46 protein-coding genes, 1 other RNA gene and 2 pseudogenes (2 of these 49 cut by a window edge) are annotated in these 57671 nt (G+C 67.6%); 40 read left to right on the top strand and 9 right to left on the bottom strand.

Translation table 11 applies throughout. The features are described 5' to 3' along the window. The 4 genes from TMO_RS25085 to TMO_RS25070 form a co-directional block, all read right to left on the bottom strand. A protein-coding gene (locus tag TMO_RS25085; protein WP_014747858.1) for a hydantoinase B/oxoprolinase family protein crosses the window boundary here: on the bottom strand, nt 1–1338 show its start. Its footprint begins 2304 nt before the window's first position; 1338 of the gene's 3642 nt are visible here — the first part of the coding sequence; its start codon is at nt 1336–1338; its stop codon lies off the left edge, out of view. Between the two features lie 76 nt (nt 1339–1414). Next, entirely contained in the window at nt 1415–2725 is a 1311-nt protein-coding gene (locus tag TMO_RS25080) for a TRAP transporter large permease (protein WP_014747857.1), read from the bottom strand. A 19-nt stretch (nt 2726–2744) separates the two neighbouring features. Continuing rightward, entirely contained in the window at nt 2745–3302 is a 558-nt protein-coding gene (locus TMO_RS25075) for a TRAP transporter small permease (protein WP_014747856.1), read from the bottom strand. Between the two features lie 141 nt (nt 3303–3443). Next, the gene (locus TMO_RS25070) at nt 3444–4424 is read right to left on the bottom strand and encodes a TRAP transporter substrate-binding protein (protein WP_014747855.1); all 981 of its coding nucleotides are present in this window, start codon (nt 4422–4424) and stop codon (nt 3444–3446) included. Nucleotides 4425–4806: 382 nt separating this feature from the next. Between TMO_RS25070 and TMO_RS32790 the strand changes: the two genes are divergently transcribed. From TMO_RS32790 to lpxC, 23 genes are all read left to right on the top strand, one after another. Further along, nucleotides 4807–5553, top strand: coding sequence for a TerB family tellurite resistance protein (locus TMO_RS32790; RefSeq protein WP_014747854.1), 747 nt, complete (start codon nt 4807–4809; stop codon nt 5551–5553). A 124-nt stretch (nt 5554–5677) separates the two neighbouring features. Further along, on the top strand, nt 5678–6715 hold the full coding sequence (locus tag TMO_RS29985) for a curculin domain-containing protein (protein ID WP_014747853.1): 1038 nt from the start codon (nt 5678–5680) through the stop codon (nt 6713–6715). Between the two features lie 186 nt (nt 6716–6901). Then, complete coding sequence (locus TMO_RS25055; protein ID WP_014747852.1) at nt 6902–8770, top strand: ABC-F family ATP-binding cassette domain-containing protein; 1869 nt, start codon at nt 6902–6904, stop codon at nt 8768–8770. Next, nucleotides 8767–9699: a DMT family transporter gene (locus TMO_RS25050; protein ID WP_014747851.1), complete on the top strand. Its 933-nt coding sequence runs from the start codon at nt 8767–8769 to the stop codon at nt 9697–9699. Before TMO_RS25055 ends, TMO_RS25050 begins: the two co-directional genes overlap by 4 nt. A gap of 22 nt (nt 9700–9721) precedes the next feature. After that, nucleotides 9722–10513, top strand: a complete 792-nt coding sequence (locus tag TMO_RS32785) for an N-acetylmuramoyl-L-alanine amidase (RefSeq protein ID WP_014747850.1) — start codon at nt 9722–9724, stop codon at nt 10511–10513. A gap of 50 nt (nt 10514–10563) precedes the next feature. Continuing rightward, an RNA gene (rnpB, locus tag TMO_RS30120) (RNase P RNA component class A) lies at nt 10564–10997 on the top strand. A gap of 592 nt (nt 10998–11589) precedes the next feature. After that, on the top strand, nt 11590–12111 hold the full coding sequence (locus tag TMO_RS25040; RefSeq protein ID WP_014747849.1) for a division/cell wall cluster transcriptional repressor MraZ: 522 nt from the start codon (nt 11590–11592) through the stop codon (nt 12109–12111). After that, nucleotides 12108–13112, top strand: coding sequence for a 16S rRNA (cytosine(1402)-N(4))-methyltransferase RsmH (gene rsmH, locus TMO_RS25035; protein ID WP_014747848.1), 1005 nt, complete (start codon nt 12108–12110; stop codon nt 13110–13112). The genes TMO_RS25040 and rsmH overlap by 4 nt, the downstream gene beginning before the upstream one ends. Continuing rightward, nucleotides 13109–13576, top strand: a complete 468-nt coding sequence (locus tag TMO_RS29980) for a hypothetical protein (protein ID WP_014747847.1) — start codon at nt 13109–13111, stop codon at nt 13574–13576. The genes rsmH and TMO_RS29980 overlap by 4 nt, the downstream gene beginning before the upstream one ends. Further along, the gene (locus TMO_RS25025) at nt 13573–15468 is read left to right on the top strand and encodes a peptidoglycan D,D-transpeptidase FtsI family protein (RefSeq protein ID WP_014747846.1); all 1896 of its coding nucleotides are present in this window, start codon (nt 13573–13575) and stop codon (nt 15466–15468) included. The genes TMO_RS29980 and TMO_RS25025 overlap by 4 nt, the downstream gene beginning before the upstream one ends. Further along, nucleotides 15455–16927: a UDP-N-acetylmuramoyl-L-alanyl-D-glutamate--2,6-diaminopimelate ligase gene (locus tag TMO_RS25020; protein ID WP_014747845.1), complete on the top strand. Its 1473-nt coding sequence runs from the start codon at nt 15455–15457 to the stop codon at nt 16925–16927. The genes TMO_RS25025 and TMO_RS25020 overlap by 14 nt, the downstream gene beginning before the upstream one ends. Then, on the top strand, nt 16924–18381 hold the full coding sequence (locus TMO_RS25015; RefSeq protein ID WP_014747844.1) for a UDP-N-acetylmuramoyl-tripeptide--D-alanyl-D-alanine ligase: 1458 nt from the start codon (nt 16924–16926) through the stop codon (nt 18379–18381). The genes TMO_RS25020 and TMO_RS25015 overlap by 4 nt, the downstream gene beginning before the upstream one ends. Before the next feature lie 53 nt (nt 18382–18434). Further along, complete coding sequence (gene mraY / locus TMO_RS25010) at nt 18435–19523, top strand: phospho-N-acetylmuramoyl-pentapeptide-transferase (protein WP_014747843.1); 1089 nt, start codon at nt 18435–18437, stop codon at nt 19521–19523. Nucleotides 19524–19540: 17 nt separating this feature from the next. Further along, nucleotides 19541–21007: a UDP-N-acetylmuramoyl-L-alanine--D-glutamate ligase gene (gene murD, locus TMO_RS25005; RefSeq protein ID WP_014747842.1), complete on the top strand. Its 1467-nt coding sequence runs from the start codon at nt 19541–19543 to the stop codon at nt 21005–21007. Further along, a complete protein-coding gene (locus tag TMO_RS25000) occupies nt 21004–22125 on the top strand; it encodes an FtsW/RodA/SpoVE family cell cycle protein (RefSeq protein WP_014747841.1) in 1122 nt (373 codons plus the stop codon). Before murD ends, TMO_RS25000 begins: the two co-directional genes overlap by 4 nt. Beyond that, complete coding sequence (gene murG / locus TMO_RS24995) at nt 22122–23345, top strand: undecaprenyldiphospho-muramoylpentapeptide beta-N-acetylglucosaminyltransferase (protein WP_014747840.1); 1224 nt, start codon at nt 22122–22124, stop codon at nt 23343–23345. The genes TMO_RS25000 and murG overlap by 4 nt, the downstream gene beginning before the upstream one ends. Beyond that, the gene (gene murC, locus TMO_RS24990) at nt 23342–24766 is read left to right on the top strand and encodes a UDP-N-acetylmuramate--L-alanine ligase (protein WP_014747839.1); all 1425 of its coding nucleotides are present in this window, start codon (nt 23342–23344) and stop codon (nt 24764–24766) included. The genes murG and murC overlap by 4 nt, the downstream gene beginning before the upstream one ends. Then, entirely contained in the window at nt 24766–25776 is a 1011-nt protein-coding gene (murB, locus tag TMO_RS24985) for a UDP-N-acetylmuramate dehydrogenase (RefSeq protein WP_014747838.1), read from the top strand. The genes murC and murB overlap by 1 nt, the downstream gene beginning before the upstream one ends. Next, the gene (locus TMO_RS24980) at nt 25773–26687 is read left to right on the top strand and encodes a D-alanine--D-alanine ligase (RefSeq protein WP_014747837.1); all 915 of its coding nucleotides are present in this window, start codon (nt 25773–25775) and stop codon (nt 26685–26687) included. The genes murB and TMO_RS24980 overlap by 4 nt, the downstream gene beginning before the upstream one ends. After that, a complete protein-coding gene (locus TMO_RS29975; RefSeq protein ID WP_014747836.1) occupies nt 26675–27619 on the top strand; it encodes a cell division protein FtsQ/DivIB in 945 nt (314 codons plus the stop codon). The genes TMO_RS24980 and TMO_RS29975 overlap by 13 nt, the downstream gene beginning before the upstream one ends. Before the next feature lie 114 nt (nt 27620–27733). Beyond that, complete coding sequence (gene ftsA / locus TMO_RS24970; RefSeq protein WP_014747835.1) at nt 27734–28969, top strand: cell division protein FtsA; 1236 nt, start codon at nt 27734–27736, stop codon at nt 28967–28969. Between the two features lie 80 nt (nt 28970–29049). After that, nucleotides 29050–30615 (top strand): cell division protein FtsZ, encoded by a 1566-nt coding sequence (ftsZ, locus tag TMO_RS24965; protein ID WP_014747834.1) that lies wholly within the window; start codon nt 29050–29052, stop codon nt 30613–30615. 352 nt (nt 30616–30967) lie between these two features. Then, nucleotides 30968–31933, top strand: a complete 966-nt coding sequence (gene lpxC, locus TMO_RS24960; protein WP_014747833.1) for a UDP-3-O-acyl-N-acetylglucosamine deacetylase — start codon at nt 30968–30970, stop codon at nt 31931–31933. A gap of 95 nt (nt 31934–32028) precedes the next feature. On the opposite strand, the gene TMO_RS24955 is transcribed toward lpxC, so the two are convergent. Beyond that, complete coding sequence (locus TMO_RS24955) at nt 32029–32511, bottom strand: helix-turn-helix domain-containing protein (RefSeq protein ID WP_145978423.1); 483 nt, start codon at nt 32509–32511, stop codon at nt 32029–32031. A gap of 820 nt (nt 32512–33331) precedes the next feature. Between TMO_RS24955 and TMO_RS24950 the strand changes: the two genes are divergently transcribed. The 17 genes and pseudogenes from TMO_RS24950 (at nt 33332) to TMO_RS24870 (ending at nt 52370) form a co-directional block, all read left to right on the top strand. Beyond that, a complete protein-coding gene (locus TMO_RS24950; protein WP_014747831.1) occupies nt 33332–34210 on the top strand; it encodes an outer membrane protein assembly factor BamD in 879 nt (292 codons plus the stop codon). Between the two features lie 76 nt (nt 34211–34286). Continuing rightward, the gene (gene recN / locus TMO_RS24945; RefSeq protein WP_014747830.1) at nt 34287–35963 is read left to right on the top strand and encodes a DNA repair protein RecN; all 1677 of its coding nucleotides are present in this window, start codon (nt 34287–34289) and stop codon (nt 35961–35963) included. A 93-nt stretch (nt 35964–36056) separates the two neighbouring features. Continuing rightward, a complete protein-coding gene (ligA, locus tag TMO_RS24940; RefSeq protein ID WP_014747829.1) occupies nt 36057–38168 on the top strand; it encodes an NAD-dependent DNA ligase LigA in 2112 nt (703 codons plus the stop codon). Nucleotides 38169–38259: 91 nt separating this feature from the next. Further along, nucleotides 38260–38745: a MaoC family dehydratase gene (locus TMO_RS24935; protein WP_014747828.1), complete on the top strand. Its 486-nt coding sequence runs from the start codon at nt 38260–38262 to the stop codon at nt 38743–38745. Then, entirely contained in the window at nt 38742–39212 is a 471-nt protein-coding gene (locus TMO_RS24930; RefSeq protein ID WP_014747827.1) for a PaaI family thioesterase, read from the top strand. Before TMO_RS24935 ends, TMO_RS24930 begins: the two co-directional genes overlap by 4 nt. 309 nt (nt 39213–39521) lie before the next feature. Further along, complete coding sequence (locus tag TMO_RS24925) at nt 39522–40703, top strand: aromatic ring-hydroxylating oxygenase subunit alpha (RefSeq protein ID WP_014747826.1); 1182 nt, start codon at nt 39522–39524, stop codon at nt 40701–40703. 199 nt (nt 40704–40902) lie between these two features. Next, a complete protein-coding gene (locus TMO_RS24920; RefSeq protein WP_014747825.1) occupies nt 40903–42168 on the top strand; it encodes a radical SAM protein in 1266 nt (421 codons plus the stop codon). Continuing rightward, the gene (locus tag TMO_RS24915; protein WP_014747824.1) at nt 42165–42644 is read left to right on the top strand and encodes a hypothetical protein; all 480 of its coding nucleotides are present in this window, start codon (nt 42165–42167) and stop codon (nt 42642–42644) included. The genes TMO_RS24920 and TMO_RS24915 overlap by 4 nt, the downstream gene beginning before the upstream one ends. A 205-nt stretch (nt 42645–42849) precedes the next feature. After that, on the top strand, nt 42850–43602 hold the full coding sequence (locus TMO_RS24910; protein ID WP_014747823.1) for a Phenylacetic acid catabolic protein: 753 nt from the start codon (nt 42850–42852) through the stop codon (nt 43600–43602). 183 nt (nt 43603–43785) lie between these two features. Next, nucleotides 43786–44901 carry a ferritin-like domain-containing protein gene (locus TMO_RS24905; protein WP_014747822.1) on the top strand — a complete coding sequence of 372 codons (1116 nt, stop codon included), beginning with the start codon at nt 43786–43788 and terminating at the stop codon, nt 44899–44901. A 134-nt stretch (nt 44902–45035) separates the two neighbouring features. Then, nucleotides 45036–45698 carry a CerR family C-terminal domain-containing protein gene (locus tag TMO_RS24900; protein WP_041607589.1) on the top strand — a complete coding sequence of 221 codons (663 nt, stop codon included), beginning with the start codon at nt 45036–45038 and terminating at the stop codon, nt 45696–45698. After that, on the top strand, nt 45695–46714 hold the full coding sequence (hlyD, locus tag TMO_RS24895; RefSeq protein ID WP_014747820.1) for a secretion protein HlyD: 1020 nt from the start codon (nt 45695–45697) through the stop codon (nt 46712–46714). Before TMO_RS24900 ends, hlyD begins: the two co-directional genes overlap by 4 nt. 4 nt (nt 46715–46718) lie before the next feature. Next, nucleotides 46719–48473 (top strand): ATP-binding cassette domain-containing protein, encoded by a 1755-nt coding sequence (locus TMO_RS24890; protein ID WP_014747819.1) that lies wholly within the window; start codon nt 46719–46721, stop codon nt 48471–48473. After that, nucleotides 48470–49596, top strand: a pseudogene (locus tag TMO_RS24885) (ABC transporter permease). The gene TMO_RS24890 and the pseudogene TMO_RS24885 overlap by 4 nt, the downstream one beginning before the upstream one ends. A gap of 3 nt (nt 49597–49599) precedes the next feature. Further along, nucleotides 49600–50721: an ABC transporter permease gene (locus TMO_RS24880; RefSeq protein ID WP_014747816.1), complete on the top strand. Its 1122-nt coding sequence runs from the start codon at nt 49600–49602 to the stop codon at nt 50719–50721. Nucleotides 50722–50797: 76 nt separating this feature from the next. Beyond that, a complete protein-coding gene (locus tag TMO_RS24875; RefSeq protein WP_014747815.1) occupies nt 50798–51421 on the top strand; it encodes a TetR/AcrR family transcriptional regulator in 624 nt (207 codons plus the stop codon). A 73-nt stretch (nt 51422–51494) separates the two neighbouring features. Next, complete coding sequence (locus tag TMO_RS24870; RefSeq protein WP_014747814.1) at nt 51495–52370, top strand: DUF6920 family protein; 876 nt, start codon at nt 51495–51497, stop codon at nt 52368–52370. Between the two features lie 126 nt (nt 52371–52496). Here TMO_RS24870 and TMO_RS24865 read toward each other — a convergent pair whose 3' ends face one another. The 4 genes and pseudogenes from TMO_RS24865 to TMO_RS24850 all read right to left on the bottom strand — a co-directional run. Beyond that, nucleotides 52497–53552, bottom strand: coding sequence for an alpha/beta fold hydrolase (locus tag TMO_RS24865; protein WP_014747813.1), 1056 nt, complete (start codon nt 53550–53552; stop codon nt 52497–52499). Nucleotides 53553–53578: 26 nt separating this feature from the next. Continuing rightward, on the bottom strand, nt 53579–55228 hold the full coding sequence (locus TMO_RS24860; protein ID WP_014747812.1) for a flavin-containing monooxygenase: 1650 nt from the start codon (nt 55226–55228) through the stop codon (nt 53579–53581). Nucleotides 55229–55485: 257 nt separating this feature from the next. After that, nucleotides 55486–56382, bottom strand: a complete 897-nt coding sequence (locus tag TMO_RS24855) for a helix-turn-helix domain-containing protein (protein WP_041607588.1) — start codon at nt 56380–56382, stop codon at nt 55486–55488. Nucleotides 56383–56808: 426 nt separating this feature from the next. Further along, nucleotides 56809–57671 (bottom strand): annotated as a pseudogene (locus TMO_RS24850) (3-hydroxyacyl-CoA dehydrogenase) (its annotated part continues 109 nt past the right edge of the window); the annotation flags it as partial.

The following is a 57671-nucleotide window of genomic DNA, read 5'->3' as shown; positions in this document are numbered from 1 at the left end:
GCGCTGGACCGAAATCTGCTTGATCGCATTGGCCATGTTGTCGACCGCGATCTTCAGGAAGCCGTCGGCGATCGCCTCGGGCGGCCGGCGCTCGCCGGTCGCGGCTTCGATCCGGTCGGCCAGCGTCTCGAAAGCCGCGCGCACCGCGTCCGCATCCAGCGGCTGGTCGCCCTCGGGGCCGAAGATCTTCGGGAAGTATTCCGGCCGGACCTTGCCGACCATCACATTGCAGTCGGTCACCGCCAGCGGGCCGCCGCGGCGATAGCAGGCGGGGCCGGGATTGGCGCCGGCGCTGTCGGGGCCGACCCGGAAGCGGGCGCCGTCGAAGCCCAGGATCGAGCCGCCGCCCGCCGCCACCGTGTGGATGCGCATCATCGGCGCGCGCATGCGCACCCCGGCGACCACGGTGTCGAAGGCGCGTTCATACTCGCCCGCGAAATGCATCACGTCGGTCGAGGTGCCGCCCATGTCGAAGCCGATCAGCTTGTCGAAGCCGGCCATGGCGGCGGTGCGCACCGCACCGACCACGCCACCCGCCGGGCCCGACAGGATGCTGTCCTTGCCCTGGAACAGATCGGCATCGGTGAGGCCGCCATTGGAGCGCATGAACATCAGCGGCGCGCCGCCCAGCGCGCCTGCCACCTTGTCGACATAGCGGCGCAGGATCGGGGTCAGATAGGCATCGACCACCGTGGTGTCGCCGCGCCCGACCAGCTTCATCAGCGGGCTCGCCTCGTGGCTGACCGAAATCTGGGTGAAGCCGACCTTCGCCGCCAGCGCCTTCAGCGCCAGTTCGTGATCATGCCAGCGATAGCCGTGCATCAGCACGATCGCGACCGCGCGGATGCCGGTCTCGTAAACCTCGCGCAGGGCGGCTTCGGCCGCGGCCTCGTCCAGCGCCTCCAGCACCCGGCCGTCGGCGGCGACACGTTCGTTCACCTCGACCACGCGCTCGTACAGCAGTTCGGGGCGGGTGATCTCGCGGGCGAAGATGTCGGGGCGGTTCTGATAGCCGATGCGCAGGGCGTCGCGGAAGCCGCGGGTGATGACCAGCGCCGTGCGCTCGCCCTTGCGTTCCAGCAGCGCATTGGTGGCGACGGTGGTGCCCATCTTCACCGCGGCGATCCGCTCGGCCGGGATGGCGGCGCCGGCCTCGACTTCCAGGAAGGCGCGGATCGCTGCGAGCGCTGCGTCGTCATAGCGCTCGGGGTTTTCGGACAGCAGTTTCATCGTGTGCACCGTGCCCCCGGGGGCGCGGGCCACCACGTCGGTGAAGGTGCCGCCGCGATCGATCCAGAACTGCCAGGCGTCGCGGGTGAGGGGAGCGGAAGCGGTCATCGTTGAAACTCGATCCGATGCGCGGGGGTGGGTTGAGGACGGAAGGTCGTGCCGGGGCAGGGGTAAGGGGCGGGCGTCAGCCCGCGCCCCGCACCATGCCGCCGGGCAGAAGGGTGACGATTTCAGGCACCAGCGTGATCAGGATCAGCATCACCACCATCACCGCGAACATGGGTGCGGCGACCCGGGCGACATAGGTGATGCTGCGTCCGGTCATGCCCTGGAGCACGAAGAGGTTGAAGCCGACCGGCGGGGTGATCTGGGCGGTTTCCACCACGATCACGATGAAGACGCCGAACCAGATCAGGTCGATGCCGGCCTGGGTGATCATCGGCATGACCACGGCCATGGTCAGCACCACCGCCGAGATGCCGTCGAGGAAGCAGCCGAGCACGATATAGAACAGCGCCAGCGCCACGATCAGTTGAAGGGGCGAGAGGTTGAAGCTCGCGATCAGATCGGCCAGCGCCCGCGGGATGCCGGTGAAGCCCATGGCGAGCGTCAGGAAGGCGGAGCCGGCCAGGATCAGCGAAATCATGCACGAGGTGCGCACGGCACCCATCAGGCTGGCCGAGAAATTGGCCCAGGTGAGATCCCGGCCGATCGCGGCGACGGCGAAGGAGCCGATCACGCCGAAGGCCGCGGCCTCGGTGGCGGTTGCGATGCCGGTATAGATCGAGCCCAGCACGAAGGCGATCAGCCCCACCACCGGCAGCAGTTCGCCGAGGGCCCGGAACTTCTGGCCCCAGCCCGGCGCCTCGTCATCGGCGGGGATCTGGTCGGGGTGGAGCAGCGACCAGACCACGATATAGCCCATGAACAGGCTGGCGAGCACGATGCCGGGCAGGATACCGGCCATGAACAGCTTGGCGATCGACACTTCGGCCGCGACGCCATAGACGATCAGGATGATCGAGGGCGGGATCAGCAGGCCCAGCGTGCCGCCGCCGGCCAGCGTGCCGATCATCATCTTTTCAGGATAGCCGCGGCGCCTCATCTCGGGCAGCGCCATCCGGCCGACCGTGGCGGTGGTGGCGGCCGACGAGCCGGAAATCGCCGCGAACAGCGCGCAGCCCAGGATGTTGACGTGCAGCAGCCGGCCGGGCAGCGGGCGCATCCAGGGGCTCAGGCCCTTGAACAGGTTCTCGGACAGCTTCGTGCGGAACAGGATCTCGCCCATCCACACGAAAAGCGGCAGGGCGGTCAGGGTCCAGCCGGACGAGGCCGTCCAGACATTGATCGCCATCGCCTCGCCGATCGGCCGCGGGCTGAACAGCGCCATGGCGATATAGGCGACGCCCATGAGCGAGAGCCCCACCCAGATGCCACCGCCGAGCAAGGCGAGCAGGGCCACGAGCAGCACGATCAGCTGATAGGTCTGGTCCATCATCGGTCGAGGTCCCGTCTCAGCGATCCGCGGCCGCGTCCAGCCCGGTCTCGCCTTCGGGAACGAAGGGCCGGCCGGTGACGAGCGTCTCGATCAGTGTGTGCAGCAGGGAAAGGGCGAAGAGCGCGCCGCCCACGACCATGACGATCTGTGGGATCCACATCGCCACCGCGACGTCGCCCTGCGAAATCTCGCCGATTTCCCACGAGATATAGGCGAGGTCGTAAGACCACCAGGCGAACCAGAAGCCGATCACGGTCGCGACCGTCAGCCCCATCACGTCGAGGACGAGGCGGGCGCGATCCGGCAGGGCCTGGAGCAGGATGGTGATGCGGATATGGGCGTGGCGCCGGAAGGCATGGGGCAGCGCCAGAAAAGTGGCGGCGGCCATGGCGTAGCCTGCGAACTGCGCACCGCCGCGCAAGGGGTAGGCGGCGAGGCGGGCACCCACCTGCGCCAGGATGATAAGGACGATCGCGATCATCGCAACGCCGGCGAGCACGCCTGCGGCATCGTAGATCCGGTCGAGCAGTCGCGAGAGGGCCAACCCGGAATGGGCCGGTCGTGAGAGGGCCATTGGGGCCTCCACCGTCGTCGGGCGTCGGGCGTCGGGTCGGGGACGGGCCGGCGGGGGGAGGCGGCCGTCTTCCGCAGCGGGCGGGGCGGAGGCGGGGGCGGGATCACCCCGCACCTCCATCCGGTCACGCAGGCGGCAGGATCACTTCGCGCGGTAGTCGGCGATGATCTTCTTGCCGGCGTCGCCGGCACCCGCTTCCCATTCGCCGGTCATCTTCTCGCCGATGGCGGCCATGTCCGAGGCCAGTGCAGCAGAGGGCTTGGACACGGTCATGCCGTGCTCGGCCAGGGTCTTCAGGTAGCCCTGAGCCAGCTCTTCGCTCATCTTCCAGCCCTTGGCCTCGATCTCGGCGGCGGCCTTGGTGATCGCCTCCTGCACCTTCGGGTCCAGCTTGTCCCAGGCGCGCTTGTTCACGAACACCATGTTCTTGGGCAGCCAGGCCTGCACGTCGTAGAAGTACTTCACCTGCTCCCACACCTGGCTGTCGACGCCGGTGGCGCCCGAGGTGATCATCGCCTCGACCGTGCCGGTGGCCAGCGCCTGCGACAGCTCCGCCGCCTCGATCTGGGTCGGCACCATCTGCAGCAGCTCGGCCAGGCGGGCCATGGTGGCGTTGTAGGTGCGGAACTTCAGGCCCTTCATGTCGGCCGCGCTCTCGATCGCCTTGTTGGCGTAGATGCCCTGCGGCGGCCAGGCGATGGCATAGAGGAAGTGCAGGTTCTCTTTCGCCAGACGCTCGGTCAGCGCCGGCTTGGACACCTGATAGAGCTTCCAGGCCTGATCGTAATCGGTGGCGAGGAAGGGCACGGCGTCGAGCGCAAAGAGCGGGTCCTCATTCGACAGGGCCGAGATCAGCCGCTCGCCGATCGGCGCGGTGCCGCGCTGGACCGCGCGCTTGATTTCGTCGCCCTTGAACAGCGAGCCGCCGCCATGGACGGTGATCACCACCTCGCCATTGGTGTCGGCCTTCACCTTCTCGGCGAATTCGCGGCCAAGCCTGGTGTGGAAGTTGCCGTCGGGATAGGCCATCGGCATGTCCCAGGCTTCCGCCGCCTGTGCCGCGGCACCACCGAAACCGACCATGCCGGCGACCAGCGCCGCACCGATCCACGTCCTGAACATCTCTGCTCGTCTCCCCTCACGCGGCCGGCGGCCGCCGGCGCGTCATGTGTTGCCGTAAAACCCCGATCCGTTCGGCTCTGGGGATGCGCGGGGGCACCCGGCCGGTTCGGATCCGACGGCGCCGCCTCCCCGGCAGCGCCCGTCCCGGAAACGATCGCGTCTCAGCGATAAAATGTCAATAAATCGTCGGCAAAATGTCTCATCTTTTTCGGATGAAACCGTTTGGCGAAACGATCTGCCCCCGGCCTGCCGGATGATCGTCGGGCGGGGCTCAGGGTGTCCTTGCGTGCGCGGGCCGATTGGTGTTTGCTCCACCCCATGGTGCAACGCGGCAGCAGGGCCGCGCTGTGGCCGCAGCAGAGGGCGCGGGGGTCCGGCGCAGATGAGTTTCTGGGGCAAGGTCGTCGGTGGGGCGGCGGGTTTCGCCATGGGCGGCCCGATCGGCGCGCTGGTCGGTGCCGTGATGGGGCACGCGGTGGATCGCTATAACGAGGCCGGCGAAGCCACGGCCCTGCCGCTGGACCGCGCCCATCGCGAACAGGCCTTCGCGATCGCGGTAATCGTGCTGGGCGCCAAGATGGCCAAGGCCGACGGCCGGGTCACCCGCGACGAGATCGCCGCCTTCCGCCGGGTCTTCACGGTGCCGGAGCACGAGGTCGGCCGGGTCGCCCAGATCTTCGACGAGGCGAAAAAGGATGCCGAGGGCTTCGAACCCTATGCCCGCCAGATCGCGGCCCTGTTCCACGACCGCCCGGCGGTGCTGGAAGAACTGCTTGACGCCCTGCTGGAGATCGCCCGTGCCGATGGTTCGGTTGGCGAGGCCGAACGCCGCTTCCTGACCGAGGTCGCCCGGCTGTTCGGCCTGGACCGCGCCGTGCTCGACCGGCTGCTGGCCATACGCGGCATCGAACCCGGCGGCGATGCCGACCCCTATGCCATTCTGGGCATTTCGCGTGACGCCCCGATGGACGAGGTGAAGGCCGCCTATCGCCGCCTCGCCCGCGAACACCACCCCGATCGCCTGGTGGCCGAAGGCCTGCCCGAAGAGATGATCCAGATCGCCACCCGCAAGATCGCGGCGATCAACGAGGCCTATGACCGGATCCTGAGGCTGCGCGGGGCGCGGTAACGCCACGCGAACAATTCAATAGAATGATACTATCTCGCACTCTCACGTGACGTGCCGTAAACTTCCGGAAATCGGTGGCGGAGGCCGCGGGATTCTCTATGTATTTTCCGGAAAAGGACGTGTCATGGCACATGCGATCCACATCACCAACACGCTGGACGAGCCGATATACGTGATCGTGTCGCCCAATAAGGATTACGTCTTCGGCGAAATCCTGAGCGGCGTCGCGATGGGGGTGCTGATCACCGTGGCGACAGCCGGGCTCGGCGCAGGTGCCGGCGCGGCGACGGCCGCCACTGCCGTCAACAATCTGAGCCGGCTGCAAAGGTTGGTCTCGCTGCTGCAGACCATCTGGCGGGTCTCGGCCCCGCTGCGCGAGGTGGCCTCCGCCGGCAGCCAGGCCTATAAATGGGTCAAGGGCACCAATCTGACGATCCAGGAGCGAGAACGTCGCAACAAGGCGGCGGCGGAGATCGCGACGGTGAAGACCTTCTTCGACGAAAACGCCCTCAGGATCGCCCCCAAACAGTCGGTCAGGGTCCTGGACACCGGGCTTTGGAACCCGCTCTCCTATCTGGGGCCGACGGGCTGGGCGAACGTCACCGGCGGATCCACCATCAGCCTGTTCATCACCGATGCCTCGTTCAGCCGCCGGGCCATGTTCCATACCAATACGGACTACTCCTGGATCGTGGGGCGGAATCTGATCACACGCCAGCAATATGGTGCAGATCTGTTCAAGGCCGATCCGGGTGCCGGCTGGTACCGTTTCGGGCGATCCGATCGTCTGGTCGCCGGTCAGGCGCTGCTGCCGGGTGAGAGCCTGTGTTCTCCCGATGGCGATTACGATTTCGTCTTCCAGGAGGATTGCCATGCGGTGGTGTACCGGCGTGACAAACCTATCCGGCAGGACGTCGAATGGGCCTCGGGAAGCTGGTCCAATACCCGCAGGCCGGGCGCACTGGCTGTCCAGGATGACGGCAATCTGGTGATCTATGACGATCAGGCGGTCCCGATCATGGCGCTTCACGACCCTGCCATCGACCTGAACCGACCGGGACGCACGCTGGTCATGCAGGATGACGGCAATCTCTGTCTGTACGAGCCCGAGGGCAGGGCCGTCTGGTCCAGCCGGCATGGTGGTCCCCTCCGGCGGTTCTGAGCCGCCCCTGCATCGCCTCGCAATTCCTTCAGAGACACTTTCGGCCGGCGAACAGGCTTGCAGGCGCGGCATGCGCAGGCGGGCCTTGAACCGGCGGGGCGTCCGTCGCATCCTGCGGCCGCCTCGCCACGCATCTCCAGCGGCCATGCCGCGATCCCCGTCCTTCGTCCGGAAGTCCGTCATCCCATGTCCGCACCGCTCATCTCTCTCACCGGCATCCGCGTCACCCTGGGTGGTGGCGGCGACCTGATCGAGGAGGCGACCATCGCCGTCTCGGCCGGCGACCGGATCGCGCTGGTCGGGCGCAACGGTGCCGGCAAGTCGACCATGCTCCGGATCATGGGCGGGTTGATCGAGCCAGATGGCGGCGAGATCGCCCGGCGGCCGGGCCTGCGCGCCGCCTATATGGCCCAGGATCCGCAGACCCCCGCCGGCACCACCGTGCGGGCCTATATAGAAGAGGGGCTGGTCGAGGCGGGGCAGGGCGACCGGCATTACCGGGTCGACCAGGTGGCGGTGCCGCTGTCGCTGGATCCCGAACGGCAGATGAGCGAGCTGTCGGGCGGCACCCGGCGCCGGGCGGCGCTGGCGCGGGCGCTGGCCATCGAGCCCGAGCTGCTGATGCTGGACGAGCCCACCAACCATATGGACCTGCCGACCATCGAATGGCTGGAAGGCGAGCTGCAGCGCTTCCGCGGCGGGCTGGTGGTGATCAGCCATGACCGCGCCTTTCTGGAGCGGGTGGCCGGATCGGTCGCCTGGCTCTACCGGCGCCGGCTGACCCGCTACGACATGGGCTATCAGGCCTTCGAGACCCAGATCGAGGATCTGCGCGCCGAAGAGGATCAGCGTCTGGCCAAGATGGCGGACAAGCTGGCCCGCGAGACCCTGTGGCTGAACGAAGGGCTGACCGCCCGGCGCAAGCGCAACGAGCGCCGCGCCCGCGCCGTGCACGAACTGCGTGCAACGCTTGCGACCGAACGCCAGGATATCGAGCGCACCCGCGCCCGTGCCGGCATCGCGGTCGCCACCGCCGATACCAGCGGCCGGCTGGTGATCGAGGCCGAGAACCTGGTCAAGCATTTCGATACGCCCTCGGGGCCGATCACGGTGGCCGACGGGTTTTCGACCCGGATCATGCGCGGCGCCCGGGTGGGCATCATCGGCCGCAACGGCGCCGGCAAGACCACGCTGGTCAAGATGCTGATCGGCGAGCTTCAGCCCGATCAGGGCGAGGTGCGGCTCGGCACCAATCTGGAGATCGCCTATTTCGACCAGCACCGCGCCGCACTCGATCCCGAGGCGACGCTCTGGGACACGCTGGCCGATGGCGGCGGCGACCAGGTGGTGGTGCGCGGCCAGCCGCGCCATGTGGTGGCCTATCTGCGCGACTTCCTGTTCGACGAGGGCCAGGCCCGGCAGAAGGTCAAGGCGCTGTCGGGCGGCGAGCGCAACCGCCTGCTGCTGGCCAAGCTGTTCCTGAAGCCCTGCAACCTGCTGGTCATGGACGAGCCGACCAATGATCTCGACCTCGACACGCTGGAGCTGCTTGAAGACGTGCTCGACCAGTATGACGGCACGGTGCTGCTGATCAGCCATGACCGTGCCTTCCTCGACCGGCTGGCGACCTCGGTGATTGCGGTCGATGGCGATGGCGTGATCACCGAATATGCCGGCGGCTGGAGTGATGCCGACACCCAGCGCCGCAAGGCCGCCGAGGCGGCGCGCGAGGCCGGACGGGTGGAGGCGGCGGCCCGCAGGGCCGAGGCGAAACCCCAGGAGAAGCCCCGCGCCCAGGCGCCGCAGAAGCTCACCTTCAAGGAAGCGCGAGAGCTGGACCTGCTGCCGAAGACCATGGAGAAACTGGAAGCCGAGATCGCGAAACTGGCCGAGACGATGGCCGATCCCGGCCTCTATGCCCGCGATCCCGCCGCCGCCCAGGCGGCTGCCGAACGCACCGCCGCCGCGCGGGCCGAGCTGGATGCGGCCGAGGAGCGCTGGCTGGAACTGGAAGAGAAGCGCGAGGCGATCGCCGCCGCGAAGGCCCGGCCGTGAGCCGCGCCGCCTCCGCGCCGGTTCCGGCACCGGCCATCACGCCGATGACGCCCGGCCATGTGCTGCTGGCGCTGCTGGTGGTGGCGATCTGGGGCGGCAATTTCGTCGCGGTCAAAATCGCGACCGCGACCGTGCCGCCGCTGTTTCTGGTGGCGCTGCGCTTCGGCGTGCTGTTCCTGATTCTGGCGCCCTTCCTGCCCTGGCCGCGGCGCAGCCAGCTGCCTTTGCTGGCGGGCATCGGTCTGACGCTCGGCGTCGGGCATTTCGGGCTGATGTTCGTGGCGCTGTCGCTGGGCGTCGATGCCTCGACCATGTCGGTCGCGATCCAGATCGAGGTGCCCTTCGCCGCGGTCTGTGCCTGGGCGGTGTTGGGAGAGAAGCTGACGAAGCGCCACATCGCGGGTCTGGTGCTGGGCATGATCGGGGTGGTGCTGGTGGCGGGCGATCCCAAGGTGCTGACCCAGCTCGACGGGCTGGCGGTGGGGCTGATGGCCGGCGGGCTCTGGGCCTATGCCAATGTCCAGATCAAGCAGCTGGGCCGGCATGGGGCGCTGTCGCCGCAGATGCTGAATGCCTGGCTCGGCCCGTTCTGTGTCGGGCCGCTGCTGATCCTGTCCTTCCTGTTCGAAGACGGGCAGAGGGATGCGCTGGCCAATCTGGACTGGGCGACGGTGGTGGCGCTGGCCTATATCCTGGGCGGCGCCTCGCTGATCGCCTATGGCGCCTGGTATTTCCTGCTCGGCCGCTATTCCGTGGGCCAGGTCACGATCTACATGCTGCTGGTGCCGGTTTGCGGCGTGCTTGCCGGCGTGCTGCTGATGGGCGAGACCATGGGGCTTATGGAGATGGTGGGCGGGGTGTTCATCGTCTCCGGGGTTGCCGTGGTCCAGCTTCGTCGTCTGCCGGGGCCGCTCAGGCGGCTGCGCTGATCCCGATCGGGGGTTCCGTCCCATGTCTGCCCAAATCGCCGACCATTTTCCCGAACTCGCCCGCTTCCCGCTGGCCGACCGGCCCTCGCCCAATCACGATGCGCGGCCCGACGGGGCGCGGCCCGACATGGTGGTGCTGCACTATACCGGCATGCCCACGGCCGAGGTCGCCATCGACTGGCTGGCCGACCCGGCCTCGCGGGTCAGCGCCCATTGGGTGGTGGAAGAGGACGGCCGCATCACCCGCATGGTGCCGGAAGACCGCCGCGCCTGGCATGCCGGCGTGTCGTGGTGGCGCGGGCGCGAGCGGCTGAACGACGTCTCGATCGGCATTGAAATCGTCAATCCCGGCCATGAATGGGGCTATCGCGACTTCCCGGAGCCACAGATGCAGGCGGTGGAGGCGCTGCTGGGCGGCATTCTGGCCCGTCACGACATCGCGCCGGCCCGGGTGGTGGGGCATTCCGACATCGCACCCGCGCGCAAATACGATCCGGGCGAGCGGTTCGACTGGTACCGGCTGGCGGCGAAGGGGCTGGCATTGATGCCGGCCAATCGGCCGGTGCCGGGGGAGATGGGCCTGACGCTCGGCGAAGGCGATACCGGCCAGGCCGTCACCGACATCCAGCGGGCGCTGGCGGCGATCGGCTACCGGATCCAGGTCGACGGCATCTATGATCTGGTCACCCGATCGGTGGTCCATGCCTTCCAGTCGCGCTTCCTGGGGCTGGCCGGCGGCATCTGCGGGCCCGATACCGCCCAGATGATCTTCGCGGTGGAGCAGCTGTTCGCCCGGGATCCGCGCGCAGACTGAGCAGCCTGTTCTTGACCGGCCGGGGGCGCTGCTGCATGGTGGCGCCGGGTTCAGACGGCCGGATGGCCGCCCTGTCGGCGCCTTCGGGCGGATGGCGGGGAGGAAAGTCCGGGCTCCACGGAAACACGGTGCCGGGTAACGCCCGGCGGGGGCGACCCCAGGGAAAGTGCCACAGAGAGCAGACCGCCCGGCCGGCGGACATGAAACCTTCGGGTTGCCTGTGCGTGCCGGGTAAGGGTGAAAGGGTGCGGTAAGAGCGCACCGCGCCCCCGGCAACGGGGGCGGCATGGTAAACCCCACCGGGAGCAAGACCGAATAGGAACCGCGTGCCGGATCGAAACCCTCGGTTGCGGCAGGGCCTGTTTCCGGCCTGGCGGTTCGGGTTGGTCGCGAGAGGCGTCCGGCGACGGGCGTCCCAGAGGAATGGTCATCCAGCGCCCCTTCGGGGTGTGGACAGAACCCGGCTTACAGGCCGTCTGACCCCCTTATCCCATCCTCTCCCATATGTGCGCACGCGGGCGCGCACACTCGGCCATCGGTCCCGGCCTTGGGCAGGGATGGGATGGCTGAATCATTTTTGGGAAAATCTGGGACAGGGTGCTCTCCCGACATATGCTTGGCGATGCTGCCACTGTTGCATCCTGCAAGGATTCATAAGTTCACGTTTTGTTCACGGTCACTCGAACACTGTCCCGTGATTTCAAGGCCCTGGGCCCTGTTCCTGATATATGTGCGCAGCATTTGCCAAGCATCTGTTTCATCGAAGAATTTTCAAGGACTTCCAGCGGAATGTCCGCTTGACCCCCTAAGGGCCATTCGATACCTTCGGCTCAAGGATCCAAAAATTCCCAGGTTTGCCCATCTCCTCCCAATTCGTTCCAGAGCGACGGGCCGTTCCAGAGCGGCGGGCGGAAACGGGCACCAGGGCAGAGGGGTCCGCTTCGGAAAGTCCTGGTCCAGATTTCGGGGCCTGGCCTGAAAGATCGCCCCCGGCGATCGGACCGGCCAGCCATGGAGGGCAACGCCAGCAGGGCTCCGGTCCCTCCGGAGCAGAGTGGTCTCGAGGAGTTCGCCGGGTGGCGCTGTTCCTGTCGACATTCGAAAAGCCGATCGACAAGAAGGCTCGCGTGTCGGTGCCCCCTCAGTTCCGTGCTGCTCTTGGCAACCAGGAGTTCAAGGGTATCGTCGCCTATCCGTCGTTCATCAACCCGGCGGTCGAAGCCTCTGGCTACGATCGTATCCTTCAATTGTCGGAAAGTATCGAGACGTTCGATCCGTTCTCGGAAGAGCGTGACGCCTTCGCGACCGCCATCCTCGCCGAATGCCAGCAGCTGCCCTTCGATACCGAAGGTCGTGTGGTGCTGTCGAAGCGGCTGATGGAGATCGCGGGGCTGGAAGACAAGGTGATCTTCGTGGGCAAGGGCCGTACCTTCGAGCTGTGGCAGCCGGAGCGTTTCGCCGAGCACCAGGCGGCGGCGCGCGAGCTGGCGCTGGCCAATCGTGGCCGGCTGCGGCTCGATCCCACGCGCGCGCCTGCGATCGGCCGGCCGGCCCCGGCCGCCTCCGTCGAACCCTCCGAAGGCGGGGAGGGCGCATGATCATGTCCATGTCCGCGACCACCGCTCCCCATGTTTCCGTGCTGCTGCCCGAGGTGCTGGCCGCCTCCGCCCCCGTCGAGGGCGCGGTGGTGGTCGATGCGACCTTCGGGGCCGGCGGCTATTCCCGCGGCTATCTGGCGGCCGGCGCCGCCCGGGTCTACGGCATTGATCGCGACCCGACCGCGGCCGAGGCGGGCCGGGCGCTGGAAGCCGAGAGCGGCGGCCGCTTCCGCTTTCTGCAGGGCCGGTTCGGCGACATGGAAGCGCTGCTCGATGCCGCAGGCGAGCCGATGGTCGACGTGGTCGCCTTCGACTTCGGCGTGTCGTCCATGCAGCTGGATCAGGCGGAGCGCGGCTTTTCCTTCCGCCATGACGGGCCGCTCGACATGCGCATGGAGCGGGCGGGCATGAGCGCCGCCGATTTCGTGAACACAGCCGAAGAGCGCGAGATCGCCGACGTGATCTGGATCTATGGCGAGGAGCGGGCCTCGCGCCGGGTGGCGCGGGCGATCACCCGCGGCCGGCCGTTCGAGACCACGGCGGCGCTGGCCGAGGCGGTGCGTTCCGCCCTGCCGCCGCGCGGCCGCGACCAGATCGACCCGGCGACCCGCAGCTTCCAGGCGATCCGCATCCATGTGAACGACGAGCTGGGCGAGATCCTGCGCGGGCTGGTGGCGGCCGAGCGCCGGCTGAAGCCCGGCGGCCGTCTGGCGGCGGTCACCTTCCACAGCCTGGAAGACCGGCTGGTGAAGCGGTTCCTGACCGCGCGGGCCGGCCGCGGCGCCAACCCGTCGCGCCATGTCGCGATCGTGGCCGACCGCGACCGCACGGCCCCCAGCTTCGCCATTGCCGGCACGCGGCCGATCATTGCGGGCGAGGCCGAGACCGCCGCCAATCCGCGGGCCCGCTCCGCCAAGCTGCGTGCCGCCCGGCGCACCGATGCCGCCGCCTGGGATGCCCCCGCCGATGCCCAGGGCCTGTTCAGGGAGCCTGCCCGATGATCCGTCCCGGCACCGTCCTGCTTCTGGGCTGCACCGCCGCGATCGCGGCCGGTCTGTTCTGGGTGAAATACCGGGTCGCGAGCCTGGAGGATGCCTATGTCGCGCGCAATGCCGAGTTGCTGCGCGAGCAGGAGGCGATCCACGTGCTCAAGGCCGAATGGGCCTATCTGAACAATCCCGAGCGGCTGGAGCGGCTGGCGGGTGAATATCTGGAGATCAAGCCGCTCGAGGGGCGCCAGCTGGTGAGCCTGGCCTCTCTGCCGCTGCCGCGCGCCGAGACCGAGCCCCGGCCGAAATCCAAGCCCGGTACGCCGCCGGCCTCGTGGCCGCTGGTCGATCATGTGCCGGCGCCGCGCAATACGACCGTCGCTGCCGCACAGCCGGCGCCGCGATCCTCCATCGATGCGGCCGTGGACAGTGTTCTCGATCAGGGCGGCGTGGTGTTGACAGGGGGTGCGCGATGACCCGCGACGACCGCTTCGGTCCCCGCCGCGACGATCGCGGCCGCCCTGAGAACACGGCGCCCGAGGCCCCGCGCAAGCCGCGCGTGCCGCTGCCGCGCGCCCGCCGGGTGCGGCTTGGCGTCGCCCGGGCGGTCAAGCTCGACGGCAATGTGAAGCAGGCGCTGGAAACGGGGCGCAACCGCGTGCTGTTCACCGCGGCCTTCTTCGCGCTCGCCTTCATCGCGCTCTCGATCAAGCTGATCGCGGTGGGCGTGCTGCATGAAGGCGGCGAGCCCCGGGTCGCCCGTGGCGCGCCGCCGCCGCAGCTGGTGCTGGACCGCGCCGACATCACCGACCGCAACGGGGTGCTGCTGGCCTCCAACCTGATCACCGCCTCGCTCTATGCCGATCCCAAGCTGGTGCTGGATCCGGTGGAGTCGGCGGTCAAGCTGCGCACGGTGCTGCCGCATCTGAACCAGACCGATCTGATCGCCCAGCTGTCGGGCGACCGGCGTTTCGTCTGGATCCAGCGCGGTCTGAAGCCTGAACAGCAATACGAGATCAACGCCCTCGGCATCCCCGGGCTCTATTTTCAGCGCGAGCAGCGCCGGATCTATCCCCAGGGGCGGCTGACCTCTCATGTCATCGGCTTCACCAATATCGACAACACCGGCCGCGGCGGGCTGGAGCAGGGGCTGGACCGCACGCTGCGGGAACGCGCCGAAACCGGCCGCGGGCCGCTGGTCACCTCGCTCGACATCCGCGTTCAGCAGGCGCTGCGTGACGTGCTGCGCGATGCGATGCAGGAATTCCAGACGATCGGTGCGACCGGCATCGTGATGGATGCGCGCAATGGCGAGATCCTGGCCATGGTGTCGCTGCCCGATTTCGACCCGAATGCGCCGGTCAATCCCCAAGACCCGGCGATGTTCAACCGGGCGACGCTCGGCGTCTATGAAATGGGCTCGATCTTCAAGGCCTTCACCGCCGCCGAGGCGCTGGATGCGGGCGTGGTCAAGATCGACGGCGGCTATGACGCGACCGACCCGATCAAGATCGGCCGCTTCACCATCCGCGACTTCCATCCCGAGCGGCGCTGGCTGAGCGTGCCCGAGATCATGCTCTATTCGTCCAATATCGGCGCCGCCAAGATGGCGCTGGCGGTGGGCGCCACCCGGCAGCAGGACTATATGCGCCGCTTCGGCTTCCTGACCCCGGCCCGGATCGAGCTGCCGGAAGTGGGCCTGCCTCAGGCACCCCATCCGTGGCGCGAGGTCAACGTGATGACCATCGGCTTCGGCCATGGTGCGGCGGTCAGCCCGCTTCAGGCCGTGGGCGGCATGGCGGTGCTGATGAATGGCGGCTACAAGGTGCCGGCGACGCTGATCAAACATCAGCCGGGCGAGCGTGTGGTGCGCGAGCAGATCATCAACGAGCAGGTCACCGCCCAGGTGCGCAAGATGATGGTCAGCGTGGTCCAGGACGGCACCGCCAAGAAGGCGCAGGTGCCGGGCTATCTGGTTGGCGGCAAGACCGGCACGGCCGAAAAGGCCGGCGCCGGCGGCTATCGGCGCAAGGCGCTGCTGACCTCGTTCCTGGGCGGCTTCCCGATGCAGGATCCGCGCTATGTGGTGCTGGTCACGCTCGACGAGCCCAAGCCCACGCCCAAGACCTATGGCTATTCGACCTCGGGCTGGAACGCCGCCCCGACGGCGGGTGAACTGATCCGCCGGATCGCGCCGATCCTGGGCGTGCGGCCGATGTCGGCCGATGGCAGCCCCAACCCGATGCCGGTGCTGCCGCAGAACCGCGACAACGAGCTGCGCTATGCGCTGGTGGGCGACGAGGACGAAACCTCCGTCACCGCCGATCTTCCCCAGTCGGATACCGAGGTGACGAATGCGGCTTATTGAGCTGATCGACCGCGATGCGACCGCGATCGGCGGTGATACCCGGATCACGGGCATCACCGCCGACAGCCGCGCCGTGCGGCCGGGCATGCTCTTTGCCGCCGTTCCGGGCACGGTGCGTGACGGCCGTGACTTCATTCCCGAAGCCGTGGCGGCGGGGGCCGTCGCGGTGCTCGCGCCCACAGGTACGGTGGTGCCGGCGGGTGTTGCACTGGTCGAAACCCCGGAAGTGCGTGGCGCGCTGGCGCGGATGGCCAGCCGCTTCTATCCGAAGCGGCCGGGCGTGATCGCGGCTGTCACGGGCACCAACGGCAAAAGCTCTGTGGTCTCGTTCACCCGCCAGATCTGGGTGCGGCTGGGATTGGCCGCCGCCAGCCTCGGCACGCTCGGCTATGACGGGCCGGGCGATCTGGCGGCGCCGGGGCTGACCACGGTCGACCCGGTGGCCCTGCATCGCCTGCTGGATCAGGCGGCGCGGGCCGGGGTGGGGCATCTGGCGATGGAAGCCTCCAGCCATGGGCTGGATCAGCACCGGCTGGACGGGATCGCGCCGGTCGCGGTCGCCTTCACCAACCTCACTCATGATCATCTGGACTATCACGGCACGATCGAGGCCTATCGCGACGCCAAGCTGAAGCTGTTCGCCGAGATCGCGGCGCCGGCCGGCTATGCGGTGATCAATGCCGACAGCAGCCATTACGACCATTTTGTCCGCGCGGCGCTGAAGCGGCCGCTGGCGGTGATCGATTACGGCCGCAAGGCCCGGGTGCTGCGCCTGGTCTCGGTGGAGCCGATGACCGGTGGCGGCCTGCATGTGGCGATCGAATATCGCGGCCAGCGCCACGAATTCGGCTTGGGGCTGACCGGCAGCTTCCAGGCGCACAACGTGCTGGCCGCCATGGGGCTCGCCATCGGCTGCGGCGCATCGCCCGAGGCGGTGGTGGCGGCGCTGCCTTATCTGAAGGCGGTGCCCGGCCGGATGGAGCAGGTCGGCACCAGCGCCGCCGGCGCGCCGGTTCTGGTCGACTATGCCCATACCCCCGATGCGCTGGAGACGGTGCTGAAGGCGGTGCGCCCCCATGCCCACGACCGGGTGGTGACGGTGTTCGGCTGCGGCGGCGATCGCGACCGCACCAAGCGGCCGGCGATGGGGAAGATCGCACTGCGCGAGGCCGACCACGCCATCGTCACCGACGACAATCCGCGCAGCGAGGACCCGGCCGCGATCCGCGCCGAGATTCTGGCGGCCGGTCCCGGCCTGGTCGAGATCGGCGACCGGGCGGCGGCGATCGATGCCGCGATTGCCGGCCTTGGGGCCGGCGACGTGCTGGTGATCGCCGGCAAGGGCCACGAGACCGGCCAGAAGATCGGCGACCGGGTGCTGCCCTTCGACGATCGCGAGGTCGCGCGCGCGGCGCTTCATGCTCATGGTGGGACCGTGATCGGGGGAGGGGCGGCATGAACGTCACGCGGCCTCTCTGGACCATCGAAGCGGTGGCGACGGCAACCGGTGGTTCCGTTTCGGGTGTCGATGCCGCCATCTCGGGTGTCGCGATCGACAGCCGGGAGGTGCGGCCCGGCGATCTGTTCGTGGCGCTTCTGGGCGACAGCAATGATGGCCACGACTATCTGGCGGCGGCGCTGGCCAATGGCGCGGCCGCGGCCCTGGTCCACCGGGTGCCCGAAGATCTGCCCGCCGATGCGGCCGCAAGACTGATCCGGGTGGGTGACACCATGGCCGCCCTGCAGGCGCTGGGTGCAGCAGCCCGGGCCCGTTTCGGCGGCCGGGTGGTGGCGGTGACCGGCAGTGTCGGCAAGACCGGCACCCGTGGCGCCATCGCCCGCGCGCTCGGCGCCTATGGGGTGGTCCATCAAAGCCTGCGCAGCTTCAACAATCATTGGGGCGTGCCGCTGTCGCTGGCGCGGATGCCGGCCGATGCCGATTATGCGGTGCTGGAGCTGGGCATGAACCATCCGGGCGAGATCGACGCGCTCTCGCGCCTCGCCCGGCCGCATGTGGCGCTGGTCACCAAGGTGGCGCCGGCGCATCTCGGCAATTTCCGCAACGAGGAAGAGATCGCCGACGCCAAGGCCGAGATCTTCAACGGGCTGGAAGCCGACGGCGTGGCGGTGCTGAACCGCGACAACCGGCATTTCGACCGGCTGGCCGCGGCGGTGCTGCTGGGCCATCCCGCGACCCGCATCGTCGATTTCGCCGCCAGCCGCCACGGCGCCCAGCGCGCCATGATCCGCCTGATCAAGGCGACGCCGGCGGGTGGCGGCACGGCGGTCGCGGCCGAGGTCGCCGGCCGGCCGGTGGATTTCGTGATCGGCGTGCCCGGGGCCCATTGGGTGGAGAACGCGCTGGCGGTGCTGGGCGTGCTGCACGGGCTGGGGCTGGAGCCGGGCCCGGGGGCGGCGGCGCTGGCGGCGCTGGAAGCGCCCGAAGGCCGCGGCACCCAGATCCGCATGCCCACCGCCGGCGGCGGGCTGCTGGTGATCGACGAAACCTACAACGCCAACCCGGAATCGATGCGGGCGGCGATCGCGCTCGGGGCCGATCTGGCCCGGGCCGAAGGCGGCCGGCTGGTGGTGGTTCTGGGCGACATGCTGGAGCTGGGCGATCACGCCGAGCGTCTTCATCGAGAACTCACAGCTCCCCTCGTTGACGCGGGGGTGGCGGTCGTCTACACCGCCGGGCCGGCCATGGTGCATCTCCACGATGGGCTCGATCCCGATCGTCGGGGCGGCCATGCCGACACGGCGGAAGATCTGGCACCTGCCGTCGTCCGGGGCGTCGCTCCGGGGGATGTGGTGCTGGTCAAGGGGTCGCGCGGCATGCGCATGGAACGGGTGATCGCGGCCCTGAAGGCTGCGGGTGCCCGGCCTGCGGACACGGATACGGACAAGGGTTAACGGGCCGCGGCACCGGCAGGGCTGCCGGTGGCCGACACGGTTTTGGAGCACGCATGCTTTTCAATCTGCTCTATCCGCTTTCGAGCGATCTGAGCTTCCTGAACGTCTTCCGGTACCTGACGTTCCGGACGGGCGGCGCTTTGATCACGGCGCTGCTGATCAGCTTCGTGCTCGGCCCCAGTCTGATCCGCTGGCTGCGTCGCAAGCAGCGCGAGGGTCAGCCGATCCGCAGCGACGGCCCCGAGCGGCATCTGATCGAAAAGCGCGGCACCCCCACCATGGGCGGCGTGCTGATCCTGACCGGCGCCGGCCTCTCCACCCTGCTCTGGGCGGACCTGACCAGCGCCTATGTCTGGATCGTGCTGATGGTGACGCTGGGCTTCGGCCTGATCGGCTTCGCCGACGACTACCTGAAGGTCGTCCGGCGCAACCCCAAGGGCCTGCCCGGCAAGGCGAAGCTGCTGCTTCAGACCCTGATCGGCGTCGCCGCCGCGGTCTGGGTGCAGTACATCGCCCTCGACGATCAGGCCTCGGGTCTTGCCATCCCGTTCGTGAAGAACGTGTTGCTGGATCTGGGCCTGCTGTACGTGCCTTTCGCGGTGTTCGTGATGATCGGGTCGAGCAATGCGGTGAACCTCACCGACGGGCTCGACGGCCTGGCCATCGTGCCGGTGATGATTGCGGCGTCGAGCTTCGCCTTCATCGCCTATCTGGTCGGCAATGCGATCTATGCCGAATACCTGCAGGTTCACTACGTCCCCGGCACGGGTGAGCTGACGGTGCTCTGCGGCGCCCTGGTGGGCGCCGGCCTCGGCTTCCTCTGGTTCAACGCGCCGCCGGCCATGGTGTTCATGGGCGATACCGGCTCGCTGTCGCTGGGTGGTGCGCTGGGGGCGATCAGCGTGGTGACCAAGCATGAACTGGTACTGGCCGTGATCGGCGGGCTGTTCGTGCTGGAGACCGTCTCGGTGATGGTCCAGGTCGCCTCGTTCAAGCTGACCGGCAAGCGCGTCTTCCGCATGGCGCCGTTGCACCATCACTTCGAGAAGAAGGGCTGGGCCGAGAGCACCATCGTGATCCGCTTCTGGATCATCGCCTTCGTCCTGGCCCTTGTCGGCCTGTCCACCCTCAAGCTGCGCTGAAGAGGCGAGCCCGTCCCATGAGCCCGAACCCGATCTCAACCCTGATCCCCGATGCCACGCTGCCGACCCCGGTCGTGCCCGGCGTTGCGGGGCGGTGCGTGGTCGTGGCGGGGCTTGCGCGGTCGGGGCTCGCCACCATCCGGGCGCTGAAGGCCGGCGGTGCCCGGGTCATCGCCTGGGACGACAACCAGCCAGCCCGTACGGCCGGTGCCGAGGCCGGGGCCGAGGTGCTGGCGCCGGATGCCATCGACTGGAAGGCGGTCGACCTGCTGGTGGCCGCCCCCGGCCTGCCGCTGCACTTCCCCCGCCCGCACGAGACCGTGCGTCGGGCGCGGGCCGCCCATGTCGCGATCACCGGCGATGTCGACCTGCTGTTTGCCGCCTGCGGGGAGGCGCGCTATGCCGCCATCACCGGCACCAACGGCAAGTCGACCACGACCGCGCTTCTGGGCCATATCATCGGCCGGATCGCCGGCACCACCGCCGAGGGCGCACCGGCGCGTGCGGCGGTCGGCGGCAATCTCGGCATCGCGCCGCTGGCCCTGCCGGCGCTGGGTGCGGCTGACCTTTACGTGCTGGAGCTGTCGTCCTATCAGCTGGACCTGACCAGCCGGTTTGCGGCCGATGTCGGCGTGCTGCTGAACCTCAGCCCCGATCATATCGACCGCCATGGCGATTTCGCCGGCTATGTCGCGGCCAAGCGCCGGCTGTTCGATCAGCAGCCGGCCGGCGCCACCGCGGTGATCGGCTGCGACGACGGCCCGTCGATCGAGGTCTTCGATGCACTCGCCGCCGAAGGCCGGCTGCGGGTGATCCCGATCGCCGCCACCCGCCCGGTGGCCGGCGGTGTCTGGGTCGACGAGGATTTCCGGCTCATCGACGACCTGAACGGCGGCGCCCGGCCGGTGATGAACCTGGCCGGCATCGACACGCTGCGCGGCCGCCATAACGGCCAGAACGCCGCCGCCGCCTATGCCGCCGCCCGGGCGCTCGGCCTTGCCCCCGACGACATCTCCGCCGGCATCCGCAGCTATCCGGGCCTGGCACATCGGCTGGAGACGGTGGGCCATATCGGCCCGGTCGCGATCGTCAACGACAGCAAGGCGACCAATGCCGAGGCCACCCGCCCGGCGCTGGATGCCTTCCGGCGGATCTACTGGATTGCGGGCGGGGTCGCCAAGGCGGGCGGTATCGCATCGCTCCGGCCGTGGTTCGACCGCGTCGCCCATGCCTATCTGATCGGCGAGGCCGCCGAAGGCTTCTCGCGCACGCTGGGAGACGAGGTGCGGTGGACGGCCAGCGGCACGCTGGAGGCGGCGCTGGATCAGGCGCTGGCCGATATCGCCGCAGACGCCCAGGCGGGGGAGGGCACGGCGCTGCTGCTGTCGCCGGCCTGTGCCTCTTTCGACCAGTTCAAGAGTTTCGAGCATCGCGGCGACGTGTTCCGTGCCGCGGTCGCCGCCCGGCTGGAGGGACGGTCATGATCGCCTTCGCCCGCACCGATACCAGCCTCGTCGCCCGCTGGTGGTGGACCGTCGACCGGGTCGCCCTGCTGCTGATCCTGCTGCTGGTGCTCGCCGGCATCGTGTTGACCATGGCGGCCTCGCCCGCCGTCGCCAACCGCATCGGCGCGCCGACCTATCATTTCGTCATCCGTCAGGCGCTGTTCGTGATCCCGGCGGTGCTGGTGATGATCGGCCTGTCGCTGCTCAGCCCCGATCAGGTGAAATCGGTCGGTGGCATCTGCTTCGCCGTCTTTCTGCTGCTGCTGGCCCTGGTGCCGGTGGTCGGCACCGAGATCAAGGGCGCGCGCCAGTGGATCGGCGCCGGCCCGATCGCGATCCAGCCCTCGGAATTCGTGCGGCCCTTCTTCTGCATCACCACCGCCTGGGCGCTGGCCGATGCGCGGGTGCGGCGCAATCTGACCGGCTATCTGGTCACGGTCGCCATGCTGGTGGGGGTGGTCGGTTTCATCGTCGCCCAGCCCGATTTCGGCATGACCATGCTGGTGCTCGGCACCTGGTCGGTACAGGTCTTCGTCGCCGGCCTGCCCTGGATCCTGGTGGCGCTGGTGGTCGGCGGCGGCCTGGCCGGCCTGGTCGGCGGCTATCTGATGCTCGACCATGTGGCCAGCCGCATCGACCGCTTCCTCGACCCGTCGAGCGGCGACAACTACCAGATCATGACCTCGCTTTCGGCGATCCAGAATGGCGGGCTGATCGGCCGCGGCCCGGGCGAGGGCCTGGTCAAGGCGGTGCTGCCCGACGCCCATACCGACTTCATCTTCGCGGTCACCGCCGAGGAATTCGGTGCGCTGGCCTGCCTGCTGATGATCGCGGCCTTCGGCGGCATCATCCTGCGCGGCTATATGCGGATGATGCAGGAACGCGACCTGTTCGTCGTGCTGGCGGTCTCGGGCCTGCTCGGCAGCTTCGGTCTGCAGGCCTTCATCAATATGGGCGTCGCGGTCCATCTGATGCCGACCACCGGCATGACCCTGCCGCTGATCTCTTATGGTGGCTCGTCGCTGGTCGCAACCGCAGCCGGGCTCGGCATGATGCTGGCGCTGACCCGCCGCCGCTATCTGGAGGGCACGCGATGACCGCTCTCCGCACCGTTCAGACCCGCGGCCGCATCGTCGTCACCACCGGCGGCACCGGCGGCCATGTCTTCCCGGCCCGGGCACTCGCGGCCGAGCTGATCCGGCGCGGCTGGACGGTCGATTTCGCGACCGACGCCCGGGGCGTCGCCCATGTCCGCATGCCCGAGGGCGTGGATGTGCATGCGCTGCCCGCGGGCGGCGTGTCCGGCATGGGGATGGGGCGGCGGATCAGGGGCGCTATCGAGCTGCTGCGCGGTGTGGCCAGGGCCCGCGGCCTGATGCGCCGTCTGGCGCCGGCCGCCGTGATCGGCTTCGGATCTTACGCCGCCCTGCCGGCGACGCTGGCGGCGCTGCTCGCCGGGTTGCCGGTGGGTTTGCATGAACAGAATGCGGTGCTGGGCCGTGCCAACCGTCTGCTCGGCCGCAAGGCGCGGCTGCTGGCGCTGTCGGTGGCGGACACCAAGGCGGTGCCCGATGCGGCGCGCCCGCGGGTGCGGGTGACCGGCAATCCGGTGCGGGCCGAGGTGGCGGCGGTGGCCGACATGCCCTATGCCGCCCCGGCGGCGGACGCGGAATTCGTGTTGTTTTCGACCGGCGGCAGCCAGGGCGCACGCTTTCTGGGCACCACCCTGCCCAGGGCAGCCGCCCTGCTGCCGGCGGCGCTGAAGGCCCGCACCCGGCTGGTGATCCAGATCCGGCCCGAGGACATGGCCGGGGCCGAGGCGGCGTTGGCCGGTCAGGGCTTCGCCGCGGTCGAACTGGCGCCCTTCTTCGCCGACATGCCGGCGCGGCTGGCCGCGGCCCATCTGGTGGTGGCGCGGTCCGGTGCCTCCACCGTCGCCGAACTGGCGGCCGCCGGCCGGCCGTCGCTGCTGGTGCCGCTGCCGGGGGCGATCGACGACCACCAGACCGCCAATGCCCGCGCCCTGGTCGATGCCGGCGCCGCGATCGCCATGGCCCAGCCTGCGGCAACGCCCGAGGCGCTTGCCCGGGTGATCGCCGATCTGGCGGAAGACCCCGCCCGGCTGGCGCGCATGGCAGAGGCGGCGCTGGGCGTCGGCCGGGCCGATGCCGCATCCAGGCTTGCCGATCTGGTCGAGGCCCTGGCCGAAGGCCGGGCGCTGCCGGCCGATACCGAGGGTGGCCTTCGGGCCGCCGCGACCAACCAGACCCCGACGGGCGGCGCGCTGCCGTTCGGCGGGCGCGAGGAGACCGCATGAGGCGCATTCCGCTCACCATCGGCACGCTGCATTTCGTCGGCATCGGCGGCATCGGCATGTCGGGCATCGCCGAGATCCTTCAGGGCCTCGGCTACGACGTGCAGGGCAGCGACATCGCAGAGAACGCGAATGTCCGGCGGCTGCGCGCGAAGGGCGTGCGCGTCGCCATCGGCCATGCGGCGGAGAACATCGCCAATGCCGCGGTGGTCGTCGTCTCCTCGGCGATCCGCCAGGACAATCCGGAACTGGTCGAGGCGCGCCGGCGCTTCCTGCCGGTGGTGCGCCGCGCTGAGATGCTGGCAGAGCTGATGCGGCTCAAATCCGCGGTGGCGGTGGGCGGCACCCATGGCAAGACCACCACCACCTCTCTGGTGGCGGCGGTGCTGGATGCGGGCGACATCGACCCCACCGTGATCAATGGCGGCATCATCAACGCCTATGGCACCAATGCCCGCCCGGGCGAGGGCGAGTGGATGGTGGTGGAGGCGGATGAAAGCGACGGCAGCTTCCTGAAGCTGCCGGCGACGATCGCCATCGTCACCAATATCGACCCCGAGCATCTGGACCACTACCGCAGCTTCGCCGCGGTGCGCGAAGCCTTCCGGACCTTTGTCGAGAACATCCCGTTCTACGGTCTGGCGGTGCTGTGCAGCGACCATGCCGAGGTTCAGGCCCTGATCGGCCAGATCCAGGACCGCCGGATCGTGACCTACGGCTTCAACCCGCAGGCCGATATCCGGGCGGTGGACGTGCGCCACGACGTCGACGGCGCCCGCTTCACCGCGGTCATCCGCGACCGGCGGGCGGGGTCGGAACGGCGGGTCGCCGATCTGCATCTGGCCATGCACGGCCCGCACAATGTCCAGAACGCGCTGTCGGCGATCGCCGTCGCCGACGAGCTGGGCATTCCCGACGAGGCGGTGCGCAAGGCGCTGGCCGGCTTTGCGGGTGTGAAGCGCCGCTTCACCGTCACCGGCGAGGCGAACGGCGTGCGGGTGATCGACGATTACGGCCACCACCCGGTGGAGATCGCGGCGGTGCTGCGCGCCGCCCGCGGCGTCGCCCGGGACCACAAGGTGGTGGCGGTGGTCCAGCCGCACCGCTACAGCCGGCTGATGAGCCTGTTCGAGGAATTCTGCACCTGCTTCAACGACGCCGACACCGTGGTGGTGGCCGATGTCTATGCGGCGGGCGAGACCCCGATCGAGGGCATCGACCGTGACGCCCTGATCGAGGGGCTGCGTGCCCGCGGCCATCGCCATGTGGTGGCGCTGGACGGGCCGGAGACGCTGGCCGCCGTGGTGAAGCCGCTGGTGTCGAGTGGCGACATGGTCGTGTGCCTGGGCGCCGGCAACATCACCGCCTGGGCCGAAAAACTGCCGCGCGAACTGGCTGCTGCCGAAGGGGAGGCCGGCGCGTGATGACCGATGCCGCCCTGACGCAGACCATCCGGCACGCCGCCGCCGACGGGGAGGGCGGTGCCGCCGCCCTGCCGCTGGCCGGCCGCCTGCCGGCGGTGCGCGGGCGGATCAGCCATGGCGCGATGCTGGACCGGGTGACCTGGTTCCGGGTCGGCGGCCCGGCCGAGGCGCTGTTCAAGCCGGCCGGCGTGCAGGATCTGGCCGATTTCCTGGCCGCCCTGCCGGCCGATGTGCCGGTGACGGTGATCGGTGTCGGCTCCAACCTGCTGGTGCGCGATGGCGGTGTGGCCGGTGTCGTGGTCAGGCTTGGCCGGGGCTTCGTCGACATGGAGGTCGACGGCACCGAGGTGATCGCCGGTGCCGGGGCGCTGGATGTGAACGTGGCCGAGATCGCCCAGCGGGCGGGGCTCGCCGGGCTTGAATTCCTGTCGGGCATTCCGGGCACCATCGGCGGCGCGCTGCGGATGAATGCCGGGGCCTATGGTGCCGAGATCGCCGATGTCCTGGTCTCGGCCACCGCGGTCGACCGGGCCGGGCGCATCCACGAGGTGCCGGCCGCGGCGCTGGGCCTTGGCTATCGCCACTCGGCGGCACCTGCGGACTGGATCTTCACCGGTGCGCGTCTGCGCGGCCGGCCGGGCGATCCGGCGGCGATCCGCGCGCGGATGGACGAGATCCGGGCGCAGCGCGAGGAAAGCCAGCCGGTCCGGTCCCGTACCGGCGGCAGCACCTTCCGCAACCCGGAAGGGGCCAAGGCCTGGGAGCTGATCGACCGGGCCGGCTGCCGCGGATTGCAGATCGGCGCCGCCCAGGTCTCGGAACGGCACTGCAACTTCCTGATCAACACCGGCGGCGCCACCGCCGCCGAGATCGAGGCCTTGGGCGAGGAGGTGCGCGCGCGGGTGCGGGCCGCTTCGGGCATTGAACTGACCTGGGAAATCCGCCGCATCGGCCGTCCGGCCGGTGCGGTGCCGGGGGCAACCACGGACGAGAGCGGGAGCAAGGCATGACCACGCAGCATGTGGCGGTACTGATGGGCGGCATGTCGGCGGAACGCGAGGTTTCGCTGACCAGCGGCCGCGCCTGTGCCGAGGCGCTGCGCGGCGAGGGCTATCGGGTGACCGAGATCGATGCCGGTGCCGACCTTGGTGCGAAGCTGGCCGAGATCCGCCCCGATGTGGTGTTCAACGCCCTGCATGGCCGCTTCGGCGAGGATGGCTGCGTGCAGGGCGTGATGAACCTGATGCGGCTGCCTTATACCCATTCCGGCCTGCTGGCATCCGCCATCGCCATGGACAAGCCGGTCGCCAAGCGGCTCTACGCCGCCGCCGGCCTGCCGGTGGCCGAGGATCGGGTGATGCATATCGACGAGATCGGCCGCGAGCATCCGATGGCGGTGCCCTATGTGCTGAAGCCCGCCCAGGAGGGGTCGAGCGTCGGCGTGCGGATCGTGCGCGACGAAAGCGAGACCCCGCTCGGCAACCGCAGCTGGACCCACGGTCCCGTGGTGCTGGTGGAGCGTTACATCCCCGGCCGCGAGCTGACGGTCGGCGTGATGGACGGCAGGGCGCTGGGGCTGACCGAGATCCGGCCGGTGCAGAACTTCTACGACTACGAGGCCAAGTACACCGACGGCCGCGCCGTGCATCTGGTGCCCGCACCCGTGCCCGAGGACCTGGCCGTGCGGGCGAAAGAGATTGCCGAGGCGGCCCATCGGGCGCTCGGCTGCCGCGGTGTCAGCCGCGCGGATCTGCGCTGGGACGATACCAAACCCGGCACCGAGGGGCTGATCCTGCTGGAGGTGAACACCCAGCCGGGCATGACGCCGCTGTCGCTGGTACCCGAGCAGGCCGCCGCCGTGGGGATCGCGTTCGGGCCTTTGGTCAGATGGATGGTGGAGCACGCTGCATGCGACGCCTGAGCACCGAAGACATCCGCGTCAAGCGGGTCACCACCCATGGCTTCGAAGGGGCGGAGGAAGCCGCCGCCCTGGCGGAAGCTTTGCGCCGCCGCCGGCGTCGGCCGAAATGGCTCAGGCCCGCGGCCATCTGGGGGCGCAGGCTGGGGGTGCTGGCGCTGGTCGGCGGCGCCGGCTGGTGGCTGTGGTCGTCCGGCACCGCCGGGGCGGCGGCCGACGGCGCCCATGATTTCGCGGTGATTCAGGCCGGCCATCTGGGGCTGGCCGTGAAGGAAATCTATCTGGAAGGGCGGTACGAAACGAAGCCCGGACAGGTACTTGGGGCAATGGCTGTTGACCAGGGCACGCCGATGCTGGCGCTGGACCTGGACCAGATGCGCCTCAGGCTGGAGCAGCTGCCCTGGGTCGAGCGCGCCTCGATAGAACGGCGCTGGCCGGACACGCTTTACGTCCGCATCCGCGAGCGTCAGGCCGCCGCCCTCTGGCAGGTCGGCGACGGCCATATCCTGGTCGACCGCAAGGGCGCGCTGATCGAAGGCGTGGATGTCGGCCGCTTCGCCTATCTGCCGGTGGTGGTGGGCGACGATGCACCGCAGCTGGTGGCGCAGCTGCTGGACCTGGTCGAAACCGCCCCCGATCTGGCCGACCGTTTCGTGGCGGGGGTCCGGGTCGGCGGCCGGCGCTGGGACGTGCATCTGAAGGACGGCGTGGTGGTGCGCCTGCCGGCCCGCGGTGCCGTCGAGGCCTGGAAGCGGCTGGCCGAGGTGGAGCGCGATCACGGCATCCTCGAAAAGGCGATCACCTCGGTCGATCTCAGGATCGCCGGTCAGTTCGCCGTCCGTCTGACCGATGCGGCGGCGCTGACCGAACGGATGAAGCCCGAGGTCAAGCGGCCGCCGGGCGCGGCCGCGACCGGCCCGGGGCTCGATGCCTGACCCCGGGCCGGATGCCCGACGGCGAAGACGACGACGACGGCAACGATAACGACGACTGCGAACGGCCCCTGGGGCCACTCAGTGTGCATCGCACAAGCGGGAAGGTGGGAAAACATGGCGAAGGGGCGCGGCGGCCTGATTGCGGCACTCGACATCGGCACCACCAAAGTGGTGTGCTTCATCGCCGAGGGTGACGGCCATGGCCGCTGGCGCGTCCGCGGCATCGGCCATCAGGCGGCGCGCGGTCTGCGCGCCGGGATGATCGTCGACATGGTCCAGGCCGAGGCCTCGATCCTGGCGGCGGTCCATGCGGCCGAGCAGATGGCGGGTGAAACCATCGAGCGGGTGGTGGTGGCGCTGCCCTCGACCGTGATGTCCAGCCATCTGATCGATCTGGAGGTCGAAATCGCCGGCCATGCGGTGGCCGATGCGGATATCCGCCGGATCTATGCCGAAGGCCGGCGCATGTTCCTGGGCGACGACCGGGCCGTGATGCATGCCCTGCCGGTCGATCATTCGATCGACGATGCTGGCGGCATCCGCGATCCGCGCGGCATGTATGGCGAGCGGCTGGGTGTGAGCATGCATGTCGTGACCGCCCAGTCGAGCCCGTGGCGCAATCTGGAGCTGTGCATCGCCCGCTGCCATCTGGAGATCGAGGCGGTGGTCGCCTCGCCCTTCGCCGCCGGCCTCGCCTGCCTGGTGGAGGACGAGCGCAATATGGGCACCACCGTCGTCGACATGGGGGGCGGTACCACCACCATGGCGGTGTTCTTCAACGGCAGCCTGATCCATGTCGACGGTTTCGGCGTCGGCGGGCTGCACGTCACCCGCGACATCGCCCAGGTGCTGGAGACGCCGCTGGTCCATGCCGAGCGGATGAAGACGCTGTATGGCTCTGCGATCGCGACCCCGTCGGATGCCCGCGAACTGATCGAGCTGCCGCGGGTGGGTGAACCCGACGGCGTGCAGAACGTCCCGCGCTCGCTGCTGGTGAACATCGTCCGCCCCCGGGTGGAGGAGACGCTGGAGCTGATCCGCGAGCGCCTTGAAAAGAGCGGCCTTGCCGAGGTGGGTGCCAAGCGCGTGGTGCTGACCGGCGGGGCGTCGCAGCTTCAGGGGCTGCGCGAACTGGCGGGCCGGGTGCTGGGCCGTCAGGTCCGGCTGGGCCGGCCGATCGCGGCCTCGGGAGAGCTGGAACAGTCCGGCGGCGCCGGCTTCTCGGTCGTCACCGGCCTGATCGCCCATGCCGTGGCGGATTGGGGCGAGGTGGGCGAGCGCGATGCCGGGCCCGATGCCGGCCGCGGCACTTTCGGCCGGCTGGGCCGCTGGCTGAAGTCGAATTTCTGAAGACCCGAAGTTTCCCGTCCCCGTGTCGGCGATCGCGGCGGGGGCGGATCCAAGTCCGAGCGACCAGGAGGCAACACGTCATGTCCCTTAATCTCAGCATCCCCGACAGCATGCAGCTGACCCCGCGGATCACCGTGGTCGGTGTGGGCGGCGCCGGCGGCAACGCCGTCAACAACATGATCAACGCCCAGCTGGAAGGCGTGGAGTTCATCGTCTGCAACACCGATGCGCAGGCGCTGAACCAGAGCCAGGCCGAACGCCGCATCCAGCTTGGCCAGATGATCACCCACGGCCTGGGCGCGGGTGCGCGTCCCGAGGTCGGCCGCGCCGCCGCCCAGGAGACGATGGAGGAAATCTCCGAATATCTGGACGGCAGCCACATGGTGTTCGTCACCGCCGGCATGGGCGGCGGCACCGGCACCGGTGCGGCGCCGGTCATCGCCCAGATCGCGCGTGAGAAGGGCATCCTGACCGTCGGCGTGGTCACCAAGCCCTTCCACTTCGAGGGCACCCGCCGCATGCGGCTGGCCGATTCGGGCATCGACGAGCTGCAGAAGTATGTCGACACCCTGATCGTGATCCCGAACCAGAACCTGTTCCGGGTCGCCAACGAGCGCACGACCTTCGCCGACGCCTTCAAGATGGCCGACGACGTGCTTTATGCCGGCGTGCGCGGCGTGACCGACCTGATGGTCATGCCCGGCCTGATCAACCTGGACTTCGCCGACATCCGGACCGTGATGAGCGAGATGGGCAAGGCGATGATGGGCACCGGCGAGGCCGGTGGCGACAACCGCGCGATCGAGGCCGCCGAGGCCGCGATCTCGAACCCGCTGCTCGACGACGTGTCGATGAAGGGTGCGCGCGGCGTGCTGATCAACATCACCGGCGGCGGCGACATGACCCTGTACGAGGTCGACGAGGCCGCCAACCGCATCCGCGAGGAAGTCGATCCCGAGGCGCATATCATCTTCGGTTCGACCTTCGATCCCAGCCTGGAAGGCACGGTGCGCGTGTCGGTGGTCGCCACCGGCATCGACGCCGAAGAGGTCGCCCGCCAGCGCGCCCGTCGCGAGCAGGAGGCGGAAGCTGCCGCTCGCGGCCAGTCGCAGGCCCGTAACGAGAGCCAGCAGGCGGCCGCCATGCAGCAGGCGCCGCAGATGGCGGCGTCGGGCGGTGCCCGCCGGACCGTGGTCGAGAACCCGGCGCCGGTGGTCACCACCGCCCGCAGCGAGGGGGGCCGCAGCGCCCAGCCGCAGATGCCCCGCGGCGAGGTCGAGGACGGCAGCTTCATCGCGCCCGAGCCGGTGCGTGCGCCCGAGCGTCAGCCCACCCGCATCGAGGCGGCTGAAGAGCCGCTGGCGCTGGAGCCGGCTCCGCGTGCGGTGGAGCAGCAGCCCGCGCGGGCGGTGGTCGATGACCGCCCGGCGACCGAGGCGGCGCCGCGCAAGTTCTCGTTCCTGCAGCGTATGACCGGCGCCCATCGCCGCGAGAGCGAGGCGACTGCCCGTCCGGCGGCGGAAGAGCCGCGGCGTGCGCCGCGGCTCGACCATGTCGATGGCGGTGCCACCGCGCGTCAGCAGCCGGCCGACGAGGAGAACGACCTGCTGGAAATCCCGGCCTTCCTGCGCCGTCAGGCGAACTGACGGCTGCGGCGACGCCGCGGATCGACGACGACACCAAGGGGGACGCCGGGGCTGCGCGCGCTCAATCATGCGTGCAGCCGGTCCCGCCGACATGAACGCACCACCCCTAGCCCCCCGCCCCGGCAGCCTCCGCCGGCGGGGCGGGTGGTTGCGAACGCTCTTGCGCGTCCGGTCGCTCGGCATCGCGCAGGCGGGCGCCGGCTCGTGCCCTTGCGGCACGGGCCGGCGCTTTCATGCAGGGGTGTTGTTACAATCGGTAACAAAGAGTGATTTGAGCCTGGACGCCGGGCTTGCTACCTGTTCACTGACGGATCGCACCCGATCCGGACGTGACCGCAACGGAGCAAAGCCCGTGTACCTGAACGACATCCGCGACAGCGCCGATTTCCTCCGCACCACCGCGCCGCAGGGCGTGGTGCGCCAGCGGACGCTGGCCGTGCCGATGCGGTGCAGCGGCGTCGGCCTTCACAGTGGTGCGCCGGTGGAAATGGTGCTGCGCCCGGCCGCCGCCGATACCGGCATCGTCTTTCGCCGCACCGATATGGGCGGCGTGGTGGTGCCTGCCCGCCACGACACGATCGTGAACACCCGGTTGTGCAGCATGCTGGGCGTGCCCGCCACCGGCGACCGGCCGGCGGCGACGGTATCGACCGTGGAGCATCTGATGGCGGCGCTGGCCGCCATGGGCATCGACAATCTGATCATCGACATCGACGGTCCGGAAGTGCCGGTGATGGACGGCAGCTCGCGCCCCTTCATCCAGGTCATCGAGCGGGCCGGCATGATCGAGCAGCCGGCTGCCCGGCGCTTCATCGAAGTGCTGAAGCCGGTGGAGCTGGTGCAGGGCAATTCGGTGGTGCGTCTGCTGCCGGCCGATCGCTGGACCCTGGACGTCACCATCGATTTCGCCAACCCGGTGATCGGGCGCGAGCGGATCGTGATCGACCTCACCGCCCGGGGCTTCTCGTCGGAGCTGGCGGCGGCCCGCACCTTCGGCTTCGCCCACGAGGTGGAGCAGATGCGCGCAGCCGGTCTCGGCCGCGGCGGCTCGCTCGACAATGCGGTGGTGGTCGAAGGCGATCGGGTGCTGAACCCTGAAGGCCTGCGCTACGCCGACGAATTCGTGCGCCACAAGGCGCTGGACGCCGTGGGCGACCTCTACCTTGCCGGTGCGCCTCTGCTGGCGCGGTTCGAAGGCATGGCCCCGGGCCATGGCGTGAACAATGCCCTGCTGCATGCGCTTTTTGCCGACCCGACCGCCTGGCGCTACACCAGCTGCCATGAGGTCGATACGGCACGGGCGGTCGAGGCCGCCTGAACCGGCCGCCGCGGCGTCAGCCGGAAACGATCAAAGGCCCGCATCGTGAGATACGATGCGGGCCTTTGATGTATCGTCGGATGGCGAACCGGCGCTCAATGCGGCCGGTCGTCATCCATAAGATCGGTCATGTCCAGGTCGTCCGAGCGTTCGCCCCGCTGACCATTGCCTTCGGCCAGGGCCTTGATCAGACGGATGATGGCCGTCCGCAAGGTCTGGTCGGTGATGTCGGTGAAATACCGGACGAGTTCGATGGTCGAGCGGTTCTTGCCGCCATGCTCTTTCGGCGCATCCGGATCGATGCTGTCGGCAATCTCTTCCAGACCGTCGAAAAAGAAGGCGACCGGTACGCCAAGTTTGGTCGAGATTTCGTAAAGGCGGCCCGCACTCACACGATTGAGCCCGGTTTCGTATTTCTGCACCTGCTGGTACGAAATATCGAGAGCTGCCGCCAGGTGTTCCTGGGTCATGCCAAGCAGCGTCCGCCGCAGCCGGATCCGCTCCCCGACGAAATTGTCGACACGTCTAGCCAGTTCCCCCATAGCGCAGGCGTCTCTATGCATGTTTTTGTTGCTCATATTTGCGGTCCCATGGACAACTTTGTCAAACAGAACTTCGAGTAATCATTCTTGGTGGGCTAAGAGACATAGCGGGCACCAAAACAATCGTTTATGGCATTTTCGCTAGAAACTGCCGTAAACTGATAACACCCTCGGTTGCCCATCAAATGACAGGGCTTATGGCATCTGGCTTCTTTTGTGACGATTTGCAAAACGCAATAGTGTAATTATTGGATCGTCGTCGGGTTTATGGGAATATATCGACACGAATTAAGGATTTTGTAGAATGAACTCAGAAATCCTTGGCGTGGTGAAGAAATGGTAAATATCGGATGTTGGGCCATTTCTCGGGATGTGAGCATGGCGTTTCTTGAGTCAGCTGCCGACGGACTTCAAATGCCGCGCCGCGGCCGTATCCGGAGCGCAGGGGACAGGGTTCAAGACTTGAAACCAGGGTGCCGCACCGTACGGGACGGCCTGCGGCAACGGGGTGTACATCGCGCGAAGCCATTGACGTTGTGCATGTTGCACCATCGCTGTACGGCGGTCGTTGGCTGGATCGTTCCCGTCCACGGATCGGGTTGCCGGGTCTTTCCAAAGGGAATGCAAGTGTTCCGGCCTCGAAATGAGGGGATCTCATCACATATCCTGGGTGGCCGCGGGCGCTGGCCTTGCATGGCCGCGGGCGCTTGGCCTTACAGGGCCGCGGGCGCTGGCACGGATATGCGGAGAGGGCGCCACGCCTCTGTTCGTGCGGATCAGGAATGATATAGTAGCGGCCGCCCGGCCAGGGCCGGCAGAGACGTGACATGACACCGAGCAGCATGACGGGGAACGGATGGCGAAGGCAGTCGCAACGGAACGGGCGATCGCGATGCGGACGGCGACAGCCGTGACCCGGGTCCACAGGATCCTGCGGGCCGGCATTCTGGCGGCGTGCGTGGCGGCACTTGCTGCATGCTCGAGCGATGACGACGACCGTCCCGCCTATGTCGAGCGGCCGGTGGAGCAGATCTACGCCCAAGCGGCGAGCGAACTCGATCAGGGCGAGTACCGTAAGGCGGCGCAGAGCTTTGACGAGGTCGAACGCCAGCACCCCTATTCGACCTGGGCCACCGAGGCGCAGCTGATGGCGGCCTATTCCTATTATCAGGCCAATCAGTACGAGGATGCGATCGCCACCGCGCAGCGCTTCATCGACCTGCATCCCGGCAATCCCAATGTCGCCTATGCCTATTATCTGGTCGGGCTCTGCCATTATGAGCGGATCTCGGATGTCGGCCGCGACCAGGAGATGACCCGCAAGTCGCTGGAGGCCTTCCAGGAGGTGGTACGCCGCTTCCCCGACAGCGCCTATGCCCGCGACGCGCGGCTGAAGATCGACCTTGCCCGCGACCATCTGGCCGGCAAGGAGATGGAGATCGGCCGCTACTATCTGACCCGCGGCATGTACATCGCCGCGATCAACCGCTTCCGCACGGTGATCGAGCGCTATCAGACCACCACCCATGTGCCGGAGGCTCTGCACCGCCTGGTGGAGGCCTATCTGTCGCTCGGCATCGAGCGCGAGGCCCAGACCGCTGCCGCGGTGCTGGGCTACAACTATCCGGGCAGCGACTGGTACGAAGACAGCTATGCCCTGCTCACCGGCCGCAATCTTCAGCCGTTGGAAGACAAGGGGTCGTGGATCAGCCGCGCCTTCAACTCGGTCTTCTGATCCCGCGATCGCCCGCAACCCCGCTTCGCCACCCACCCGACCCCCCGTTCCCTTCGCAATCGTCACGGAAGACCGGATGCTCGCCAGTCTCTCGATCCGCGACGTGGTTCTGATCGACCGGCTCGATCTCGACCTCGGCCCCGGCCTTGCCGTCCTCACCGGCGAGACCGGTGCCGGCAAGTCGATCCTGCTCGATGCGCTGGGGCTCGCGCTGGGGGCGCGGGGCGACAGCGGGCTGGTGCGCGCCGGTGCCGCCCAGGCCTCGGTCACCGCCGTGTTCGAGGTGGCGGAGGATCATCCGGCGCTGACCATGCTGGCAGAGCAGGAGATACCGGCGGCGCTGCCGCTGATCCTGCGCCGCACCGTCACCCCCGATGGCCGCAGCCGCGCCTGGGTGAACGACCGGGCGGTCGGCGTGGGTCTGCTGCGCCAGCTGGGCGAGGTTCTGGTCGAAATCCACGGCCAGCACGACCAGCACGGCCTGCTGGACCCGCGCACCCATCGCGAGGTGCTGGACCAGTTCGGCGGCCACGAGGCGCTGAAGGCCGAGGTGGCGCGCCGCTTCCGCGAGATGCAGGCCGCCGACACCGCCCGCGACCGCGCCGAGGCCGAGGCCGAGGCCGTGCGGCGCGAAGAGGATCATCTCCGCACCAGCCTCGCCGATCTCGACAAGCTGAAGCCGCAGCCGGGGGAGGAGGAGGATCTGGTCCACCGCCGCCAGCGGTTGCAGAATGCCGACCGGATGGTGGCGGCGTTGAACGCGGCGCTGGATGCGCTGAACGGCGAGCCGACGCTCGAGGTGCGGCTGCTGGATGCCGATCGCGCCCTGCAGCGCCTGCCCGATGCCGAAACCGACGAGCGGGTCCGCCAGCTGCGGGCCGGGCTGGAACGGGCCTCGATCGAGATCGGCGAAGGGGTGGCCGGGGTCGAGCGGCTGCTTGCCGACCTCGATCTGGGCGAGGACAGCCTGGAAGTGGTGGAGGACCGGCTCTATGCCCTGCGGGCCGCCGCCCGCCGCCATCAGGTGACGACCGAAGACCTGCCCGAGCTTGCCCGCAAGCTGCGCGCCCGGCTGGAGCTGATCGACGGCGGCGGCACGGTCGCGGCGAAACTGACCGCCGCCGCCGCCGAGGCGCGCCGGGTTTATCGCGAGGTGGCAGAAGATCTGAGCCGGGCGCGCAAGGCGGCGGCCGATGACCTGATCAAGGCGATCGCCGTCGAACTCGGGCCGCTGCGCATGGGCCGGGTCGAGATCGCGGTCGCCTTCGATCCGCTGCCGGAAGACGCCTGGGGGCCGGAGGGCATCGAGCGCTGCCAGTTCATGGTCCGCACCAATCCGGGTGCGCCGGCCGGCCCGCTCGCCAGGGTGGCATCCGGCGGCGAGCTGTCGCGGCTGATGCTGGCGCTGAAGGTGGTTCTGGCCCGTACCGCCAGCGCCGGCACCCTGGTCTTCGACGAGGTCGACAGCGGCATCGGCGGTGCCGTCGCCGATGCGGTGGGCGAACGGCTGCAGCGCCTGGGCGGCCATGCCCAGGTCCTGGTCGTCACCCACAACCCCCAGGTCGCAGCACGTGGTGACTTGCATCTGCGGGTCGCAAAGCGGGTTGAGGGTGAGACCACGCTCACCGAGGTGCGGGCCCTGACCGCGGCCGAGCGGCGCGAAGAGGTCGCCCGCATGCTGTCCGGCGCCGAACTCACCGCCGAGGCACGGGCCGCTGCCGACCGGCTGATGAGCCTGGCCGTGCGCAGTTGAGCGGCTCTGCCGCCGGGCTTGCCCCCGGCGCCGGCTCGTCGTACATCTCGCGCCCCATCCTTCGATACCGCGTCTTGAGGGAGCCTTCCGGCCATGACCGACCGCAACGAGACCGTGATGCAGCCCACGCTCGAAGAGGCGCGTCAGAGCCACAGGGCCCTGGTCCAGCGCATTCGCTATCATGACCGGCGCTATTACAAAGAGGACGCGCCCGAGATCAGCGATGCCGATTACGACCGGCTGCGCGCCGATCTGATCCGGCTGGAGACGCTTTACCCGGAACTCCAGACGGCGGACAGCCCCACCCGGACGGTGGGCGCGGCCCCGGCCGAGGGCTTCGCCAAGGTCCGCCACGCCCGTCCGATGCTCTCGCTCGCCAATGCCTTTGAGGACGAGGATGTGGTCGAGTTCCTGGCCCGGGCGCGCAAGGGTCTGAACCTCAAGGAAGACGACGAGCTTGCGGTGGTGGCGGAGCCCAAGATCGACGGGCTTTCGGCCAGTCTGCGCTACGAGAACCGCCGGCTGGTGGTGGCTGCGACCCGCGGTGACGGCACCGAGGGCGAGGACGTCACCCGCAATATGCTGACCATCGACGATGTGCCCGACACCCTGCCGGACGACGCCCCCGATCTGGTCGAAGTGCGCGGCGAGGTCTATATGGGCAAGGCCGATTTCGCGACTCTGAACGAGCGCCGGGCCGAGGCGGGCGAGGCGCTGTTCGCCAATCCGCGCAATGCCGCCGCTGGATCGCTGCGTCAGCTGGACCCCGAGATCACCCGCAAGCGGCCGCTCAAATTCTTCGCCTATGCCTGGGGCGAGGTTTCGGCACCGCTGGCGCCGACCCAGTGGGCGGCGCTCGACCGGCTGGAGAGCTTCGGCTTCACCGTCAATCCGCTGCGCCGGCTGTGCCGGGGGGCGGACGAGCTGCTGGCACGCTATCGCGAGATCGGTGACGGCCGCCACGCGCTCGATTACGACATCGACGGCGTGGTCTACAAGATCGACCGGCTGGACTGGCAGGCGCTGCTGGGCCAGGTGGCGCGGGCGCCGCGCTGGGCGATCGCCCATAAATTTCCGGCGGAACAGGCGAAGACCCGCCTGCTCGGCATCGAGATCCAGGTCGGCCGCACGGGGGCGCTCACCCCGGTCGCGCATCTGGAGCCGGTGACGGTGGGTGGTGTGGTCGTCTCGCGCGCAACCCTGCACAACGAGGACGAGATCGCGCGCAAGGACATCCGGATCGGCGATCTGGTGGTGGTGCAGCGCGCCGGCGACGTCATCCCGCAGGTGGTCGAGGTGGTGGTGGCCGAACGGCCGAACGACACCCGGCCCTTCGAGGCGCCGGCGGTCTGCCCGGCCTGCGGCTCGCATGCGGTGCGCGAGCCGGGAGAGGCGGTGCGGCGCTGCACCGGCGGGCTGATCTGCCCGGCCCAGGCGGTGGAGCGGCTGAAGCACTTCGTCTCCCGCGATGCCACCGATATCGAAGGGCTGGGCCGCAAGGAGGTCGAAGCCTTCTTCGAGGACGGGCTGATCCGCAGCCCGGTCGACATCTACACCCTGCCGCGGCGCCAGGAAACCGGCGAGATCGACCTCACGAAGCGGGCCGGCTGGGGCCGCAAATCGGTCGACAACCTGCTGGCGGCGATCGAGGCACGGCGGCGGCTGCCGCTCGACCGCTTCATCTTCGCCCTGGGCATCCGCCATGTCGGCCAGAACACGGCGAAGCTGCTGGCGCGCAACTACCGCACTTTCGAGGCCTGGCGCGCCGGGCTCGAAGCCGCCGCCGATCCGGAAAGCCCGGCGCGGGCGGATCTGGATGCGATTGCAGGCATCGGCCCGGTGGTTGCCGAGGCGCTGACCGATTTCATGGCCGAGGCGCATAACCGCGAGGTGCTGGAGGCCCTGATCGCCGAGGTGGAGGTGATCGAGGCCGACATCCCGGCGCAGGTCTCGGGCAGCCTGTCGGGCAAGACCCTGGTCTTCACCGGCAAGCTTGAGAAGCTGACCCGCGATTCCGCCAAGCGCCGGGCCGAGCAGCATGGCGCCACCGTGGCAAGCTCGGTCTCGTCAGCCACCGGCATCCTGGTTGCCGGCGCGGCGGCGGGTTCCAAGCTCGCCAAGGCGCGCGAGAAGGGCATCGAGGTCTGGACCGAGGACGAGTTCCTCGAAGCGACCGGCGGCGCGGCGGAGAATGGCGAAGGCTGACGGGGCCGCCGGAAACGGGCATACTCCTGCGGATCAAACGTTCGTTTCAAGGGTCCGCAGGAAGAGACCCGCAGCAAGGTAGCCTGATCCCATGTCCGCAGACACCGCCGCCACCCCGCCCGTGACCGACCTCCATTTCGAGGATTTCGCCGCCGGGCAGGTCTTCCGCACGCCCGCGCGCAGCGTCACCGAAGACGAGATCATCGCCTTCGCCAGCCAGTTCGACAACCAGCCCTTCCATGTCGATCGCGAAGCGGCTGCCGCCAGCATCTATGGCGGGATCATCGCCAGCGGCTTCCATACCCTCGCGCTCGGCTTCAGGCTGGTGCTGGAGGCGCAGATCGTCTCGACCGCGTCGATGGGCTCGCCCGGCCTCGACGAGGTCCGCTGGCTGAAGCCGATGCGTCCCGGCGATACCATCCGTCTGGAGCTGGAGGTGACGGAGGTCATCCCCAGCCGGTCGAAGCCGGACCGCGGTATCGTCAAACTGCTCTACAAGACCTACAACCAGAATGACGAGGTGATCTGCACCATGCGCAGCATGTGGATGCTCCGTCGGCGGGTGGTGGTGGCATGAGTGCGACCGGAGATGCCGAAGCTCACGACATCGCCGGCCTCGACGGGCTGGCGCAGCTGCAGGCCTATATCGATGGCGGCCGCTCGCTGTCGCCGATCGCCGAGACGCTGGGCTTCCGCCTGGCGCGGATCGAACGCGGCGAGGCGGAAATCGTGGCCGAGCCGGGCCCGCATGTGCTGAACGGCATGGGCGTCGCCCATGGCGGCTATATGGCGACCCTGCTGGACGCCGCGGTCGCCTGCGCCATCCACAGCCTGATGCCGGCGGGGGTGGGCTCTACCACCGTAGAGCTGAAGGTCAACATGGTGCGGGCCCTGCCGGTGACCATCAGCCCGGTGCGCGCCATCGGCCGCGCCATCCATACCGGCCGCATGCTGGGAACGGCGGAAGGTCGGCTGATCGGCCCCGACGGCACGCTTTACGCCCATGCGACAACCACCTGCGCCGTGCTGCACCCGCGCAACTGAACCGGCCGGCGCCATTACATACCTGCATCCGGGGGACGGACCCGCCCGCCATCATGCGCGGCCGGAGCCGTCCCCCGGAATTTTTCGACGGCCTGCACACGTCCATCATCCGGATCGGGCCCAAGTCGAAGATTTCGAATCATGGGTAGATTATTGTTCATCTATTTCGTGCATTGCGATAGATCACAACCACAGGTATATTTTGAACCGAGTTTGAGTCCCCAGGGCAGCCAGCCGTCCTTCCCGGATGCGTGCCCGTCCGCAGACCCGACCCGATGCTCTAAAAATCAATAATTCGATGAGGACGCCATGGATCACGCTACCCAGGTGCATCTGATCGATCGCGTGTTCGATATGATCGATCGTCGCACCACGGAAATGGACCCGGCCGAGTATCACAATCCGGTCAGCCGCTATATCGATCCCGAGCGCTACAAGCGCGAGGTCGAGATCATCTTCCGCCGCAACCCGATCATCGTCGCCCATGGCAGCGAGTTGCCCAAGCCGGGCGACTACAAGACCATGGACGTGACCGGGGTGCCGATCCTGCTGGTCCGCACCCAGGACGGTTCGGTCAACGCCTTTGTGAACGCCTGCCGCCACCGCGGGACCAAGCTGGTCTGGGAGGAATGCGGCAGCCACAAGCGCAGCTTCGTCTGCCCCTATCATGCCTGGACCTACGGTACCGACGGCAAGCTGGTCGGCGTGCCCGCGGCGGAAGGCTTCCCGAACATGAAGCGCGAGGAGATGGGCCTGCGCCGGCTGCATTGCGCCGAGCGCTATGGCTTCGTCTTCGTCCAGGTGGACCCGACCGCGCCCAAGGTGGATGTCGATGCCTGGCTGGGGCCGATGGCGCATGAGCTTGAGCATATCGGCACCGCCGATTACGTCGTCTGGCGGCCTGCCCAGCTGGAGAAGAAGACCAACTGGAAGCTGGCGCTGGATACGTTCCTTGAGAACTATCACACCCGCCGCACCCACACGAAGACCATCTGGCCGGTCTTCCTGGACAACACCGCCGCCTTCGACCGGCTGTCGCCGCATGCCCGGGTGGTGCTGCCCAAGCGCTCGATCCCCGAGATCCGCGACCAGGATCGCGAGACCTGGAACCTGCGCGACCATTCCACCGTGCTCTACACCATCTTCCCCAATCTGATGCTGGCGGTGCTGCCCGATCATTGCGCCATCTTCCAGGTCTGGCCCGACGGCATCGACAATTGCAAGCTGCCGGCCTACACGCTGGTGCCGCCGAAATATCTGGAAAGCGCCACCGCCCAGGACATCTGGTCGAAGAGCATGCATGTCGTCTTCGAGGTGACCGAAGAGGACAGCGACCGCTCCGAGGCCATCCAGGCGGCGCTCAATTCCGGTGCCAACGACCATTTCGTCTTCGGCCGTTACGAACAGGCTCTCGCCTGGTTCCACCAGGAGGTGGAGGCGATGCTGAACGGTCAGGCCGATTGGGTCCGCTACGCCGAAGCGGCCGAGTGATCCCGGATCCCGTGATCCCGGACCCTGTGATCCCCGGGTCCTGAGCCGGCGCGGCGACACCGCACTGATATGACGACCAGATCTTCTGAGGGCGCGTGGCCACCACGCGCCTGCCCGGGAAGCTGCGTGCGTCCGCCCGGCTCTCAATCTGCGACCCCCGCCGATCCGCGAAACGACGACGACGAAGGGGCTGCCTCGGATGAAGACCGACGAAAATCGCACTGTGACGCGCGAGCGCATGCAACGCCTGGAGGCGTTGCTCGACGGCGAGGACGAGCTTCGCGACCGCCTGCAGGCGGTGCTGCGCTTCTCCCGCAAGATCCGCGTCAGCGAATATCACCTCACCAATGCCTGCAACATCCGTTGCAAGGGCTGCTGGTTCTTCGAATACGGCCACGACACCGCCACGCGGGAGGCCAAGGATGCCGAGGCGCTGGAAGCCTTTCTGATCAAGGAGACCAAGGAACGGCGGGTGAATGCCGCCCTGGTGATCGGCGGCGAGCCGACGCTCTTTCCCGATCGGCTGCGGCTCTATGTCAAGCACATGCCCTATGTGACGATCTCGTCCAACGGGCTGCGCCGGCTGCCGATGGAGGGGTTCGAGAATGTCGCGATCGGCCTGACCCTGTTCGGCGGCGGGCCGATGGACGATCAGCTGCGCGGCATCAAGCCCAGCGGCCGCACCTTCAGCGGCCTGTTCGAGACTGCGCTCGGCAATTATCGCGACGACCCGCGCGCGGGCTTCATCTATGCGCTGACCGAGACCGGCATCGAGCATATCGAAGACACGGTGGTCCGGATCCGCGACAACGGTAACCGGGTCAACTTCAACTTCTACAGCGCCTATGACGCCGAGGATCCGACGGCGCTTGCCCGGCAGGAAGAGCTGCTGGAAGAGGCACTTCGGGTGCGGGCGAAATATCCCGAGACCGTGGTCAGCACGCCCTACTACATCCGCACCATGATCACCGGCCGCAGCCATTTCGGCCGCTTCGGCTATGACGTCTGCCCGTCGCTGTCGCAGGATCATGCCGGCCATGCCGACCGGCTGGTCAACGGCAACCCGGTGCTGCCCTTCTTCAACACCTGGGCGGCGGACCTGAAGACGGTGAAGTTCTGCTGCACCTCGGGCCATTGCAACGGCTGCCGCGACAGCCAGGCGGTGATCTCGTGGATGGTGGTCAGCATGGACCGCTTCCTCACCGACAAGGTGATGCTCGAGACCTGGGTCGAGATGGCCGAGAGCTACTGGAAGCAGTTCATCTGGGGTCCGTTCCACTGGACCAAGGATGCCGGCCGCCGTCAGGCGGTGATGGACCCGATCGGCGACGGCCATGCCGCGCAGGTCTCGGTCGATCTGGCCCATGGCGAAACCCTGCCCAACCCGCTTCTGGCCGCCGTTGCCGGCCGCGAGGCGGCAGAGGCGGGCGAGATCCGGGTCCGGGCGCCTGAGGTGGTGGCGTGACCGTGCTGCCGGCCGATGCACCGGAAACCGACGCCGCGGCCGGGATCGCCCTGGCTGCGGCCCGGCTTTCGGCCGAGCCGGTGGCGCTGCACAACGCGATCCGGGTCGAGGCCGACGGCCCCGATGCGGCGATCGCGACCATCACCCGCCTTCAGCCCTTTCACAAGGGCGGCGCCGAACGTGCGCTGATCAATGGCGGCATCCTTCAGGCGCTGATGGAACGCGCCATGCGGGCCGCTGCCGCCGCCGTTCTGGGCGATGCCCCCTCGCGCCTGGTCTCGCTGGATCAGCGCTGGCTGGGCCCCGTCCTGCCCCGGGGGGTGATCGCCCGTGCCGAAATCGAGGGCCAGGCCGGCACCGGCACGGTCCTGCTTGCCGCCACCATTTCCGACGCCCGCGGCGGCCCCCGCGTCCGCGCTGCGGGCGTCGTCACCGCCGTCAACCAGCCACCGACATCCCTCAGCCCCCCTCTTTGAACCGACCTCCAGGTCGGTTCAAGCCGCCATTGAGGCGGCGGCCAAGGGCGCGGCAGCGCCCGCCCGGCGAGGGACCACGGAATCACCACCACCACCAATTCCCTTCGGAACCGACCCCCGGGTCGGTCCAAGCCGCCACTGAGGCGGCGGCCAAGGGCGCGGCAGCGCCCGCCCGGCGAGGGACCACCAAAAAGGAACGCTCAAGATGACCGAACAGACCGCTCATGCTGCCGCCGGGGAGCGGCTGCTCGTGCCGGATGCCAAGGCCTTCCGCGAGATGCCGGACGAGTACCAGGAGCTGGTGATCCATCAGCTGCGCGCCCATACCGAGGGCGAGCTGACCGGTGCCGACGACTACATCCAGATCTTCTATCCGATGGCGCCGACCGCCTTCGAGCGCAAGGTGTGCTGCGAGCGTGCCGCCGAGGAGATGGATCACTACATCCGCGGCAAGGCGGTGCTGGACGATATCGGCATCGACACCGCCTATATGCTGCAGCAGCATCTGGATCAGCGCGAATTCTACCGCACCGAGGGTGTGCGCCGGATCGAGAACTGGCTGGGCCGCGGCATGTTCTCGTTCATCGGCGAAGCCGCCGTGCTGGCGCAGATCCACGAGATGTCGAAAAGCTCGTACAAGCCGATCGCCGACATGTGCACCAGCGTCATCATCGACGAGCACAACCACGTCGCCCAGGGCTACCGGATCGTCTGGGAATACTGCCAGACGGAAGAGGGGCTGAAGGATGCCCAGGCGATGCTGGAAAAGGCCTGGCCGATCACGCTCGACCTCTTCGGCAGCTCGGAAAGCAAGCGCTCGCCGCTTTATGTGAAGTGGGGCCTGCGCCAGTACACCAATGAAGAAGCCCGCCGGCGCTTCATCGCCCAGATCACCCCGCGGGTCGAGGTGCTGGGGCTGAAGGTGCCGGAGGCCGAGGCGAATCGGAAGTTCCTCTGATCGTCGGCGGTTTCCGACGGGGCGCGCGGCTGCCGGCCGATGGCCGGATCATGTCGTGCGCTCCTTGATTGACGTATACGTCAATCATTCTATCCTTAAGACAAGAACAAGAGGCGCGATCCGCGCCCGATGCCATCCGGCCGTATCAGCCCAGGTCCGCATCAGTCAGGGGACGAGACATCCATGCCCGAGACCACCAGCGTCAGCCGGAGCGGTGCCTTCCGAGCGGTCGGACCGGCCGGCTTTCTCGATCAGATCCGGGTGCCGCGCTATGCCGAGCGCACCGATCTGTTCGATGAGATCATCGCCGAGACCCATCGCCATTTCTGGGACCCGCTCGACACCGCCTATATCCGCTTCGACGAGCCGTTCGACATGGCGACCGAGACGGTCATGCCGGCCTCGATCGTGCCCGAACTGAACAGCGCTGTCGCCGACCGGCTGACCGCCGAACAGCGGGTCTGGTTCGCCAATGAAAGCGCGCGCTGGTGGCTGTCGAGCGTGTTGCATGGCGAGCAGGGGGCGCTGTCGCTGTCGGCCAGCCTCTGCCATATGCTCGCCGATCCGGGGGTGGTGGAATATGCCGCCAATCAGGCGCGCGAGGAAGCCCGCCATGTCACCGCCTTCAGCCGCTATATCCACACCCGCTGGGGTGCGCCGATGCCGGCCTCCGACGTGCTGGGCGGGCTGCTGAAGGAACTGGTCGACCTGACCGACGTGCCGCGCAAGATCGTCGGCATGCAGCTTCTGGTCGAAGGCCTCGCCATGGGCATTTTCGCCAGCCTGCATTCCAAGAGCCAGGACCCGGTGCTGCGCCGGCTGACCCAGCTGGTGATGACCGACGAGGCCTTCCACCATCGCGCCGGCAAGCTCTGGGGCCGCGATGCCCTGCCGATGATGGACGAAAAGGCGCGCAACGGCGTCGAGGACTGGGCGGCGCAGTGCTTTCAGATTCTGATGTTCAACATGCTCCATCCCAGCCAGAAGCAGGCGCTCTATGCGCCGCTGGGGCTTGATTGGGAATGGGTGCGGGATGCCATGAAGGAGAGCTATACCTCCGACGTCCGTCGCGCCGAGATGTCCGAGAGCACCAATGTCTTCCGGGTGCTGGTCAAGACCCTGCTGCATGCGGGCATCATCACCGACCGGACCCGGCCGCTCTATGCCCAGTGGGTCGATCTGGGCGCGCTGGCGGGGGAGGGCGAGGGCACGGTGGGCGATGCCATCGCCGCCGAGGGCCTGGAATTCCTGGCCGGCGTGAACGCCGCGCGCCGCAGCCGCCACGACACCGCAGCCTGAGCACATCCAGACGAATGAGAGGGGCTGATCCGTCGGGTCAGCCCTTATTCACGACGACAATTATTTAATCATTTGACTAAATCATCTGATCAATCAAACTGAGTTGGACCCCATCTGCACAGGCACCCGGAGCCATGACACAGGCGACACGTGGCGATGCAACGCGGGAGGCATTGATCCGGGCGGCGATCGACGTGTTCGGACGCGACGGTTTCGATGCTACCCGCACGCGTACCATCGCGGAGACGGCGAAGGTCAATCAGGCGCTGATCGGCTATCACTTCCGGAACAAGGAAGGCCTGTATCTGGCGGTGTTTGCGGATATCGTCGAGCAGATCCGTGCCCGGATCGGCCCCGTCCTGGCGGAGATCGAGGCAGCGCTGGATGGCGACCTTCCTCCGGGTCGCGAGGACGGGCTCGCCCTGCTGTTCCGGATGACCGACGCTTTCATCCTCCTCATGGCGGGAACCGAGAGCAATCCCTGGGCGCAGCTTGTGGTACGTGAACAGCAATCGCCGACGGCGGCTTTCGCCCTGCTTCACGACGGGTTGATGCGGCCAGTCTCGCGTGGCCTGATCCGGTTGGTACAACATATCGATCCCATGGCACAGGCAGGGGATCCACGGCTGGTGGTGGCGACCATCATGGGCCAGATGCTGGTCTTCCGGGTCGCACGGGCCGCGGTGCTCCGGATCATTGACCAGCCGGCGATCGGTCCGGACGAGATCGTCGCAATCCAGGGGCAGCTTCGCCGCAACCTTACCGCCATGCTTGTCCCGGCCGGAGATCGCTCATGAAAGCCGCGTTGCGTGTCGCTCTGCTTCTGGGGGGGATGGCTGCTGCGGTCGCCATCGGCCTGTTCTGGCCGCCGGCCAATGGTTGGCTGCGGGACCGGCTTGTGTCCGGGGCGGCCAGCGATGCCCGGCTGGTGCTCTACGGCAATGTCGACATCCGCGAGGTGGCGCTCGCCTTCCGCCAGGGGGGGCGGGTCGCGGAAATGGCGGCCGAGGAAGGTGATGCCGTGCAGGCGGGCGATGTGGTGGCGGTGCTCGACGACCGGCCGCTCCGCGATGCGGCCGCCCGCGCCGAAGCCGAACGCGCCCAGGCGCAGGCATCGCTCGACCGGCTGCGCAATGGCAACCGGCCGCAAGAGATCGCCGAAGCCGCCGCCCTGCTGGCCCAGGCCGAGGCGACCCTGCGCTTCGCCGAGATCGATTATCGGCGCAAGCGCTCTCTGGTCGGCTCCCGGGTGGTGAGCGAAAGCGAGTCAGATGCCGCCCGTGCCGCCCGCGACGAGGCGGCGGCGGTTCTGGAGGCGCGCCGTCAGGCGCTTGCCCTGCTCGAAGCCGGTGCGCGGGCCGAAGACATCGCCGCCGGTGAGGCGGCACTGGCGGCGGCCGGGGCGGCGCGCGATCAGGCGCGGACGGCGCTGGAGGATGCCCGGCTTGCGGCGCCTGCCGCCGGCACCATCCTCGCCCGGATCCTGGAACCGGGCAGCATGGCTGCCGCGGGCACGCCTGTCTATACCCTGTCGTTGAAGGATCCGGTCTATGTCCGCGCCTATGTGGCGGAACCGGATCTTGGACGTGCCGTGCCGGGCGCGGCGGTTCGGGTCACCACCGATAGCGGCGGTCGGGTCTATGACGGGCGGATCGGTTTCGTCTCTCCCCGCGCCGAGTTCACGCCCAAATCGGTCGAGACCACGGCGCTTCGCACGGATCTGGTTTACCGGCTGCGGATCGTGGTCACCGATGCCGATGACGGGCTGCGTCAGGGCATGCCGGTAACGGTGACATTGGACAGGGAGGACTGACGCCATGGCGGCAGCCGCGCCGGCAGGGGATGACGCCGTCGCGGTCGATGTCGCGGGGGTGGTCAAGAGCTTCCCCGGTGTCGAGGCGTTGAAGGGCATCGATGCCCGGATCCTGCGTGGCCGGTTGACCGGGCTGGTCGGGCCGGATGGTGCCGGCAAGACGACGCTGATGCGGCTGATGGCCGGACTTATGGCTCCTGATGCCGGCACCATCCGTTTGGCCGGGGTCGATGTCAGCCACGACCGCGACCGGGTGGCGCCATCGATCGGCTATATGCCGCAGCGCTTCGGGCTCTATGAAGACCTCTCGGTGATCGAGAATCTGCGTCTCTATGCCAGGTTGCGCGGCATCGCGCCGCGGCGGGCGCAACCGGTTTTCGAGCGCCTGCTCGGTTTCACGCGGCTCGGCCCTTTCACCAGCCGACTGGCCGGGCGGCTTTCGGGCGGCATGAAGCAGAAGCTGGGACTTGCCTGCGCGCTGATGGGTACACCCGGGGTGCTGCTGCTCGACGAGCCCGGTGTGGGGGTGGATCCCGTCAGCCGCCAGGACCTCTGGCGGATGGTCGAGGCGTTGACCGGGGAGGGGATGGCGGTGGTCTGGTCCACTGCCTATCTCGACGAGGCCGAGCGCTGCGAGACCGTTTTGCTGCTGAATGAAGGCCGGCTGGAATATGACGGTCCGCCGGCAGGGCTGACCGCGCGGCTCCATGACCGCAGCTTCCGTCTGGCCGGGCCGCGGCGTGATCGCCGGCAGGTCCTGTCCGAGGCGCTGGGCCTGCCGGGCGTGAGCGACGGGGTCATTCAGGGCGACGCCGTCCGCCTGGTGCTGCGCGAGGGCGGTACGCCCGATCTGCTGGCACCGTTCGCAGCCGAAACCGGTGCGCGGGTCGAGGCGGTGACCCCGCGCTTCGAGGACGCCTTCATCGACCTGCTCGGCGGCGGCCCTGGCGGCACCTCACGGCTCGCCGAACGCATGGATCCGGTGCGGTTGGAGACGGAGGTGACGGTATCCTGCCGCCATCTCACCAGGCGCTTCGGCACCTTCACCGCCACCGAGGATGTCAGCTTCGAGGTCAGCCGCGGCGAGATCTTCGGCCTGCTCGGTCCGAACGGTGCGGGCAAGTCGACCACTTTCAAGATGCTTTGCGGCCTGTTGCGGCCAAGCGCCGGTGCGGCCGAGGTCGCCGGGCTGGATCTGCGCCGGGCGACCAGCGAGGCGAAGCGGCAGCTTGGCTATATGGCGCAGAAATTTTCGCTCTATGGCCTGCTCTCGGTCCGTCAGAACCTTGAGTTCTCGGCCGGTGTCTACGGGCTGGAGGGGCGGGTGCGGCGGGCGCGGGTCGAGGAGATGATCGAGACCTTTCAGCTCGGCCGTCATCTGACGGGGGCGCCAGGAGATCTGCCGCTTGGCTACCGCCAGCGGCTGGCGCTGGCCTGCGCCCTGATGCACCGGCCGCCGGTGCTGTTTCTCGACGAACCGACCTCGGGTGTCGATCCGATCACCCGCCGCGAATTCTGGACCCATATCAATGGCCTGGTCCGCAAGGGGGTGACGGTGATGGTGACCACCCATTTTATGGACGAGGCCGAATACTGCGATCGGGTGGCGTTGATGTACCGCTCGAAACTGATCGCCCTCGACACGCCCGATGCACTCAAGGCCCGGGTCGTGACCCGGGATCTGCCGGAGCCGACCATGGAGGACGCCTTTATCGGGCTGATCGAGGCGCATGACGCAGACCGGGAGGCGGGTGCATGACACCGGTGCGGCGCTTCGACCCCGGGCGGCTTGCGGCTCTGATCGTCAAGGAGAGCCTGCAGATTCTGCGGGACCCGTCGGCGATCCTGATCGCCTTCGTGCTGCCGGTGGTGATGCTGTTTCTCTATGCCGACGCGGTCTCACTCGACATCCGCCGGGTGCCGGTGGGTGTGGTGGCGGAAACCGATGATGCCGAGGCCCGCTCGCTGGCGGCGGCCTTTGCCGGCAGCCGCTATTTCACCGTCACCCCCGCCCGCGACCGGCGTGATGTCGAAGCCGGCGTCGTCGCGGGGCGGCTGCGCGGCTATGTGGTCATCCCGCAGGATTTCACCCGCAGGCTTCAGACGGGAGAGACGCCGCTGGTTCAGGTGATCACCGACGGCTCCCAGCCCAACACCGCCAGTTTCGTCGCCAACTACACGCTGGGGCTGGTGGCGGCCTGGCAGGCGGGGCGTGAGGGGGCAGCAGCGCCCGCCCCGTCTCGCTGGTATCACGCTTCTGGTTCAATGCCGAGCTGGAGAGCCGGCGTGCCCTGGTTCCCGGAGCCATCGCGATCATCATGACCATGATCGGCACCCTGTTGACCGCGCTGGTCGTGGCGCGGGAATGGGAGCGTGGCACAATGGAGGCGATCCTTTCCACCCCGGCGTCGGTGACCGAGATTCTGGTGGGCAAGCTGCTCCCCTATTTCGCGCTCGGGCTCATGACGACGACGGGATGTGCACTTCTCGCCATACACGTCTTCGATGTGCCGTTGCGGGGCTCATGGGGGGCGCTGCTGGCCCTGACCGCGGCCTTTCTGGTGCCGGCTCTGGGGCAGGGGTTGTTGATCTCGGCCATCGCCCGCAACCAGTTTGTTGCGGCCCAGGTGGCGCTGCTCACCGGCTTCCTGCCTGCCTTCATGCTGTCGGGCTTCCTGTTCGAGATCGCCTCCATGCCCTGGCCGATCCGGATGCTCACCAATCTGGTACCGGCGCGCTATTTCGTCTCCGCCCTGCAGACGGTGTTCCTGGCCGGGGATGTCTGGCGGGTGTTGCTGCCGGATCTGCTGGTCATGCTGGCGATCGGCTCGGTGTTCTTCATCATCGCGCGGCTCAGGACCGCCAAGAGCCTGGACAGCTGACCCATGCGCCTCGTTCCCCCGCGTCTCCGCGCCCAGATCGTCAAGGAACTGCTCAGCATCCTGCGTGACCCGCGCAGCCGTACGGTATTGATCGTGCCGCCGTTGATGCAGCTGCTGGTCTTCTCCTTCGCGGTGACGCTGGAGGTGCGCAATGTCGATATCGCCGTCTACGATCAGGATCAGGGCCGCTGGTCGACCGAACTCGTGGCCCGGATCGGAGCGGCAGGTTTCGTACATCGGCTTCGCCCGGTCCATGATCAGGCGGCGCTGGCCCGGCTGATCGACGACCGCACGGTGATCGCAGCGCTCGCCATCCCGCCCGATTTCTCCCGCCGGGTGGAGCGTGGAGAGACCGCCGAGGCGCAGCTGCTGCTCGATGGCCGCCGCGCCAATGCGGCCCAGATCACCAACGGCTATCTTTCCACCATCGCCCAACAACTGGGGGCACGCATCCGGGTTGGAGAAGCCGGAGGGGCTGCGGCGGGCGAGGCGGTGGCGCTGCGGCACTGGTTCAACCCCAATCTCATTTACCGCTGGTTCGTGGTGCCGGGACTGTCCGGTATCCTGACCACCACCATTGCGCTGCTGTTGACCGCCCTGTCCATTGCCCGCGAGCGCGAGCTTGGCACTTTCGACCAATTGCTGGTGTCCCCCACCACACCGGGAGAGATCATCCTGGCCAAGACCGTGCCGGCGCTGATCATCGGAAGCCTGCTCGGCACGATCATGATCCTGGCGGGCATTTTCGGTTTCGGTATTCCCTTTACCGGCTCCTTCCCGCTGCTGATTGCAAGCCTGATGCTGTTCATCCTCTCGGTCGTCGGGGTAGGCCTGGTCATTTCCTCGCTCTGCGCCACACAGCAGCAGGCCATTCTCGGCACCTTCGCAGTGGTCGTGCCGATGATCCTGATGTCGGGCTTCGCCACGCCGGTCGACAACATGCCGAGGCTGCTGCGCTGGATGGCAGAGGCCATCCCGCTGAAGCACTTCCTGATCATCGTCGAAGGTTCGTTCGTGAAGGCATTGCCGGCTTCCGAGGTGGCAGCCAATCTCTGGCCACTGGCGGTCATCGCGGCGGTGACGCTCACGGTGGCGGTGGTCTTCGTCCGCGGCCGGCTGCAGTGAGCGAGAGCGTCAACCGGGCTTGACCTCATTACTGAATGAAATTAATTTAATATCGTTCAGTAATTGGAGGCACGTCATGGCGCGCCCGCGCAAGGACCAGGCGATCGACATTCCCGGCCGGGCGGTGGTCGAGACCATCCGCCTGCTGGAGGACCGCGACCCCATGGCGCTGACCATGGCCGAGGTCGCAGCCGCCATCGGCTGCAGCGCGCCCGCGCTCTACAACCATTTCCGCAACCGCGATGCCCTGCTCCGGGCGGTCCATGACGAGGGTTTCCGGCGGCTCTATGAGACCAAGCTCGCCGTCGCCGCCCGCACGGCCGGCAATGCGGTGGCGCGGCTGCGCGAGGGCGGGCTTGCCTATCTCGCCTTCGCCGCGGAATATCCGGCGCTCTACCGCCTGATGTTCGCGCCTCCGCCGCTGCCGGATCTTGCCGGCGATCCCTTCGCGGCCGATCCGGGCATGACCTCGCTCACCCTGCTCAGGGGGGCGGTAGAGGCGGTGCAGGCCGAGGGGCCGCTGCCCGGTCGCGATCCCGGGTTGGTCGCCTTCACCCTCTGGTCGGCGGTGCATGGCGCCGCTTCCCTGATCGCGGCCGGCCGGGCACCTGCAGGGGGTGCAGCCGAAGCGACGCTGCGCACGGGCGTTGTCGACACGATGATGGGGTTGATCCTGGGCGTCGGTCGCCCCGACGGCTGATCAATCCCGTCATCCAACCGTCCCAAAAGCATCAACCACCCGCTGCACCGATGGCGGGGGGAAGGGAGATTTCATGCGCAGAACCTGGCGAACCGCGGCCCTTCTGGCCGGCGGCATGGTGGTGGCCGGCCTGATCGCGGTCCTGATCGGCAGCTGGCGGACCGGGGCGGAGATTGCCGCCCATGTCGAACGGGTGCGGGTGGCGGCACGGGCCGCCATGCCGCCGGATCCCGATAGCGCGGCGCTGGCGGCCCTGCCGGTGCCGGTCCGGGCCTATCTCCGCTTCACCTTCCCCGACGGCCCGCCCGTCGGCGTGCGGCTGGTGGAGATGGAGATGGCGGGCGATTTCCGCCGGCCGCGCACCGAAGGGTTCGCCCCCACCACCGCCAGCCAGACCGTGGCGGTGGGGGTGCCGGCGCTTGCCTTCGCCGCCCGCACGCCGATCCTGCCCGGCATTCATGCCCGCGCCTGGGATGCTTTCGCCGACGGCCGGATGGAGATGAAGGCCCGGATCCTGGGTCTCGTCACCGTGGTCGACGAAACCGGCTCGCCCGAGCTCGACCGGATTTCGCTCAGGCGCTGGCTGCTGGAAAGCCCGCTCTACCCCATGGCCCTGCTGCCCGGCGGGCCAGTGACATGGCAGGCGATCGACGACAGCCATGCCCGGGCGGTGGTCAGCCATGGCGGCCTGACGGCCGCGCTCGTCGCCAGCTTCCGCCCCGATGGCAGCCTCGCCAGCTTCGCGGCCGAAGAGGATGGCGACCTCACCACCCCTTATCACGGCTCGGGCGAGCATGTGACCCGCGAAGACTACCAGCTGGTCGGGGAGGTCATGCTGCCGATGGCTTTCACCATCTCCCGCGCCGCGGGCGGCCGCATCCTGCCCTTCTGGCGCGGCCGGGTGATGCGCATCGCCTTTCGAAACCAGATCGGAGTGCCATCATTCTGATTCATAGCCCGTCGCCGTGAAACAGCCGCAGGCGTCGGCCGGCGTGATGGCGTCGATGGCGCGACGGGCACGGGCTGCTTCGACGGCGATGCGCAAACCCGTGGCCTGGCGGGTGAGGCGGCGGGATCAATCCACCGACGTTTCCATGAGTTCCTTCAGGTTGGCGTCGACTTGCGCCAACAGTTCAGGATCGGCGCCAAACAGACCGAGATGGCCATCAATCGACACCAGCGGACGCAGCGAGCTTCCCGATATCAACGCCTGTTCCGCCGCGCAGTCCGCAACCGGGAAGATCACGTCATGGCTGATGGGCATGACAAAGGTCTTCGCCTTAATGCGCCCGAGCGCCGCCGCGAGGTCCCCGCCGGTGTGGCGGCTGACGTCGGCGTTCTGGGCCTTCCATGACATCGACAGGAGGGCGTTCGGATCCATGGGGGCGAAATAGCCCACCATGAAATTATCCGCGAAGTCCCGCACGGTCTCGAAGCCAAAGGCTCGGTGCCGCCCGGCGCGGAAGAACGCATCGCTCCACCCGCAGAGCGTCCAGCCTTTCGCATGTCGCTTCAGGCCTGCAGCGACATCAGCCGGTGAGGCGTAGCTCCCGTCACGGAATCCCGGATCCGAGGTGATCGCTTCAGCCAGCGTATCCAGCAGAAGGATGTCGTGCTCGGTGAATTTCGCCGTTCCCGCGATCGGAGCAGCCCGCTGAACGAATTCTGGATAGCGCACGGCCCATTCGTAGGTCTGTTGTGCGCCCATCGAGCCGCCGACGACCAGCGCGAGGCGATCCAACCCGTATGTCTCGGTCAACAGTTGATGCTGGGCGCGCACGTCGTCTCCGATGCGAACCTTCGGGAAGCCGGGGCCGGCCAATGCGCCCGTGCTGTTGTGCGGCGACGTCGACAGGCCGTTGCCGATCTGGTTGACGACGATGATGAAGTATTTCGACGGATCCAGCGCTCGGCCGTCGCCGATATAGACCTGCTCCATGATCTTGCTGGTGCCGGAGTACCAGGTCGGCACAAGGATTGCGTTGTCCTTTGCCGCGTTGAGTTTACCATGCGTCGCAACCGCAAGCTGGCAGTCGGGGATCCGCCCGCCTTCCTCGAGATCAAGATCACCAATTCCGATCATCTCGTAGGGGCCGTGGCCTTCGGGTCCATAATAGGGATTATTGCGCATTTGAATGTCTCTCGCTGTTTTCAGGATCAGCGCATCGCGAAGCCGGGATAGCCTTTGGCGGCCTCCTCGTCACACTGGCTGTTATAGGCGCCCACGCCACCCGCATAAGCCACGAGCCGGCGCGGTTTGCCCTCGACATTCGCGCCCATGTACCAGGAGTTGGTTTTTGAAAGAAGGGTCGCGCTCGCCAGCTCGTCGTGATGCCTGACCCACGCGTCCTCGAATTCCTTCGTCGCTTCGATGACCTTCTTTCCGTTGCGGCGCGCATAGTCGACACAACCCACAATCCAGTCGACCTGTTGCTGGGCGCATGTCGGCACGTTGCACAGGGCTGCCGAAGGGGCGAGCGGCGCCGTGGTCATGAACAGGTTCGGATAGCCGTGGACCTGAAAGCCCATGGCGGTGCGGATGTCCTTCTGCCACAACTCCTTCAACGATCGCCCGCCGCGGCCGCGAATGTCGATCCTGGCAAGCCCGCCCGTACCGGCGTCGTAGCCAACCGCGAGTACGATCACATCGACGTCGTGGATCCTGCCGTCGGCGGTCTGGATCCCTTCGGGGACAATGCGCTCGATAGGCGACGCGCGGCAATCGACGGCCTCGACATTGTCCCGCAGATAGACCTCCAGATAGCCGTTTTCGAGTGGCACACGATGCGTCCCGAAGGTGTGACGGGTGGGGATCAGAACGCGGCAGAGATCCGGGTCGTGCCGAAGCCGCTCACGCATCTTTTCGCGCACGAATTCGGAAACAACCTCCCCGATCTTCTCATCGAAGAAGATCTCCGGGAACGTCGCAAGCCACATGGAGAGCGAGCCCTCTGCCCAGAATTTCTCCAGGATCCGGGTGCGCTCGGATGGCGTCAGCTCCGCCCAGGGCTTGTTCGCGAAGTCGAAATCGAAACCTGCGAATGTTGAGCGCACACGCTGCTTCGTTTCGTGGAACCGGCTGGTCCAGTGATCCCAATCGGCCTGACTGTATTTTGGATTCTTCAACGGCACCATGTATTGCGGGGTGCGCACGAAGACCTTCAGCAAAGCAACTTCGGGGGCCATGGACTGAATCACCTGGATGCCCGTAGCGCCCGTGCCGACCACGGCGACACGCTTGCCCTTCACGTCGACACCGGCCTTTGGCCACAGGCCGGTGTGATGAACCTCGCCACGGAAGCTTTCCTGTCCGGGGAAACGATTGATCAGCGGCGCTGACAGCGGTCCGCAGCATGTCAGCAGAAACCGGGTGTCGATATGCTCCCCATCGGCGGTTCGCACGTCCCAGCGGCCCGTGTCCTCCTGGTAGTGGGCAGACACGATGCGTGTATTGAGCTGGATGTCCTTTCTCAGGTCGAGCTGATCCGCGACAAAATTGAGCCACGCCTCGGTCTCGGGCTGCGCAGGAAAGCGTTCGCTCGGCTTCCAGGCCTTGTAGAGTTCTTCGGAAATCCAGTAATTGTAGATTTCCGCCTGCGAATCCACGCGCGCGCCGGGATAGCGGTTCCAGTACCACGTTCCGCCGACGCCCGAGCCCGTTTCATAAGCGCGGACGTTCAGGCCCAGTTCGCGCATCTTGTACAATTGGTACATGCCGGTGATGCCGGCGCCAATGACCACCGCGTCGAGCCTTGTGAAAGGCGTCGCCTCGGTGGTCGGGACGGTGATGTCCAGACCAGTGCTCATTATGTCTTCTCCTGTAGCTTGCCTCCCTGGCCTTGCAATCGCGGTCAATCCGCAGTCGCAAGGTCATCAAGCTATGGGGAACACTAGCAGCGCCCACATGTGGCGATCTTGAAAGAAACTGTGGGATGTTTTGAATAATCGGGTGAGTGGCCTGCGCCTCGCAGGCAGTTACGTTTCCCCGATCAGCTTCGTAAAGCACAGACAAGAAGACCCGCGCCGCGCCAGGACAAAGACGCGGTCTGAAAGCGTGAGAGTGTTCAGATCTCTTGAGCCGAGGCGCCCTTGCGAAGCGCGGCCGGGGTGCATCCCATTCTCGCCCGCATCGCGCGCGTCAGATGTGCCTGATCGGAGAAGCCGCACATGAAAGCCACCGCCTTGACCGGCAAGCGATCCTGGCTCAGCAGCGTCCGGGCTCGCTCAAGCCTGCGCTCGACAATATACCGATGGGGCGACGTCTGGAACGAGGCCCGGAAATGCCTGGAGAAATTCCACACACCCATATTCGCGACATCCGCGAGGTCCTTGAGGGTCAGGTTCTGATCCAGGCGCGCCTCTATATAACCGATGAGGCGCCGACGCAATGCAGGTGCGAACTGGCTGCGCTCAGAGGTGGCGATGGGTTCAACCGATGCATAGTGCCGCAACAGGTGAACAACGAGCTGGACACCCAGCGCATCGATATACAATCCGCCGCCCGTGGCGGGATCGCCGATTTCATTGATGATCGCGGTCACGATACCGGTGACCACGGCATCCTGCGCCTGGAGCAAATCGTTCAGCCGCACTTCGACCATCGGCCGTTCGAACACCTCGGCCGCCAGGCGTGTAACCAGATCACCGGACACGTAAACATGCGTGACATCGACCGGTGCCACCCAACGCCAGTGCGATGGTTGGGAGCGGGTCAACAGAGAGAAGTCGCCCGGGTGGCACTGCGCCTCTTTCCAGCGTCCCTCGAACCGTCGATCGACCCGGGTGCTGCCCTTTCTATAGGACACGAGCATAAAGTCCGTGAGCGCGGGAACCTCCACATCAAGGCATCCGTAGCGGTAGGTACGTGTGTAGATATCTCTCCAATCACGACCGTCACTCGAAAGCAGCACCTCTCCGGGTACCCACAGCGGAAGTTCCTCGGGTCGTATCACATGCGGCATGAGAGAACCTTTCACGCACGGTCGGAGCGGGCCCGCTCAAGACCCGTCGAGCATCACCGCACCGGCACCGCAGGTTAACATCACCCTCTCGACCCTTAGATATCAATACCCTCTGAATGGGGCCGGGCCTGCTTGATTTCAAGTCGAGCGGCGGTTCGAACCGCCGTCTGAAATGCATCCGGTTTTGAGTGCTCGCCCCACGTTTCCGCCACAGGTCGCGACGGATCTGTGCCGAGGAAAACGACGTCGGCCGCGAGGGGGTGTACCTTGGATAAGCAGCATCTTATGACGCATCCGGCGACCGGCCGGAACAGCTTGCACGTCGGCATCGACAAGCTGCACAGGGGAGAGGGCCGCGCCGTCGGCGCGCGCCCGATCGCCGATGTGAACTGGTACAGCCCCGCACCCGGGAGCAACGGGCCGGCTTCACACGATCGGCATCATCTGCGCGACGATGTCATCGACCTTCGACAGGTCGGGCACGGCCAGAAAGTCCTTCTGCCGGAAAGCCGGATTGGGATACTTGTAGTAGCCTTCGCCTGTCCCCGTGCCCAGCAATCCCTTGTCCAGGAAGTGCGCCTTCACGTAGGCAGCATTATCCAGCATCTGCTGATCCCTGTTCGCTTGTCCCCAATAGGACAGGACGTCGAAGAAGGTTTTCATGCCGACCATGTCGATCAGAGCCATAGGTCCCATGCTCGCGCCCGCATTGACCTTCAGGTAGGTGCGATCGACGTCCTCAGGCGTGGAAATGCCATTGGTCACCAGCGTTTGAGCCGCAGTGATCAGCGGCACGAACCAGGTGTTGAGCACATAGCCGTTCTGTTCCTTCCGGACGGGGATCGGCACCATACCGGTCTCGATGGCGAACCTGGTTGCCTCGCGCAGCGTCTCCCTGCTTGTCTGCGGGTGAGCCATGACCTCGATCACGTTCATGATCCAGATCAGGTTGGCGTAGTGCATCGCGCAGTACTTGTCGGGACGGCCGGTCGCGGCAGCGAAATCGCGTGCCAGGAGGGTGGATGAATTCGTGGCAATCAGCGTGTGTGGCTGCAGCAGCGGCGCCATCTTCTGATAGACGTCCGTTTTGATGGCCGGCACTTCGGGGACGGCCTCGATCACCAGGTCGGCCTTTCCCACCGCGTCCGCAAGGTCGGCCGAGTAGCGCAGGCGGCTGCGGGTAGCGGCAATATCGGCTGCGCTGGCGCCAACGTCCTTCCCGTAGATTTCCGCATACTGCTCGTGAGCGCTCCTGCAGCGCTCCAGGGCCTCAGCGAGGATGTCGTAGA

Origin of the sequence: Tistrella mobilis KA081020-065, assembly GCF_000264455.2 — a bacterium.
In the GTDB taxonomy this organism is placed as follows: Bacteria; Pseudomonadota; Alphaproteobacteria; order Tistrellales; family Tistrellaceae; genus Tistrella; species Tistrella mobilis.
Note: the sequence above shows the minus strand (reverse complement) of the source record. Positions and strands in the feature narration are given on the sequence as shown.

Excerpts from the sequence above, each read along its gene's own strand:
- murD (WP_014747842.1), top strand. The coding sequence starts at position 19,541 with ATGAGCCCGAACCCGATCTCAACCCTGATCCCCGATGCCACGCTGCCG.
- TMO_RS25075 (WP_014747856.1), bottom strand. The coding sequence starts at position 3,302 with ATGGCCCTCTCACGACCGGCCCATTCCGGGTTGGCCCTCTCGCGACTG.
- TMO_RS24955 (WP_145978423.1), bottom strand. The coding sequence starts at position 32,511 with ATGAGCAACAAAAACATGCATAGAGACGCCTGCGCTATGGGGGAACTG.
- murB (WP_014747838.1), top strand. The coding sequence starts at position 24,766 with ATGACCGATGCCGCCCTGACGCAGACCATCCGGCACGCCGCCGCCGAC.
- ftsZ (WP_014747834.1), top strand. The coding sequence starts at position 29,050 with ATGTCCCTTAATCTCAGCATCCCCGACAGCATGCAGCTGACCCCGCGG.
- TMO_RS25015 (WP_014747844.1), top strand. The coding sequence starts at position 16,924 with ATGAACGTCACGCGGCCTCTCTGGACCATCGAAGCGGTGGCGACGGCA.
- TMO_RS24865 (WP_014747813.1), bottom strand. The coding sequence starts at position 53,552 with ATGCGCAATAATCCCTATTATGGACCCGAAGGCCACGGCCCCTACGAG.
- TMO_RS24890 (WP_014747819.1), top strand. The coding sequence starts at position 46,719 with ATGGCGGCAGCCGCGCCGGCAGGGGATGACGCCGTCGCGGTCGATGTC.
- TMO_RS24935 (WP_014747828.1), top strand. The coding sequence starts at position 38,260 with ATGTCCGCAGACACCGCCGCCACCCCGCCCGTGACCGACCTCCATTTC.
- TMO_RS24980 (WP_014747837.1), top strand. The coding sequence starts at position 25,773 with ATGACCACGCAGCATGTGGCGGTACTGATGGGCGGCATGTCGGCGGAA.
- TMO_RS25020 (WP_014747845.1), top strand. The coding sequence starts at position 15,455 with ATGCGGCTTATTGAGCTGATCGACCGCGATGCGACCGCGATCGGCGGT.
- TMO_RS25070 (WP_014747855.1), bottom strand. The coding sequence starts at position 4,424 with ATGTTCAGGACGTGGATCGGTGCGGCGCTGGTCGCCGGCATGGTCGGT.
- TMO_RS24900 (WP_041607589.1), top strand. The coding sequence starts at position 45,036 with ATGACACAGGCGACACGTGGCGATGCAACGCGGGAGGCATTGATCCGG.
- mraY (WP_014747843.1), top strand. The coding sequence starts at position 18,435 with ATGCTTTTCAATCTGCTCTATCCGCTTTCGAGCGATCTGAGCTTCCTG.
- murG (WP_014747840.1), top strand. The coding sequence starts at position 22,122 with ATGACCGCTCTCCGCACCGTTCAGACCCGCGGCCGCATCGTCGTCACC.
- TMO_RS24875 (WP_014747815.1), top strand. The coding sequence starts at position 50,798 with ATGGCGCGCCCGCGCAAGGACCAGGCGATCGACATTCCCGGCCGGGCG.
- TMO_RS32790 (WP_014747854.1), top strand. The coding sequence starts at position 4,807 with ATGAGTTTCTGGGGCAAGGTCGTCGGTGGGGCGGCGGGTTTCGCCATG.
- murC (WP_014747839.1), top strand. The coding sequence starts at position 23,342 with ATGAGGCGCATTCCGCTCACCATCGGCACGCTGCATTTCGTCGGCATC.
- rsmH (WP_014747848.1), top strand. The coding sequence starts at position 12,108 with ATGATCATGTCCATGTCCGCGACCACCGCTCCCCATGTTTCCGTGCTG.
- TMO_RS25025 (WP_014747846.1), top strand. The coding sequence starts at position 13,573 with ATGACCCGCGACGACCGCTTCGGTCCCCGCCGCGACGATCGCGGCCGC.
- TMO_RS24930 (WP_014747827.1), top strand. The coding sequence starts at position 38,742 with ATGAGTGCGACCGGAGATGCCGAAGCTCACGACATCGCCGGCCTCGAC.
- TMO_RS29980 (WP_014747847.1), top strand. The coding sequence starts at position 13,109 with ATGATCCGTCCCGGCACCGTCCTGCTTCTGGGCTGCACCGCCGCGATC.
- TMO_RS24905 (WP_014747822.1), top strand. The coding sequence starts at position 43,786 with ATGCCCGAGACCACCAGCGTCAGCCGGAGCGGTGCCTTCCGAGCGGTC.
- TMO_RS24920 (WP_014747825.1), top strand. The coding sequence starts at position 40,903 with ATGAAGACCGACGAAAATCGCACTGTGACGCGCGAGCGCATGCAACGC.
- TMO_RS24950 (WP_014747831.1), top strand. The coding sequence starts at position 33,332 with ATGGCGAAGGCAGTCGCAACGGAACGGGCGATCGCGATGCGGACGGCG.
- TMO_RS25055 (WP_014747852.1), top strand. The coding sequence starts at position 6,902 with ATGTCCGCACCGCTCATCTCTCTCACCGGCATCCGCGTCACCCTGGGT.
- TMO_RS32785 (WP_014747850.1), top strand. The coding sequence starts at position 9,722 with ATGTCTGCCCAAATCGCCGACCATTTTCCCGAACTCGCCCGCTTCCCG.
- ftsA (WP_014747835.1), top strand. The coding sequence starts at position 27,734 with ATGGCGAAGGGGCGCGGCGGCCTGATTGCGGCACTCGACATCGGCACC.
- TMO_RS25000 (WP_014747841.1), top strand. The coding sequence starts at position 21,004 with ATGATCGCCTTCGCCCGCACCGATACCAGCCTCGTCGCCCGCTGGTGG.
- TMO_RS24860 (WP_014747812.1), bottom strand. The coding sequence starts at position 55,228 with ATGAGCACTGGTCTGGACATCACCGTCCCGACCACCGAGGCGACGCCT.
- recN (WP_014747830.1), top strand. The coding sequence starts at position 34,287 with ATGCTCGCCAGTCTCTCGATCCGCGACGTGGTTCTGATCGACCGGCTC.
- TMO_RS24910 (WP_014747823.1), top strand. The coding sequence starts at position 42,850 with ATGACCGAACAGACCGCTCATGCTGCCGCCGGGGAGCGGCTGCTCGTG.
- hlyD (WP_014747820.1), top strand. The coding sequence starts at position 45,695 with ATGAAAGCCGCGTTGCGTGTCGCTCTGCTTCTGGGGGGGATGGCTGCT.
- TMO_RS29975 (WP_014747836.1), top strand. The coding sequence starts at position 26,675 with ATGCGACGCCTGAGCACCGAAGACATCCGCGTCAAGCGGGTCACCACC.
- TMO_RS24855 (WP_041607588.1), bottom strand. The coding sequence starts at position 56,382 with ATGCCGCATGTGATACGACCCGAGGAACTTCCGCTGTGGGTACCCGGA.
- TMO_RS24870 (WP_014747814.1), top strand. The coding sequence starts at position 51,495 with ATGCGCAGAACCTGGCGAACCGCGGCCCTTCTGGCCGGCGGCATGGTG.
- TMO_RS24925 (WP_014747826.1), top strand. The coding sequence starts at position 39,522 with ATGGATCACGCTACCCAGGTGCATCTGATCGATCGCGTGTTCGATATG.
- TMO_RS25080 (WP_014747857.1), bottom strand. The coding sequence starts at position 2,725 with ATGGACCAGACCTATCAGCTGATCGTGCTGCTCGTGGCCCTGCTCGCC.
- TMO_RS24880 (WP_014747816.1), top strand. The coding sequence starts at position 49,600 with ATGCGCCTCGTTCCCCCGCGTCTCCGCGCCCAGATCGTCAAGGAACTG.
- TMO_RS29985 (WP_014747853.1), top strand. The coding sequence starts at position 5,678 with ATGGCACATGCGATCCACATCACCAACACGCTGGACGAGCCGATATAC.
- ligA (WP_014747829.1), top strand. The coding sequence starts at position 36,057 with ATGACCGACCGCAACGAGACCGTGATGCAGCCCACGCTCGAAGAGGCG.